The sequence below is a fragment of the Flavobacterium xizangense genome (assembly GCF_054075145.1).
On record NZ_JBSIPG010000008.1, the window covers coordinates 1 to 57671 of the forward strand.

A 57671-nucleotide genomic window follows, 5' to 3' on the forward strand; every position below is an offset into this window, starting at 1 on the left:
TCATCGTTTTCGAGTCTTTTCTGCTTTCCGTTTTATTGATTTTTTAGTCTTCCCCACGCTTTTTTGAAAAGAAAACAACCTTTTGAAGTGGGTTCTCTGGCAGTTTGTTTTCCACAAAAGACGCGAAAGTCCTGGGTTTTCTTCCTTTCAGGCTCTCTTTTACCCGGAATCTCCTCTTCTTCCTCTGGATTTCTCCTGAAAACAGCTCCCATAGCCCCGATAGGAGCGGAAATCCTTTTTGTGGCGGGGTTCGCCGCAAAAAGATTGGAGCGGATAGCGGGAAACAGCTACTTATAGATAATAATCTTAAAACTCCATCGTCTAAACTTAGAAAAGCTTCCACTCCACTCAGCTTGGCAAAAGCTATACTTATATATATTATAGTATAAAATAATTTCTTCCTTATATATATGTATAGAAAACATGAACAAACTTTAACTAGCTATACAGTTATTATATATTTTATCTTTGCTTAAAAAAGAAACCATTAATGATCATACAAGATTTAATTGGCAGATATGCTATTTCAGGAAGTAATCAGGAAGAAAGCAACAACATTAATTATACAGGCGTTTTAACTTTGTCGTTAGATGAAAATGATCGAATTATTGCGCACTGGTTAATTAATAATATACAAGAACAAAAAGGCAAAGGTTTCTTTAAAGATAATATTTTAGTAATTAATTTTAATTATAAAGGTGATGATAGAAAAACCTATAAAGGAGTTGCTGTTTACAGATGCATAACCAAGGATGTTCTTGATGGATTTTGGTCTGAAAAACACGGTAATCCACTCTATCTAGGAACTGAGCATTGTTTAAGAATGGAAAGTTCTGAAGTACTCAACTAATGTCTATTAATTTTTTTTCCATTCAAAATTCCCATTTTGACTTACATTAAATTTAGTGACTTTTCCATTTAAAAATACCCTCGCATAACCAGAAATAGGGCCAAAATGAAGAATAATTTCTTTATCGTTCCAGGAATCTGAAACTGTAAAACTGCGTCTGTAACTCGCAACCGGATTATAATCTCCTGCTATAAATGGAGGATTTTTCGGAAATGGATATGTGATATTAGTATAAATCGGAATATCATAACCATCCAATTCCTAGTTTGATGGCACTTGATTTCCTGACCATTTGCTGACATCGAGATTTGGTTCGAAAAAATTCGTTGGTCGTTGTGCCGGAGTTTTAACAATATCAAATTTCCAAAGTCCGTTTAAACTCTTATACAATGCTGATTTTTTTTAGGATTGTTTTCCTTTAATTCATCTGCATTGCCGTACAAAAGAAACGAACTTCTTCCAGATTCTTTTCCTCTGTCTAATACTTGCGGATTTTCCCATTCATTGATTTGTGCAAAATTAATTGCGCACTAAAGAACAGCGCAGCTGCTAAAAAAATTTTCTTCATCTAACTTTTTTTGATTGTCTAAATTTTGTTTTTGAAACAGAAAAAATGTCATTCCAAATTGATTTAAAGTATTTCTTGTATAAAAAACGTATAAAAAAGAACCTTCCTAACACTAACCAAATCTTAAAAAACGTAAACCTTAAATCAATTTGAAATAACAAATTCTGAATCACAAATTTAGATATTCACTAAAAACACATGAGGGTCAATGCGATTTACTAAAAGGGGTAATTTAGTAATGCTCTTTATTCTGTACAATATTACCCTCTTTATTAATGCGTTTTTAGCATCAATTGATAAAAAATTAGCATTTTACATCATTACTCTTGCTTTTATCTTTGTTGTAAATAATACAAATTAAAATGATATTCAACCATATAATTAAATCTTTTGATGAATTTACGAATCACGAACTGTATCAAATGCTGCGGTTTCGGAGTGAGGTTTTTGTGGTAGAACAAAATTGCCCTTATCTTGATCTGGATAATAAAGATCAGGAAAGTTTTCATCTTTTATATTTTGCAAATGATGAATTGGCTGGCTGTACAAGATTACTTCCGGCAGGATTATCGTATACTGAAATTGCAATTGGAAGAGTTGTAATTGGCCCACGCTTTCGCGGATTGGGATTAGGAAAAAAAATTATGGAAGCTTCAATTGCTGGTTGTCAGGAAAAATTTGGCGAAGGCCCAATTCGGATCAGTGCGCAATATCATTTGTCGAAATTTTATCAATCAGTTGGATTTGTGGAACAAGGCGAACCTTATGACGAAGACGGAATTCCGCATATTGAAATGCTGAAACCATAAAAATCAAGGAATTATCAATTTCAGAACATTGGCTAAAACTGGATTGTGGTCTTCAGTTCTCCAATTGATGTACAAATCGGTTTCCATTGGAAGTTTAATAAATCGAATGCCTGGAATTTCATGAAAAAGATAAGAATCTGGCAAAATTGCAATTCCGAGTCCTTTTCGAACCAGGGCAATAATCGCAGAACCGAATTCAGAATGAAGATAAACTTCCGGAGCGTTTTCAAAAGAATTGAATAATCTTTGAATCAAATCGCTGTAACTGCTGCCTTCATCATTGGTTGGCAAGATGAATTTTTGAGAAGCCAGCGTTTCTTTGGTTAAATCTTCGGGTGTTTTATAAGGATGATTTGCGGGAACAACAATCGCTAAATGATCCGTATGGAATTTTTCTGATTGAATATCTTTGGCATTATTAATATCTCTGGTAATCGCCATATCTATTTTATAATTCCGTAGAAAATCCTGTTGATGTTCATAAAGAACCTGAACGAGTTTGATTTTAAGTTTTGGATAAGTTGCAGAAATTCGGGACAAAATATCTGGCATGATAGAAGCAGAAATTGAATCTGGATGCGCAATCGTAATGGTTCCGCTTTCGCCCAATTGAATCTGACGTGCTGATTGATGAATAAATTCAAGTTTATTAAGCTCGACTTCCCATTTTTCTTTCAGAAACTGGCCAGCAGCAGTAAGTTTGACATTACGTTTATTGCGCTCAAAAAGTTGAACACCCAATTGGTTTTCTAAAGACTGAATTTGACGACTCAATGCCGATTGTGTAATATTCATCTTTCCGGCTGTATTCCAGAAATGAAGTTCTTTGGCAAGAGCCAAAAAATATTTGATTTGTTGCAAGTCCATTGATGCAATTTACGCATTTATTAAGAACAAAAAACATGTTTTAACGCATTAAAAATAATAAAAATGAATACCTTAAAAATTACAAAAGCAAGCCTTGATGATGTTGTAAAACTTCAAAACATTGGAAGACAAACTTTTTCGGAAACTTTTGCAGAAATGAATTCAGAAGAAAATATGACTAAATATCTGGAAGAAAGTTTTGCATCTGAAAAATTAGCTGCTGAACTTAAAAATGAATCATCTTATTTCTATTTAGCCCAGATAGATGAAAAAGCAATTGGCTATCTGAAACTAAATACGGGAGAAGCACAAACCGAGAAACAAGGAAAAAATGCTTTAGAAATTGAACGTATTTATGTTGCAAAAGAATTTCACGGCAAAAAAGTAGCGCAAGCACTTTATGCTCAGGCTGTGCAAATTGCCGAAGAAATAAATGCATCATTCATTTGGCTTGGCGTATGGGAAAAGAATTTTAGAGCGGTAAGTTTTTATACCAAAAACGGTTTTGTGCAATTTGATACCCATATTTTTAGATTAGGCGACGACGAGCAAACTGATTTGATGATGAAAAAAATCCTTAAATCTTAAGATTTCAAAATGGAAAAAAAACGACTTTTATTGATTTTATTAATCATTGGCACTGCCTTTTGGGGCATTTCTTATTCGGTAACAAAAATGGCGATTGGAAATTATTCTCCAGCCACATTTTTATTTTATCGCTTTTTATTGGCAGTTATTATTTTGACCATAATTTTTTGGAAATATGTTAGAGAAAGGAATTTTGAATCGATTAAAACGGGCGGGATTCTGGCAGTTCCAATGTTTTTAGGAATTCATTTGCAAACTATTGGCCTAAAATATACCGATGCATCACAATGTTCTTTCATTGCCGGATTGACCGTTATTATAATTCCATTATTAAAATTGGCCATTTACAAAACCAATGCTTCTTTAAAAATCTGGGGTGCTGCTTTGACTGCTTTGGCAGGTTTATTTATTATCGCCATAAAAGAAAAGTTTAAGATCAATTTAGGCGATTTGTATACCATCACAGGCGCTTTTGCTTTTGCTGTTTATTTGATTTCGGTTGAAAAGCATTCGGCTTTAAAAAATCTTTTATATTCTATTGTTCCAATGTTTGCCTTTTGTGCGCTTTTCACTTTTGTGCTTGCCATCACCGATCACAATGCAGATTGGTTTCCTAAAAATAATACATTCTGGCTTGGCGTAATTTACTGCGCACTATTTTCAACTGCTTATATGTACACGGTTTCAAATATTTCGCAACGTTATTTATCGGCAGAAAGAGTTGCCGTAATTTATTTGTTTGAACCTGTTTTTGGAGCAATTGGAGCTTTTTTCATTTTAGGCGAAAATCTTTCCTGGCGACTTCTTTTGGGTGGAAGTCTAATTTTTGCCGGAACTATAATTTCTGAAGTAAATTTTAAAAATAACAAACTAAAACATTAATAATAAACAAATTACACATTTACAAACAATTTAATTTCCTAAAAAAAGAGTACATTTACTCTGTATTGTTTTGAATTATTGCCTTTAATCGATTCTAAAGAAATTTACTGATTAATCTAATTTCTATCGTACTCTATATGAAGAACAATTTTTCTTGGATTTATATCCTTTTGTTTCCAATTGCAATGATAGGACAACCCAATCAAAAAAAGGAAATTAACCAACAGATTCAAACTTGGGTTTCTATCAATACGGTTACAAAATTTGCCGATCATTGGGGTGTAATTGGCGATTTTCATATAAGACGAAACGACTTTGTAGCCGATCCTAGTTTCTATTTTATAAGAGGAGGATTTACTTATATTCCAAATGCAAATATTTCAGTAACGGCCGGATACGCACATATGTGGCTGGCACCGTCTAATCCTGACTGGAGTACTTTTGCAGATGAAAACAGGATTTATCAACAGGCACAATTAAATGCTAAAGTTGCCAATATAAGTATTTTGCAGCGCTTGAGAAACGAACAACGCTGGCAGGAAAAAATAGTTGATGACAAACCCAGTGGAGATTGGCGTTTTACAAATAGAATCCGCTATTTAATGAGTTTTACTTTCCGAATTTCCGATAATAAATCATGGCCGTCCATGGTGCTTTCAGATGAAATTCTTTTACAATTTGGCGACGAAGCCGTTTACAACACCTTTGACCAAAACCGCTTTTTCATTGGAATAAAAAAAACAATAAACCCAAAATGGAGTTACGATTTTGGGTACATGAATGTTTATCAGCAAAAATATTCAGGTTATCAATATGATATGAATCATACTATTAGGTTGTTTTTTTATCTAAATACAAGTATCCGAAAAAAAGCCTCTTCAACTACTGAAAATTCAGGTGACGAATGATTATTTTTTAAACACATAGAAACATAGAATTTTATTTTAAAAAGAGTGTAAAAAGAAACTCGTTTCTAACACAAAGTCAACTAAGTTTGCTTTAAATAAGTCGAACGCCTTTTTTTGCGCGCGCTAAATCTATGTTTCTATGTGTTAGAATAAATTACGCGAACAGGTTTATTTCAGGAAAAAATCAGCATCAATTAAGCGATTTCCGGTTTCGTCATAAACGGCATAATTAAAACCGCCCTGAACGCAGTACGAACCATATTCGCCATTCTTGTTTAAAGCAATAAAACCAACCTGAATATCTTTTAAATCTTTATTTCTGTTCTTAGTCAATTTAACAATTCTGGCTACAGCTTCTTCACAGGCTTTTTGAGGCGATTTCCCCTGACGCATTAGTTCAACAACCAAATGACAGCCAGTAATTCTGATTACTTCTTCTCCATGACCTGTTGCGGTCGCAGCGCCAATTTCGTTATCGACATATAATCCTGCACCAATAATTGGTGAATCTCCCACACGTCCGTGCATTTTAAATGCCATTCCGCTTGTGGTACATGCTCCGGAAAGATTTCCATCAGCATCTAAGGCAATCATTCCAATAGTATCATGATTTTCAATATTGGCAATTGGCTTGTATTTACTGTCTTTCAGCCATTCCTTCCACTCTTTTTCAGATTCTTCTAAAAGTAAATTTTCCTTTTTAAAACCTTGTTCCAATGCAAATTGCAGAGCACCGTCGCCAACAAGCATTACATGAGGCGTTTTTTCCATCACGGCTCTTGCAACAGAAATAGGATGCTTTATAAATTCAAGACAAGCAACAGAGCCAATATTAGCGTTTTCGTCCATAATACAGGCGTCTAGCGTTACACGTCCATCCCTGTCTGGGCGTCCGCCATAACCTACACTTCTTTCTTTTGGGTCACCTTCTGGAACTTTTACACCAGCTTCTACAGCATCCAGCGCTTTTCCATTCTTTTTAAGAACTTCCCAAGCTGCTTCATTTGCAGGAATTCCAAATCGCCAGGTCGAAAGTACAATTGGTTTCTTTCCTTTTTTAGAAAGAACTTTTTCATCTTTCTCAGATTTCGTCTGAAAAGATTGTAATGCTACTGCAACAGAAGCAATTGCTGTTGTTTTTATAAAATTTCTGCGATTTGTCATGACTTGTATTTTAAAACTTGGAGAAAATAAGGTTTTGCTTAAATGTAAAATTATAAAATCTATCCTTTATAAAACATACTTGAAGCACCTAATAAAGCTGCAATTTCATTATCAGTAGAAATAGAAACACTAATTTCGATTCCGCTTTCATTTAATTTTTTATTGAAAGCCGAAAGAAAAAATTGACTCGCATTAGCAATTTTTCCTCCAATTATAAATTGATCCGCGCCAAATTTCTTCAACCATGGAATCACAACCGAAGCCAGATTTTCTCCCATTTCTTCAAAAACTTTTATAGCGATTTCGTCACCTTCTAGCGCAAGATTATAAAGTTCTAATCCGTTGTTGCGTTTTTTTCCGGTCAAAGTTTCATAATTAGCTAAAAGACCTCTTGCCGAAATATAATCTTCGGCCATGCTATCTTTGTATGGCAAATTGTAGATTTCTCCGTCAGCTGGCACAAATTCACCAGTTGAAACTGAAACTCCTTTGTCTATAAAACAAGCACCTAGTCCAGTACCAAGCGTCACTGCCATCACTTTTTTAGATAAATTTTCGGCATTTTTAAAAACTTCTCCTTTTCCAAAACAAACGGCGTCATTTTCAAAAAGAATTGGAAATTCGCTTGATAGATTTAATGTTCCCTGAAATAAATAACGTACATTCAAACCATAAAAATGTTCGTATTTTGACTGGTCTTTGATCCAGCAGAGTCCGTTAGTATAATCAAAAGGGCCTGGCATACAAACTGCAAGTCCATTAATTGCTTCTACTTTTGAATTTTCAACCGAAGTCCGGATTACTTTTTCCCATATCGACATGACCTCATTCACAGGCAAATTAGAATCGAAAGATTCTTTTTGCACTGAAAAATCAATCACTTTCATATTTACAATATCAATGATTGCAGCGGTAATGTGAGTTCCTCCAATATCGATTCCAACGGCATATTCTTTATTCATTTCTTCTATTTTATCTTATTTTTGAAATTCAGTTTTCGTTTTTCAATTTTCATTTACGGCATAAAAATTCCTTCATTATAATATTGAAACTATAACTACAACTGATTTATTAACTTATTCTATTTCTGATTAAAGGAAATTTTTAGATGTATTTTTCTTTTAAAATATGTGGATATTTGATGCTCGTGTGAACAATCATTTCTCCGAAAAGTGTATTTGCCCAGGCGAACCATTTTCGGGTAAATTTTGCCACATCGTCTTTATGAAACGATTCGTGCATAAAACCAGTATCAGCATTTGTTTTGATCAAATTGCCTATGCAGGCTTTAATTTCTTTTTCGTCAACACTTGTAATGGCTCTCAAAACAATACTCATTGGCCAGATTGTATCGGCACCGGTGTGTGGACCGCCGATTCCCTCACCCGCTTTTCCTTTGTAGAAAAATGGATTATTTTCTGAAAGCACTACTTTTCGTGTATTCAAATATAGTGGACTGTCTGGCTTAATTGCTCCTAAATACGGAAGCGATAATAATGACGGAACATTGGCATCATCCATCATATGAAAACTGCCGTATCCGTTTACTTCAAAAGCAATGATTTTTCCGAATTTTGGATGCTCGATAATTCCGTTTTCTTCTAAACCTTTTTGAACCTGATTTCTTAATTCTGTGGCTTTGGCAACCAAATCTTTGTCCAACATAGCTGGCAAAGAGAAAATTTCGATCAAATAACCCAAAACTTCAATCGCAAACATATTACTCGGAATCAAATATCCAAATAAAGTACTATCATCACTTGGTCTAAATGTAGAAACAATTAATCCACAAGGTTTTACAGGATATCCGTAACCGCTCAAAGGCACACCATCTGTCGCCCAAGCCGTTTCTCTTTGAAAAGTATAAGGACCTTTATCATGCCATCTTTGTTGTTCTTTAAAAGTCTGCAATACTAAAAGCATTGCTTCTTTCCATTGCTTGTCAAACAAACTTAAATCGCCAGTTTCTTTCCAATATCCATGTGCCAAACGAATAGGATAACACAAACTGTCAATTTCCCATTTGCGTTCGTGAATTCCTGGTTTCATCTTGGTCAGGTCATTTTTCCATTCGCTTATTTTAGAAAAATCTTTATAAAAAGCATTAGCATACGGATCAAGCAAAATACATTTTGTCTGGCGATTGATAACACCTTTTACCAATTCGGCTAATTTTTTATCCTCTTTTACAAACGGAATATAAGGCCAAATCTGCGCTGTACTATCACGAAGCCACATGGCATCGATATCTCCAGTAATTACATATGTATCCGGTTTTCCGTCAATAATTTCAAAATCAACTGTTGTATCTAATGTATTTGGAAAACAGTTTTCAAACAGCCATGCCAATTCTGGATTTGCAATTTGTTTTTTGATACGGACAATTGCTGCTTCAATGGCTGGACTTGTAAATTTTCTTTCTGCCAAAGGTGGTCTTTTGCTGATAAAATCTTTAAGTGCAAAATTAAAACTGTCTGAATTCATTGCAAAAACATCCGTTTGAAGCGCTAATAATCCTGCTGAAAAAATGCCTGTATTTTTTATAAATTTTCTACGTGACTGCATAGTATTATTTTGAATTTGAATAAGAATATGGAAAAGCGTCTTTAGAAGTTCCTCTTTGTAAATCAGGTTCTGCCGACATATCAAAATTTAATTCGCCTCCTTTTAAAACATCAAAATGATTGATGTAGTTTTTTGAGTAAGAAGCATTGTTCCATTTTAAATCATTTACATATTTATTGGTTTCTGAATTTTTTGAAGCGTTGATAATAAGCTGTTTTCCGTTTTCTAAATTCAAAGTCAGTTTTTTAAATAACGGTGCTCCCAAAACATATTCATCTGTTGCTGGACAAACCGGATAAAATCCCATTGCCGAGAAAATATACCAAGCCGAAGTCTGACCGTTATCTTCATCTCCGCAATAACCGTCTGGAGTTGGTTTGTACAAACGATTTATTACTTCTCTTGACCAATATTGCGTTTTCCAAGGTTGGCCTGCATAATTGTACAAATAAATCATGTGCTGAATTGGCTGGTTCCCATGTGCATATTGTCCCATATTCATAATCTGCATTTCGCGAATTTCATGAATAACCGATCCATAATAACTGTCATCAAAAACCGGAGGCGTTGTAAAAACAGCATCTAATTTTTCTGTGAATTTTTTCTGTCCGCCCATTAAATCAATCAAACCTTGAACATCATGAAAAACGCTCCAACTGTAATGCAATGCATTTCCTTCTGTAAAAGCATCTCCCCATTTTAACGGATTAAAATTTGCAGGAAAACTTCCGTCCTTGTTTCTGCCACTCATCCAGCCAATTGAGGGATTATATAAATTTTTATAATTCATCATTCGTTTTTCGAATAAACTGATTTCTTTTTTTGGACGATTTAAGGCTTTCGCCAATTTCCAAATCGCAAAATCATCGTAAGCATATTCAAGAGTTCTTGCTGCATTTTCATTAATTTTTACATCATAAGGAACGTAACCAAGTGTATTATAATACGAAACTCCCTTTCTTCCAACAGCTTCCAGAGGGCCTTCATTATTTGCTCCGTGAACTAAAGCTTCATACAAAGTATTGATGTCGTAACCGCGTAATCCTTTAATATAAGCCTCAGAAACTACAGAAGCCGAATTGTTCCCAACCATTACATTTCTGAAACCCGGACTTGACCATTCTGGCAAAAAACCACCTTCTTTGTAATCGTTGATCAAACCTTCCTGCATTTCTTTATTTATTGAAGGATAAACCAAATTCAATAGCGGATATAACGCTCGGAAAGTATCCCAAAAACCAGTTCCTGCATATATATATCCCGGCACAACATTTCCGTTGTATGGACTGTAATGAACCGTTTCTCCTTTTGCATTTATTTCATATTGCTTTTGAGGGAAACATGTTGCGCGGTACAGACAAGAATAAAAAGTTTTTAATTGATCCGCGTCGCTGCTTTCAGGAGTTATTTTTCCTAAAACTTTATTCCATTCATTTTTAGAAGCCGCAACGGTTTCGTTAAAAGAAGCATTTCCTAATTCTTTTAAATTAAGTTCTGCCTGTTCCGCACTTATAAAAGAGGAAGCCACTTTTACGTTAACAATTTCTCCTTTTTTTGTTTTAAAGCCTACAACTGCTCCTGCATGATTATCCTGTAATTCCAGTTTTTCTTTTTCTAAACCTTTATCATTCCATGTCGAATTTGATGCAAAAGGTTTGTCAAAAACCAATACAAAATAGTTTTTAAAATTAGTTGGAACGCCTCCGCTATTGCGTGTTGTGTAACCAATAATTTTATTTTCTGAAGGAATAATTTTGATATACGAACCTTTGTCAAAAGCATCCACTACAATTGAAGATTGTTCATTTTCCGGAAAAGTAATCTGAAAATGCGCTGCTCTTTCTGTCGCTGTAATTTCTGTTGTAACATCATAATCAGCAAGATATACACTGTAATAATATGGTTTTGAAACTTCAGCTTTATGGCTAAACCAACTTGCTCTGTCCGCTTCCGCAAAAGCCAATTTACCAGTCACCGGCATAATCGAAAACTGACCGTAATCATTCATCCAAGGCGATGGCTGATGTGTTTGTTTAAATCCTCTAATTTTTTCGGCAGTATAAATATATGCCCATCCATCACCCATTTTACCGGTTTGCGGTGTCCAGAAATTCATTCCCCAAGGTCTGCAGATCGCTGGATACGTATTTCCGTTAGAAAGACTGTGCAGCGATTGTGTTCCCATTAACGGATTTACATATTCTGCGGGATCTAAAGTTTTAACTTGTGCATTTACAAAAAAGCAACATTGTAATACTCCAAGAAAAATTAAACTTTTTAATTTCATATTCTGTGGTTTTTATCCTAACAAGTTTTCAAAACCTGTTAGGTATTTTTAATATCTTAATAAAAGCTTTACACACCTAACAGGTTTTGAAAACCTGTTAGGATAACCAAAGACTCTTTATATCGGCCTGTCCGATTTTTTTACTCCAAAAGTTGCTGATGGTTTGCTTCCCATAAACAATTTCAGCTCTCCTCCTTTTGCAATCATTTCTTGCGTTATATATGATTTTGTATAAGGTTTTCCGTTGTATTCTGCTTTTTGAATATAGATATTTGTTGCGCTGTTATCAATTGCTTTTATTGAAAATGAAATCCCAGCTTTATGATGAATTACTGCTGAATTTACAAGCGGACTTCCTAGAACGTAAACGCCATTTGCAGGATTAACCGAATAAAATCCCATCGAAGATAAAACATACCAAGCCGACATTTGTCCTAAATCTTCATTACCGCACAATCCGTCTGGTTTTGTTGAGTAGAATTTATCATCGATTTCACGAATTAATTTTGCCGTTTTCCAAGGTTGTCCGGCAAAGGCATACAAATACGGAATATGATGATTTGGTTCATTTCCCTGCGCATACTGTCCAATTAAACCACTGATGTCTGGTGAAATTTCTTCTCCTTCTACTTTGTCTGTAATTTGAAAAAGCGAATCTAATTTAGCCAAAAATTTACTTTCACTTCCAAATAAATCAATTAAACCATAAGGATCCTGAGGAACAAGCCAAGTATATTGCCACGCATTTCCTTCAACATAATCATCTTTACGGTGCGCCGATGAAAGCGGATTGAAAGGCGTTCTCCAATTTCCGTCAGTTAATTTACCGCGCATAAAAGTGGTTTCTTTATCAAAATACAATTTATACAAATTGGCTCTTTTTGTGAAGTAATCATAATCATCTGTCTTGTTTAAAGCTTTTGCCATTTGTGCAATACAATAATCATCAATGGCATATTCTAATGCATTTCCAACAGTTTCCAGCATTTTATCAGCAGGAATGTATTGCAGTTTTTGAACATAATCCATTCCGTCACGCGTTTGCATGGCTGTCTTTTTCATTGCTTCATACGCTAAAGCGACATCATAATCGCGATATCCTTTTAAGTAGGCATCAGCAATTACAGCAATCGAATGATTTCCGTTCATTGTATTGGTTTCGTTACCCATTAAATGCCAAACCGGTAATCTACCTTGTTGCTGGTAAATTGCCAAAAATGATTTTACAATATCATTAATTTTATCTGGCTGTGTTATTGTATATAAAGGATGAAGTCCGCGATAAGTATCCCAAAGTGAGAAAGTCGTGTAGTTGGTGAAATTTGCTTTTTCGTATACTTTTTTATCCGTTCCTCTATAATCTCCGTTGGCATCATTAAAAATGGAAGGCGCAAACATGGTGTGATATAATGAAGTATAAAAAACTTTCATTGTTTTATCATTTCCTGTAATCTGGATTTTATTTAATTCGGCGTTCCATTTTGAAGAAGCCGTTTTAACCGTTTGATCAAAATCCCAATTCGGAATCTCGGCTTTTATATTTGCAGCAGCATTTTCGGTACTTACCGGAGAAATTCCAACTTTCACTAAAACTTGTTTGTTTTTTAAAGCTGCAAAATCCAGAACTGCTTTCATTTTCAAACCTTCACCTTCATTTCCATTTACAGCAGTTTTATCATCGTATAAAGCTAAATTCGAAATTGGTTCAGAGAATTCCATTGTAAAATAAACGCGCTGATCTGTAGCCCATCCAGCTGAAAAACGATAACCGGCAAGTGTCGTTTCATTAATCTTTTTGATAAATGTTTTTACAGGTTTATCCCAGCCAATTCCGTCAGCAAGATCTACTAAAACGTGATTATCATCGGCTGCATTAAAAGTGTATTTATGAAAACCAACTCTTTCACTGGCTGTTAATTCGGCTTTGATTTTATATTTATCCAATAAAACACTATAATATCCCGGTTGGCTTACTTCGTTTTCATGCGAAAAATAAGATCCGTAACCATTTGTCATATCTTCTTTTGTTCCTTTAAACAAAGGCACTTTTCCTGAAACCGGAAGAAGTAAGATATCGTTCAAATCACCAATACCAGTTCCGCTTAAATGCGTATGTGTAAAACCTAAAATGGTATTGCTGACATAATTATAACCGCTGCACCAATCCCAGCCTTCAAAAATATTCACAGGCCCCAATTGAACGGCTCCAAAAGGAACATTGGCACCCACAAAAACGTGACCATGACCTGCTGATCCAATCAATGGATTTACATATTTTGTATAATCTACACTATTTTGGTTTGCTTTCTTTTTCTGCGCATCAACAGGATTTGCAAAAAACAAGTTTAAAGCGAAAATACCGCTAAAAGCTATTTTGGTATATTTTGTAAACATATAATCTTTTTATTATGACTTGCGTAATTGCCCGCGGATAAAACGGATTAAACTGATTTACGCCGATATTTTTTTAATCTTTGAACATGAAATTTAACCGCAAAGAACGCAATCCCGATAGCCATCGGGATACGCAACGTTCGCAAAGTATTTTCCCTTTGAACCTTTGTCCCTTTGTCCCTTTGAACCTCTTAATTGTATCTTTGTAAAACCTCATAAAGCGAATAAACCTTCAAAACTGGTTTTTCGATTTTCCCTTCAAATGTGATTGTTTTTTCTTCTCCTGGTTTTAAATCGAAATAATTGTCGCTCCATTTTCCTGTATAGCCTTTTATGGAAACATTTACATATTTAGCCAACTTTGACGCTTTTAAAACTACTTTATTTGCTTTTATTTCCCAAGTGATTTTTGGGTCTTCCAATTTTAAATTAATCGGACGAGTTAAATCAATTTCTGGTGTTTTATCATCTCTGTAGGCTTCTTTCATGGCGTACCAAGCGGCTTTTGGCTGACGATCGTAATAATCGGTTACGCTCCAGCTTGCTACCGGCCAACAATCGTTAAGCTGCCAAACCAAAGTTCCCATATTATATGGTGCTTTTGAACGATGAATTCCGATAATATTTTTTAAAGAATAATACTGAAGACATTGTGTGAGGTACGTGTAATCCTCAACATTCATCTTTTTTATTTTGGTCGAATCAATAAAATATCGATTCAAATACGAATCTAATTTCATGAATCCTTTACCCGCTTTTTGATGCGCTTCTAAAATATCAGAATATAAATATCGATCTTCTGGCAACGTAATTCTTTCCATTGAAGAATAATTTGGCATTGCCTGCATTCCGTATTCACTCACGAAACGGCCTGTTTTTTTCTGAACTGCTTCTATATCTTCTAATCCCCACCAAGTTCCCCAGTAATGGCTGTCTCCTTCTGTTAGACTTTCAGGTCTTGACCAGTGAAATCGTGGCGAAGAACTTATATACGGACGTTTATTATCGACTTCTTTTACCCATTTTGGAATACTATCCTGAAACAAACGCACATAATCTTTCCATAAACGAGTCGAATCTTGTTTGGACATGTTCATGCTTTTTTGCCATCCCCAGTTTTTAAAAGCTTCGTCGGCTTCGTTGTTACCACACCACAAAACAATACTTTTATGATGACGAAGGCGCTTTACCTGATACTGTACTTCTTTTTTTACATTGTCAAAAAAGGCATCGTCTCCCGGTACCATTGTTCCGGCGAACATAAAATCCTGCCACACATAGATTCCGTTTTTATCACATAAATCGTAGAAATAATCATCTTCATAAATCCCGCCTCCCCAAACACGAAGCATGTTCATGTTGGCGTCTTTGGCCATGCCAATTACTTTTTCATATTCTTTTTTAGTCACTCTAGAAAGAAAAGCATCAGACGGAATATAATTGGCACCTTTCATGTAAACCGGCTTTCCATCAATTTTAAAAAAGAAAGTTTTCCCAAGATTATCCGGCTGTTGAACCAATTCTATTTTGCGATCCAGAACATATGGTTTCTCCGGCGTTTTTTCGTCGTAAACTTCTAAACGAGGTGTTTTCCAAATACCGCAAGTAGTGAATTTTGGTCCCCAATCCCAGCCGAAATGATATTGTGCTTTACGCACATAAGCACGAGGGTTATCTGGAATTACAAAAGGAAGATCTTTTTTTGCCAATGAATCCACAACATTTTGTGCCGATTTGAAAACAACAACCAAATCATTATTTCCCGATTTCAAAAATTTTTTTACATCAACTCGCCATTGACGAAACATATTATCTGCTTTTAAAACTTCTTTATTATTCAGATAAACCGTTGCGTAAGTATCTAATCCGTCGAAAACTAATTCGGCATTTTTCTTTTTTAAAAGCGTTGGCGAAACCTGAAAAGTAGTTTTGTATTCCCAATCTTTTTTCTCAATCCAAACCAGTTTCTTTTCATTATCTCTGTAAAATGGATCTGGAATTGTTTTATTATTCAACAAATCAGTATGGACTTCGCCAGGAACTGTCGCCGGAAACCATTTTTCAGTTTTGGTTTCACGAAATTGCCAGCCCGTTTTTATATTTATATTTTGGGCATTGGCAACAAATGAAAAACTTGCTGCACAAATGCCCAAACACCAATAAACTCTCTTTAAATGTTTCATTTTTACTGAATACTAAATTATTATCGAATCAAATTGATTGCCGGCAGAGTGAGAAGTGCAATTGACCGCAATTGCGCTTCTCTTTTAGGTTTACATTTTAGAATAAAAGCAACTAACAAAATATTCAGAAAAAATTTCCCTTTTACGGCTGCCAAGCTTAGTTTATTTTAGATTTTAGATTTCTGATTTTAGATTCATAACTCTTAAAATCTTTATCATCCTAATTATATTCTTTTGAAAATAATCTCATCTTTTTCAGCACACACATTTAACGTCTGCGAAAAAAATGATTTTGAAAACTGGAGAATAATATAGGGTGATAAAACTCTTCTAATTTAATGAAAATCAAAATAGAAACTAAAAAAATAAGCCGGGAGGTACAGGTATTCCTACCCGGCTTAATTCAACTAACTAACCAATATTTAGAAACTATTGTTTATCCCACCAAATTCTGGTTGTCATTAAATCCAACCCTTGGCGTGAAATTGCTTCTTTATAATTTGCAGCATTTGTGATTAATTCTGACTGATCATAAATTAATCTTCTTGGAATTGTTCCTTTAGTTTCTCCAGTAGGATCATTTACAGGAACTAAAACTGGATATCCAGTTCTTCTGTATTCTGAAAATGCTTCAAAACCATTAAACAACAATACAATCCATTTTTGAGTAATAATCTGCTCGATTTTTTGTGCGTCAGTTCCAGCAGCTTTAAACGGATTTGCCGCGATATAAGTGTTGTATTCAGCAAGTGAAACTGCAGGCACTTTGTCTCCAAAAATCACTAAAACTTCCATAGCGGCTCTAACTCCGTCTTCATATAATTTTTGAGCTGTTCCACCAACATTCCAGCCTTTTACTGCTGCTTCTGCCAAGATGAATTTAACTTCAGCATAAGACATAATCAAAGTTGGAGCATCTAAACGCAATACTGTAGACGTATTTGGATCTGAAAACAATTTTTTGTCTCCTCCAGGAAATTCTTTTGCATCATTTGCAAGACCTTGTTGACTTGCAGGATTATTGTTTCCTGTCGCTTCCAATTTTGCATAAATTCTCAAACGAGGATCATTTGTATTTTTCAATAAATCAATAAAGGTTTTGCTGTATTTTGTGTTAGCATCTCCTCCATTCAAATCATTTCTAACCCAAGATGAAGTAATTGGATTTGTTTTAACTCCCTGCGGTCCTGCATCATGTTTTAAAACAAGACTGTCATCGTTTGATGTAAAAACACCTTTTGTAACTGCTTTTTCAACATATTGTTTTGCTTTGGCAGGATTTACTTTCGACAAACGCATTGCTACTCTCAACATTAAAGAGTTTGCCAATTTTTTCCATTTTGCAACATCACCTTGGTAATACAAATCGGCATTGCCTACAAATGCTTTGTTAGCATCTAAAGCATCTCCAGCTTCATCTAATTCTTTTAAAAGGTCATTGTAGATAGCTTCTTGTGTGTCATATTTTGGGGCAAAAATATTTCCGTTATATCCTTTTCCGGCTTCGAAATAAGGAATTTCACCATAAGTATCTGTCAATTTTTGGAACAAGAAAACCTTCATGATTCGGCATGCCTGAATTGTATTTGTATTATCCGGAGCATCTTTTATAACAGACATCAACTGAAAAATCTGGTTTAATCCTTTTCCGTATGATTCTCCAAAAAGAGAACCTGAATACTCAGAAGAATAAGTGTATTTTGAACCTGGTCCTCCTAATGAAGAAAAGTGTTGTACAATTTGAGCTGCATATGCATTGTTTCCTCTTGTATTTGAATAATCCTGACCATCAACATAAATTTCAGCAAGTGTGAACATTGATTTTACAGCAGGATCAGTCAAAGCATTTGGATTCGTATTCATTTCTTCGAATCCCTTGTCGCAACCTGCTAATGTCATTGCACTAACAATTGCAACACAAAATATTTTTATATATCTATTTTTCATCTTTCAATTTTTATGATTAGAATTTGACATTAAGCGTTAAACCATAATTTCTTGTCAAAGGCATAGAAGCTCTTTCAAGACCTTGAGCATTACTATTAGAATAGTTAGACTCTGGGTCGATATTTGGCACTTTGTCATAAATTGTCCATAAGTTATGTGCTGAAAATGCTAAACTGATAGATTGAAATGGTGTTTTTTGCAAATATGTTTTTGGGAAATTATAAGCAAAAGAGATCGCTCTAAGCTTAACAAAATCAGCATCGTAAACAAAATTTGATGTTACATCACTGTAGCTTCTCCAATAATCGTAAGCTGAAACTGTAGTGTTTACAGCATTTCCGTTAACATCTTTTCCTGACACTGCAATTCCGCCTTCACGACCTGGAAGTGTAATTTCTGATAATCCGTAACGAGTTCCTAACTGGTTTGTAGCAGAATAGATTTCGCCTCCAAATTTCGCATCAACAAAAACTGAAAGTGTAAAGTTTTTATAAGAGAAATCATTTGTAAGTCCCATTGAAGTTGGCGCAACACCTTGACCAGCAATGATTAGATTTCCTCTCATAAATTTTCCATTTGTATCAAGAACAATGTTTCCGCTTGCATCTCTTAAATAATCATACGCTTTGATTACTCCAAAAGGCTGTCCTTTTTCTAAAACTACAGAAGCTCTCGAATCTCTGTTTCCTTCCAATGACTTTGTCGTAATTTTATCTGAAAGATTAACTACTTCACTATCATTGTAAGCAAAGTTATATCCAACATTCCAAGAGAAACTTGGTGTTTTCACTGCTTTTAAGTTCACAGCAAACTCCACCCCTTTATTTAAGATTTCACCAACATTGATTTTTGTTGTTCTGTAACCAGAAGCCTGAGAAATATCAGCATCAGCAATATCGTTTGTTGTTCTTTTTTGGTAAAAAGTCAAATCTGTACTTAATCTGTTATTGAAGAAAGTATTTTCGAAACCAAATTCGATTGTACTAACATTATAAGGTTTCAGGAATTTGTTTGGAACTGTTTCTCCGTTAACACCTAAAATTGGTTGTCCTTGAGAATCTGTTTGTCCGTCTGGCGCAGTATAAGTCAATGATAAAGCATAAGCATCTGGCAATGCACCCCCTACGTTACCCCAACCAGCTCTGAATTTACCATAAGACATCCATTCTGGCAAATCAATAATTTCAGAATAAATAAAACTTGAACTTACAGAAGGATAAAAAGTACTATTGTTTGATGGATCTAAAGTAGAAAACCAATCTTCACGACCTGTTAAACTTACATATAAGAAATCTTTATATCCGATATCAGCAGAATAGAAAAGTGAGTTTACTTCGCTTTCAGAAAATAATTTTTCTGTTTTATCTGGCTGTGTATTTCCATAGAAATATTTGAACGGAACAATGAAATTATTTCCTTTCATTTTGATACCGCTGTATCTGTTATGCTGACGGTTTGCTCCAACAAAAGCATCTAATGAAAGATTTTTTACAATATCACCTTTGTATCCTAAATAACCAGAAGCATTGTACTCTGTACGTCCTTCTACTCTGTTTTCGTAAGATCCACCAGGATTGTAGTTTATTCCAGTAGGCTCGATTTCAGTATATTCATAATTAATATCATCAATACCAATAACACCTTTAGCATAAATTTTTTCTGTAATGTTATAATTCACTTTTGCAGAACCAATAAAACGTTTTCTAAGGTCATCATTTAAAGGTTCTTGAGTCGCAAAATATGGATTTGTATGATACGTGTTTGCACCAAAATAATCTGCTTCACCACCGTTAGCATCATAAGCATCACTAATCCATCTGATGTCTGTTCCCGGGGTCATAAAAGTGGTTGGGAAAGAAGGATTTCTAGGCGAATCATTCAAATAAGGTCGGTTATGACTTTTCTCTGTAATATATTGCGCATTAGACTCAATGCTTATTTTTTTGTTTGGAGCCGAATTCAAGCTTAATGCCACGTTGTTTCTTGCGAAATTTGTTCCTGGCATAATTGACTCATCTTTAGTATTTCCAAAAGATAATCTGAAATTCGTTGTTTCATTTCCTCCAGAAACTGCTAACGTATTGCTGAAAGAATATCCGTTTCTGTAGAAATTTTCAACATTATTTTTTCCATATGCTTGATAAGGTCTTGTTTTTCCGTCAAGTGAAAGAGAAGGCGTTCCGTCATATTTATCTCCCCATGCAAAATAGTAAGAATCTCTAAGTTCCTGCAAATCGCTGAATCTTGTAGCAACACCGTTTACAGGCGCTCCTGCTCCATATTGATCTTGCCAATGCAAAAGACTTGCTGGTGTATTAAAAGTAGAATTTGTACTGAAATCTACTCCTAAACCTGTTCCGTTTTTACCTTTTTTTGTCGTAATCAAGATTACACCGTTTGATCCTCTGTAACCGTAAAGAGCAGAAGCGGCACTACCTTTTAATACTGACATAGAAGCAATATCTTCTGGGTTGAATGACGACATTCCGTCTCCTTTATCAGCTCCACCCCACATGTTAGCATTTCCTTGTTGACTGTTATCGATCGGAATACCATCTACAACATACAACGGCTGGTTTAATCCAGAAGCGGAAGTTGCTCCACGAATAACCACACGGCTTGAACCAGAAGGTCCTGTAACCGGCGCAGAAACGTTAACTCCGGCAATTTTTCCCTGAAGAGCATTTCCTAAGTTAATTTCTTTATTCTTTGTAAGGTCTTCTCCTTTAAGTTCTCCAACTGCGTAACCTAAAGCTTTCTTTTGTTTTTTAACTCCAAATGAAGTTACTACTACATCTTTTAATTCTTGTGCATTTTCGATTAATACAACCGAAACTCTGTTTTCGTTTTCCTGAAGTACTATTGATTTTGATACAAAACCGATAGAAGATACATTAAGTGTAACTTTACCTTCCGGAACATTCATTTTAAATCTCCCCTCAGCATCAGTAACTCCGCTAAATGGTTTTCCTTGAACCTCAATGGATGCAGCAACAATTCCCTTGTTCTGTGCATCAGCAACTATGCCTGTTATTAATCGATTTTGCGCAACAGCACCAAGGCTGCTTAACAATACCATTCCTAACACTGCTAAAATTCGTTTCATAAGCATTTTTTTTGGTTATTTGTTTTGATTTTTGTTTGTTTTAACGTGATTGTTTTTTAATAATTAGTAATAAATTCGAACTCAATTGTAATAGGTATTTAAAGATCTCCACCTTTAAACACTATGTTTTAAAATTTTTCTACTCTCCAAAAAATCAACATTTTATATTGAAAAAATAAATCCTACTCAAATTCATTTTTTCTAAAATTTTACTAAAACGATTTAGTAAAAAGAGTAAAAAAAAACGCCATGTTTTCTTTCTTTTTATTCCATATGCTCTCAAAAAAATTAAACCGATTCTCTTACAATCAACTTTCCTTTTTTAAGACTTTTTTCAATTTTAAATGTTTCCATATCAGTCATCTGACTCATCAGCAACTGAATTGATTTAACTGCAATATCTTCGATTGGCTGTGCAATTACTGAAATTGTAGGTGTATGTAATTTAAAACTATCATGATCATCAAAACTAATTACTGAGATATCATTTGGAATTTCAATTCCCATCCCCCTAAAAACCTGTAATCCTGCAAGTCCCATGTAGTTTGCTAAAAATAACACCGCATCAATCTGCTCATTTTTTTTAAAAAAATTCATTATTGCAGAGATTCTGGTTTCTTCATTACTATGATAATCAATGTGAAGAACAAGAGATTCATTATACATTCCATGTTCTTTTAAAGCATCTCTGTAACCATCCTCACGCAATGTCATTTGAACCATTTCAGAAGTGTTGTTCACAACAGCAATATGTTGACAACCTTTATTGATTAAAAACTTAGCTGCCGAGTTTGCTGCTTCATAATTGTCCATCACTACATGACTAACTCTTTGCCCAGGAAAATACCTATCTATTAATACAACAGGTTTTTTCAGTTTTAAAAGCAAATCAATTTTCTCCTCCAAGTTTTTAGTCGGCGTAATAATAAAACCATCAACATTTGCCTGTAAAAGACTATGTATCAATTCTTCAGAACGTTCATCGTCATCGCCGGTACTGCAGTAAAAAACTCTGTAATCGATATTTTTTGCTTCATCTTCAATTACTCGCGCTAAATCTGCAAAAAATTGATTCGAAATATCTTCTACTATAAGTCCAATTGATCTTGTTTTTCCAGTTCTTAAACTGGTTGCAATCATACTAGGTCTATAATTCAGACTTTCAGCAACATCCTGTACTTTTTTAATAACAGCTGCACTAATGCCCATTTTCTCCCCCTTACCATTAATAACAAAAGATACTGTAGATATAGAAACTTCAGCTTCTGTAGCAATATCTTTTATAGTAATTTTTTTCATTGAGGTTGTTAATTTTTTATTAAGCAGTTATTAATTCTGTCACAAATATATATTAAAAATGATTACTAAAACGATTTTGTAAATATTTTTTTGAACGAATCATTTTTTTAGAGTTAATATAACATATATTCCTCAGTATTTACAAGGATTATATGCTATATTAATTTTTTTAACCGTCAATTAAATGTTCTTTTTTTATGAGATAAATACTTCTAAAATTGAAGCTGTTCCCTTTACGGTAAAGGTTTTTACTGCTGCCGGAATCAAAATTGTGTCTCCTTTTATATAAGAATAAATCTCACCGTCGATTTCAATTTTAAAACCACCTTCTATACACATATAAACAGTAAAAGTCTCCCCTGTTTTAGTAAAATCAACTTCTCCGTCAAGCGGAATGATATTGGTGGTAAAATAAGGACAATCGACAATAACATTTGATTTATTCTCGACTTTCTCGTAATTTTTATACGTGTAAACTTTATTGTAATTAATGGCGTCTAATGCCAAATCTACGTGCAATTCACGTTTGTTTCCTTCTGCATCTGTTCGGTCAAAATCATATAAACGATAGGTTATATCTGAGGTTTGTTGAATTTCGGCCACAACCAAACCTGCTCCTATAGCGTGAACCGTTCCTGTTTCCAGAAAGAAAACATCTCCTGCTTTGGCTTTTACATCATCTAAAATTGAAACCAAAGTTTTATTTTTTAGATTTTCCAAATATTCTTCTTTGCTTGAATCTTCTTTAAAACCAACTATAATTCGGGCATCTGTATCAGCTTGCATTACATACCACATTTCAGTTTTTCCAAATGAATTATGACGTTCTTTAGCCAATTTATCATTAGGATGCACTTGAATTGAAAGATCTTCCCTGGCATCTAAATATTTAAAAAGCAGCGGAAATTGTTTTCCAAATCGGGCATAAACTGCAGTTCCTAAAATTTCATTTGGAGCATCTTCAATTAATTCTATTAAAGATTTTCCTTTTAAATCACCGTCTTTCACAATACTTACATCGCCTTCAACCGTTGATAATTCCCAGCTCTCACCTGTAATAGCAGAAACAATTGGTTTATTAAGAAGCGCTTTTAATTTTTCTCCGCCCCAAATTCTTTCTTTTAGAATTGGTTCAAACTGTAATGGATAATTTATAGTACTCATATCTAAATTTTTATTTATTTTATAGAAATAGCCACTCCTCCACTAGGAGCAAGTTTTTGTTTTAATTTACTTTTACTGTTTACGGTTATTTTTCGAATACCATACGATTGCGGATTTGTTTTATAATCAGCTGTTTTGCCGTCTTCGTAAATAGTGGCTGTAAATGATTTCCCTGCCGGAAGAAAACTAAAATCAATCAAAGCTGTACGTGAATTTTCATCTGTGATGCCTCCCACAAACCATTCTTGTTTTCCTTTTGTTTTTCTTGCAATAGTTATAAAATCGCCAGGTTCAGCTTCCAGAATATAGGTTTCATCCCAATCTAAAGCAACGTCTCTAATAAACTGAAAAGCATCTTTAAAACGGATATAATTTTCAGGCAAATCCGCTGCCATTTGCAACGGACTATACATTGTTACGTACAATGCCAATTGTTTCGCAATTGTTGTACTCAATTTATTTTTCTTAGATCCGTAAACTGATAAATCGCCCTGAAATATTCCTGGCGTATAATCCATAGGCCCTCCCATTAATCTTGTAAATGGCAAAATAGTAGTATGATCTGGATGAATTCCTTCCATCGATTCAAATTCTGTCCCACGTGCCGATTCCTGTGCAAACCAGTTTGGATAGGTTCTGTGTAAACCCGTTGGACGAACCGCTTCATGAGAATCCAACATAATTTTATGTTTAGCAGCTTCAGTTGCGACATAAGTATAGTGATTCACCATTTGCTGACCGTCATGATGTTCGCCTCTCGGAATAATTGGACCAACATATCCTGTTTTCACAGCATTATAATTATTGGTAGTCATAAAATTTAAGGCATCGTTTAATTGTCTTTCATATTCTGAAGCAGAAGATGTCGTTTCATGATGCATAATGATTTTTACCTTTTTTTGCATTGCATATTCGCTTAGTTCTTTAACATCAAAATCTGGATAGGCTTTTGTAAAACTGTAAATATGCTCTTTTTTAAAAGCGGTATTATCTTCCCAGCCTTCATTCCATCCTTCAACTAAAACAGCATCAAAACCATTTGAAGAAGCAAAATCAATATATTCTTTAACATGCTTGGTATTTGCTCCGTGCGTGTTATTTGGCTTTAGTTTAGAAAAATCAGTCTTGCCAATTACCACATCCTGAGTATCAGAATAAGCCCATGTCGATCCACCTCCTGTAAAATATTCCCACCAAACACCAATATATTTTACGGGCTTAATCCAGGAAACATCTTCAAAGCTGCAAGGTTCGTTAAGATTCAATATCATTTTTGAAGCCAATATATTTCGGGCATCGTCGCTGACTACAATTGTTCTCCAAGGTGTAAAACTTCCGGTCTGAATATATCCTTTATTACCCACTGCATCGGGAACAAGATGTGAACTTAATGAAAAAGTTTTGTCGTTTACATTCAGGCACATTGCTGGATAATTTTTTAAAGCTGCTTCATGAATGTTAATATAAAGTCCTTCATGCGTCTTCATCATCAACGGTGTCTGTGTCGCTAAATTTTTAATTGAACTCTGTGCGGCTAACGGTACATTTACGGCATCATAAACTAAGGCTTGCATTTCAGATATTTTTGAAGTCGTATAGCTGTATTCGTTTGTGTCATAATCACCCGGAATCCAGAAAAGTTTATGATCTCCGGTTAAATTAAATTCGGTTGTTTCTTCCTGAATTATAAAATGACGCAAATTTTCCTGAACAGGAAATTCATAACGAAAACCTAATCCGTCATTAAACAAACGAAAACATACTATTAGCTTTCTTTTACTTTTTTCCTGCACTAATGAAACTTTCATTTCATTATAATTGTTCCTGATTTCTTTTTGCTCTCCAAGAATGGGTTTCCAAATATTATTTTCAGACTGAAATTGAGTATCAACAATCTTAAAATCTTTATTTAGTAAAATATCTGATTTCAAAACAAATCCCATTTTACTTTTCTTCAACACTTCTTTTCCCTTAAAATTCAAAGAATAATCAGGACTTCCCGCTGAATCTAAATGAAATTCCAGCTTCAAATTTCCATCAGGTGATTTTAATTCTTGCGCATTTGTAAACAGGTTTAAAGCAAAAATAAACAGACAACTAAATACTATATTCTTCATGTAAAGTAAATAAAAACATTCCTAAATCGATTTAGTAAAAGTAATAAAATTTACAAAACTCAAATACTTTATTTAAAAAAAAGATTTTGCATTAAAAAAAACGCTGTTGATTTTTTATTCTCAACAGCGCTTTTAGTTTTTATTTCTTGTCAATTTTATAGAGTCGGCCTTGGTCTGTGACTGCATAAAGTGCGCCGTCATTTCCTTGTGTAATATCTCTGAAACGTTGACCTTCTGAGGCCAATAATCGCTCTTCTCCAACAACTTTGTTATTTTCAATTGCAAGTCTCACAATGTGCATACCGCTTAAAGCTCCAATAAATAAATTGTTTTCCCATTCTGGAACACGATTGCCTGTATAAAATGTCATACCGCTTGGAGAAACCACAGGATCCCAATAGTAAACAGGCTGTTCCATACCGCTTTGTTGCTGGATTCCAGCTCCTACTTTTTCACCGCTGTATTCAATTCCGTATGTGATCGTTGGCCAGCCAAAATTTGCACCAGCTTTTAACCTGTTGATTTCATCACCTCCTCTTGGTCCATGTTCGCTTTCCCAAATTTCGCCTGTAACGGGATGAAGCGCCAATCCCTGTGGATTTCTATGTCCTATGCTGAATAATTCTGGTAAAGCTCCAGTTCCTGTAAAAAGAGGATTTCCAGAAGCAGCTTGTCCTTCTTTCGTTAATCGAATTACTTTTCCAAGACCAGAAGAAACAGATTGTGCCAATGGTCTGGTTTCTAAAACTGAACGTTCCCCTGTACTCACAACAAGATTTCCTGTTTTATCAAAAAGAATTCTTCCTCCATAATGAAGATTACTTGGGTTCGCAGGTTTTGCACGATAAATTACCGTTGCTCCTTCAATTGTTTTTTCATCAGTAGAGAGTTTTCCTTTGGCTACAGCCGTGTTATTTCCGCCTGTTGTTGCTTCCGAATAAACCCAATAAATCATTTTATTTGAAGCAAAATCCGGATCAAGGCATAAACCTAGCAAACCTCCTTGGCCCGAAGCATTAACGGCAGGAAGTCCGGTAATCGGACTGCTTACAACCCCAGCAGTAGTTACAATACGCATTTGTCCCGCTTTTTCTGTAATTAAAAGTCGACCATCAGGAAGCAATTTTACTCCCCACGGACTTGCCAATGCACTAGTTACCACAACGCCTTCGTAGCTGGTATTTGTTTTAATTCCATTAATACGGGTTTGGCCTTCAAATGCAGGCTTGTATGCACTATTAGGAGCATTTGTTTCTACAGGATCTGTAACTGTTCCCGGATCTGCAGGATTATCTTTATCATTAGAACAACTAGAGCAGCTTAACGACATAAAAAATATCAGAGAAAGCGCAAATGAGCAGGTTATCTTTTTCATCTTATTTGATTATTTAAAATTAAAAACAGTTTTGGGTAATGTTATCCAAATTTCTAAAATAAGAATCGGTTTGCTTTACATAATTTCTATTAGAAATTGCAGAATTATATTCTATAACGTTGAAAATATGTATTGTATTTTAAAAAGAGAATTAATGATATTTAAAAGTAACGCTTTTATTTCCTAAATTAGTTTTAAAAATTAAAAGCTATGAAGAAACTAAGCAAAGAAGATATCAGTCAGGAAGTATTCGATTTATATGATGATTATGCTCACAATAAAATTGACCGTCGACTATTTATTGAGAAATTATCCATTTTTGCGGTTGGGACACTGACACTTCCGTCGCTTTTGAGCTTTATGACACCAAATTATGTCGACAGCATTTTAATTCAGCCTACAGATCCAAGATTAAAAACCGGTTATATAAATTACGATTCGCCAAAAGGAGGCGGAAGCATAAAAGGGCTTTTATCACAGCCAGTAGAAACTAAAAAGAAACTGCCAGGAATAATTGTAGTTCATGAAAATCGCGGTCTAAATCCTTATATAGAAGATGTGGGAAGAAGAGCTGCAATTGAAGGTTTCATCACACTTGCGCCCGATGCATTATCACCACTTGGAGGTTATCCGGGCAATGATGATGCAGGAAGAGAATTGCAAAAGAAACGTACTCGCGAAGAAATGCTAGAAGATTTTATTGCCGCATTTCAATATTTAAAATCACATAAAGACTGTAATGGCTATGTCGGTGTTGTTGGCTTTTGTTTTGGCGGCTGGATTGCCAATATGATGGCCGTTAAATTACCCGATCTAAAAGCAGCGGTTCCCTATTATGGCGGACAGCCAACTGCTGAAGAAGCAGAAAAAATTAAAACCCCGTTAATGCTACATTACGCAGGTCTTGATACGCGCGTAAATGACGGCTGGCCAGCTTTTGAGCAAATTTTAAACAAAAATCAAGTAGAAAATACTGCTTACTTTTATTCCGGAGTAAATCATGGTTTTCACAACAATACAACGCCAAGATACGATGAATCAGCTGCCACTTTATCATGGACAAGAACGATTGATTTTTTCAAATTGAAACTGAAAAAGAAGTAAAACATAATGATCTAAAAATCAATTTTATCTATAAAGTTTGGTGCGAAAGTATTATGAAATAAGCTTAATTTTGCACCAAAATAAAATTCAAATGAATCTGTACGAGCTTACCGTAAACGATACCGAAAAAATTGCGATTCAGGATCTGTTTTTTAGTACTGAAAATAAAACCGTTTTAGAACAGACTATAAAAGAACATCGCTATATTAACGAGCTGAAAAAATACAATCTTCAGGTTGACAATAAAATATTGCTTCACGGTCATTCTGGCTGTGGCAAAACTACAACTGCAAAAGCTATTGCAACCGCTTTGAATAAAGAAATTATTATTGTAAATCTGAGCACAATTATAAATGCAAGAATTGGTGAAACGTCTAAAAATGTAAAGGCACTTTTTGATAAAGCGGCTCGCGAAAATGCCGTTTTGTTTTTAGATGAATTTGACCAAATTGCCAAAAGCCGTGAAAACGACGACAAAGATGTTGCCGAAATGAAACGTTTGGTTAATACAATTATTCAGTTAATAGATTATTTTCCAGCAAATTGTCTGCTCATTTGTGCAACTAATTTTTATAACAGCATTGATACTGCCTTATTAAGACGCTTTCAGATTAAACTGAATTTTGAAATGCCAAATGAAAAACAACTGGATCTTTATTATGACAAAATCCTGAATTCATTTCCTATTCATTTTCAAGACATTAAAAGAAAATATCACCTTTCATATGCCGAAGTGAAAGATTACGTGAACACCACAATGAAAGGATTGATTATAGCCGAATTGGAAGTTATGCAGAAACAATTTTAAACATTTTCAACGCTATAATAATATCAAAATTGAATTCAGAAAATTGAATTACAATCACGACTTTACAATCCTTTTGTAGTACTTTCAAGCGCTAATTAAAATTTTGTAATTGTACATAAAAAGAAATAGGAAAACCACCTATTTTAAACCCATAAAATCTGTTTAACGTATTGGTGATTAAATTTATAAGTCCATTTTTTTTTTTGACAAATTTCTTCAACATTTGCATTTCAGCCAAAATCTACAATGGGAGCACCAATCATTAAGTCATTAAAACAAAAAAACTAAAGCGGACCAAATTTTTCTTTGTAGCGCTCTAACTCAGATTCGGTTTTAGCGAGAAGTTTTTCAAGAAGCTTGATTTTATCTTCATACAAAAGTTTTAATGTCGCTGAGTTTTCTTCGGTATTAATCAAAATACTTCCGTTGTTATTTCCTATTACTTTATTAAAACTGCTAAAGTATCTTTCACTATCAAAACTTAAAATATCTTCTACACTAACTTCTAAAATGCGGGCAATCTCGACCAGTTTCACATAAGATAAAATGGTTTTACCTTTTTCAATTTTACTATAACCTGCCTGAGTCACGCCAAGTTGTTCCGCCATATATTCCTGAGTGTAATTTTTTAATTCTCGTATGCTTTTAATTTTATTTTTAATCGAAGTGGCCATATTTTTAATTTGGGATCTGGTTTAGCGAATACAGCCCAATACTAAAATTTAGTATTGCAGCTAAACCGAATTTAAAATGGGTTCTAAAGCTACTTCATTCGTAGGTTAATGAAGCAGTTTTATCGTTATTTTTTCTTTGTAGTTATAATAAACCCGTAAACAACAGCAATAACGATAAGAGCTAAGTCATACTGGGGAATGCCGGATATTTTCATTTTTTAAATTATGCGGTTTTCTTTGTGATGCGCTCAAACTGAATATTTACATATTCTTCAATTTGTTTGCTCATATAGTTTTTGTCTTTTCCTTTAATTTTTACAATAATTTCTTTTTCATAACAATCCCGAACTAAAACATAATAATTGAATTCTGCGGAATCATGAAATCGTAAAATAATAAGAATTGTAAAAGATAAAAGCGCTGGAATTACATAATACAAGTCGGCTATTTTTGTAAAAAACATACAATAATAAGTTGCAACTGTGACTAGAACAAATAAAGCGTTTACTAAAAAATAATTTCTTTTTTTTCGAATTAAACCGAGTTCGATTATTTCATCAAAAGTATATTGCCATTTCTTTTTATGGTAGCAAAAATGGACTTGAGTCTGTGTAAAGGTAAGGAACATAAAATTTGAAGGTAAAAAAGATTTTGGGAATTTTTTTTAGCGCTTTTATTGTAATTAAAAAGCTCAAACGCAATATTACGCAATACCTTCTTTTTTTTCTTACAATCTTCCTTATAGAATATAACTGAGAGTTATAATTCATTACAAAAATGTAAAATATTACTTATAATCCATTTTAATTCAGTACAATAACTCATACTTTTCAAGATTGTTCCACTTTACATTTTTACTGTTAAAAATATAAGCAGCTGTTAATTATGCAACTATAATTAAAATTCCTATAAGAACTTTTGCCTGCCAAGATTGTAAATTTGTAAAATAGCGGTTCGCATCCAGAAAAAATAACAGCAATTAAAAAAACAGCGTTATGGAAAAGTATCAAAACCCCGATTATAATCAGCACGATCCTGATTTTATTGAACAAAATATTATCGTCAACGGCTCTTTTAATGAGGACGAATTCAAAGAAGATTTAAAAAATCAGGAACATCATGAATTTGGCGAAAGCGATCCAGATTATATTGATCAAAATACAATTGTTGATCCAGACAATTATGCCAGATCTGAAAATCCATATCAATATCAGGACGAATTTATAGACGATTCGAGACATTTGTCTCAGGATTTTGAAAGTCATACGATAAAAGCCGAAAATATCCCAAATCAGGAACGTGTCGTAAATGAAGACGATGCCATTACAAATGATGAAAGAAAAAATGATTTTGAGCCTGATTTAGATTTTGAAAGCGATTTAGGTAACAAAAACGAAGAAGATCTCGACCACGATGATACTGAAGATTTAAATGATTTTGACGCAGAACATTATCCTGAAAATCATCCAAGAGCGTAATTAACTGCAAATATGAATTTGATTACGCAAATTATATGGCTTTTTGTTCTAGCTGTTCCAATCGCTTGTATCAGCTGGACAGTTACGCATGAGGAAATTTTTCGGGAACCGCGTGAATGGTGTGTCAAACATTCAAAATTCGACAAAACAATTTTGTCACGAAAAGCCTTTTATCTTTTCACTTGCGAATATTGTTTTAGTCATTATGTCACAATTGTGTTTTTAATCCTTTGTGATTATAAACTTTTGTTAAATGACTGGCGCGGCTACATTTTGGCAGGATTCTCGCTGGTTTTTATAGCAAATATTTATATGAGTCTTTTTGCTCTGCTTCGACAGGCTATTAAAAAAGAAAAAGCAGAAATTGAAAAGATTGAAAATGATACAGACGTTGAAAAATCGTCTAATTAGATATCAAAGTTAGTTTAATTGAATAAAATAATTATAATTATGGAAAATTTGAATTTTATAGATCCTTTATTACATGGAATAACACCTAATCCAGCTTCTAAATTATCAGTAAAAAACTTGGTTTGCGCTGGAATCGGAGCGCTTTTAGTTGGTGCAGTTTTAAAGAAAACCGGGCATAATAAATCGGCAGCAGTTGTTGGAAGCTTAGCATTACCTCTTTTAACTACAGCTTGTTACAAACAAATCTCAAAATCATACAAAGCAAAAAAAGAACTTACAGAAAGTAGCGGAATTGAATACAATCACTAATTTTTCTCTACTCAACTCTAAAATAAAAAAGCGCAAATTCAAATGGATTTGCGCTTTTATTATTTGATTTCTGCTGAGAAACCTGAAACTCGGAACCTAGAACAAGTAAAATTAAATATTAATATTTCCTTCAACCCAATTTAAGGCTTTATTGAAGTTTTCTTTCTTAAATCCGTGGAACTCACCCGGAACCACAAAACTAAATCCATTTGTAAAAGAAATAATATCTTCTGAATCTGAAATTATTGCGGCTCTGTTCCATTTTCCAAGATGTTTTAAGCCCAGCAACGCATCCTGAAGCCAGGCTCCAACAGTGAAATTTTCAATATCGGTATCAAGAACCAACAAAAAATTAATTTCGTTTGTCTGTTTAACCAAATGTTCAACTGCAGGAACAACAGTATTCAAAAAGTCTTCTTTTGTTACTTCTGCCAAAGCTCTAAAAGCAACAACATTATCCGTGGTATCAATTTGATGTATCATAATCGTATTATTTTTGTATGTTATTTAATTCGAGATTATTATTGATTAAAAAGTGAAACACATGCATAAAACTCCAATCAAAAATAACTCCTGAATACCTTTTATATATTATATTATCTCTTGGTATTCTTATAAAATAACGATGTCCTTTTAGCTGCATCAAAAGGACAGAAAATAAGAAAGCGATAATACGGCTTTGGCATTATCGCTTTTTCATTACTTTTTATTGATTTTTGTTTTTTCTATTTCGTCAATAAAAGGAATTGAATTTTGAATTTCACCTCTTATCGTAACTTGAAGATATTGTTCAAGTTGTACAAATTTTGCAGCATTTCGACCGCCAACAGCTTTTTTGACCTTGCCATAAGTTTTGGTCAACAATTTATCATAGTCGGTGACGTTTTTTAAACTTGCTTCAGTTAACGTTGCCGCTTTTGTATCATCAAGATTCGCATAATTATTTCCGTAATCATTTATGATTTGCGCTTTTTGCTGTCCCAGCGCTTTTCGTGAAACTTCATACTCGTCATATATTTTTTGAAATGCTGAAGCCTGAGGCTCTGACAAATTCATATATTGTCTAACCAAATCTGCTTTAGATTTTCCATAAATGGATTGAATCACCTCAACATCTTCTTTTAAGCTCGATTGAGCAAATGAATTTAGAGAGAAAACAATAAGCGCTAATAAAACTACTTTTTTCATAATTTAAATTTTAAGAATTAAAATGCTTTACAGCGATTTATTTTTTAAAATCATAACATAAAACAGCTCCTAAACCAAATTGAAAAGTAGAGGCATAATCAGTAACTGCCACAGGTCCCCAATAGTAGTCCCAGTAATAATCATATCCAACAGCTGCCGACATAGATTGCAAATAAGCATTAAGATTAATTGAGAACGCTGAATCTGTTTTGATTTTTACACCTCCTTTAATTTCCCACGCAAAATAAGTTCCACTACCACTCTTTGGTGATTCAAGAATTGCAATCCCTGCACCAGCTCCTAAAAATGGAAGTGCTTTTTGAGAACTTGACCCAAAATAATAGGTGTAATCTGCTAAAACATAATTAATAGCGCCTTTATCATCTCCGGCATTTACCTGAGTTCCAGCAGGAATAGTACCATTGTTCAAAGGAATCTTTGTGTATAAAGGCATTTTTGTATCAAGTCTGTTATATTTTAATTCAATAGAAGCGTTATCCATTATAAAATATTCCAAACCTGCACCATACTCAAAACCATCTTCCACCTTTGCGTATGAGGAATCAAAATCTACTTTGTCTGAAAAGGTATAACCTCCATACAGATTAAGTAAAAACGCGCCTTGACCTTGCGCTGACATTGTCAGAGAAAATAAAAAAACAACGAATAATAAGTGATACTTTTTCATAATTTGATTTTTTAATTTGTTTGTAATTTGGTTTCTTAACTAATAGTTTTTTTTGATAATTAATAAAGTCCACACATCTTCTAACCTTATAAGAGTAACTTATTATTTATCAACGATGTAAACCCTGATTTGATTTAGCCCAAAATTATCCAAATTGAGAACAGTCAACCGCAAATTAGCAGCTCATAATGGTTTCAAATTATAATTTGAAACCAAAAAATTACTTAAATCAAAACAATCATAACATACAAAACAACATTTATCTATTTGATTTACATATATTTACTAGTAATTTGATTACAAAATGAGTACATTAACAAAGTCTTTAATTTTAATCGAAAAATCATGGCAGACGTTTACAAAGTAGTTATTAGTCTTTATGCCGATGTCTATAAAAACATTGGCACCGATGGAAAACCCAAAGGAAAAAACAATACCATCCTCATGGGTTCATTTGTGAAAATTTTGCAGGAAGAAAATGGCAATTGGCAAAAAATAGTAGCTTTTGGAAAAGAAGGCTGGATTGACAAAACCTCCCTCGGTGATTCGGCTCATTTAAAATGTTTTTATGTAGATGTTGGTCAGGGAGACGGTGCATTGCTTGAAGTTGGAAATGACGCAAACGGACTTAAGATAATTATTGACGGAGGTCCAAATGATAATTTAAGCCATTATTTGAGCAAATGGCAGTACAAATATTATTTTGACAAAAACAAAAAAGTTCATCTGGATTACATTTTTGTCAGTCATTTTGACAAAGACCATTATCAAGGTCTTATTGACATTATTAACGATGACCATTATACCATTGGAACCATTTATCATAATGGAATTGCAAAATTCAATAGTGACAAAGTGAATTTTCCGGATGAATATAATACCAAACTCGGAAAGAAATTTAAGCACAATGGCGAATATTATCTTGAAACTTCATTTAGCACTTTGGCCGAATTTAATGCTTTACAAGCCAAAGGCGGAATGTTGGATTTACAAGAAAAATTTCTAAATGCTGTCAATACTGCCACAAGTCAAGGGCGTCTTGGTAATTTCATCCGATTGGATCATAACAGTCTTATTGATTCAAAAATAATTAATAATAGAAATTTTTCGATTGAAGTTTTAGGACCTGTAACGTCGAAAATCGATAATAAATTGGCTTACAAATATTTTGATGATGAAGCACATACCATAAACGGACATAGTATTGTTTTAAAAATAACCTATGGTAACCGTTCCTTTTTGTACGGAGGTGATTTGAATATTCCTGCTGAAGATCATTTACTGGAACATTACAGCACTTCAAATCCGTTTGAGGTTGATGTAGCAAAATCCTGTCATCACGGAGCATCAGAATTTACAACTGCTTTTATGGAAAAAGTAAATCCGTATGCCACTGTAATTTCTTCGGGAGATAATGAAACCTACTCACATCCGCGTGCAGATGCCATTGGCTGTGCCGGAAAATATACAAAATCAAAAAGACCTTTAGTTTTTTCAACTGAATTAGCGCGCTCAACTGCAGAAGGAAGTACTAGAATAAAATACGGAATGATTAATATGCGTTGCGATGGCGACAACATCATTATGGCACAAATGAAAGAAGCCGTCAGCAGCGGAAGTCTCTGGGATTTATATGAACAGAGTTTTTTTAATGTGTGATTATTTTGTTTCAGGTTTCATGTTTGCCATTGATTGTGAATCTAAACACATTTCAACTTTAAACTTGAAACAAAAAAATAGAAGCCTGTCTTTTTCAAGACAGGCTTTTCTAATAAAAAATAAATAAAAAAATAAACTAACTAACACAACTTAGTTATAACCTTGATTCTGTGTAAATTGTTTCGTAACGTCAATAGTTGATTGCGGAATTGGAAATACTCTTCTAAATGGCTGTGAAGCCGATTTAGCAGTACCCGGTAGATCAAATTTCCCAAAACGAATCATTTGTGGTCTTCTGTATAATTCCCAATACAATTCGAAACCAATTTCATTATATAATTGCGTCGCATCAAGTGAGGTAAGTGCTTTTCCTGGCACACTTCCAAACAAAGCTTCTCTCTTTCTGCTTGTGCGTAATTTGTTTAAATCATCCATTGCTAATCCTGTATTTCCTTTTCTGAAATAAGCTTCAGCTCTCATCGTATAAATTCCACCTAAACGGAATAACGGAATATCAACATTACTGTTACCGTTTCCGCCTTCAGGATCAAATTCATATTTAAATACACGCGCTCCCTGATTGATTTCATTTTGAGCAAAAACAGCCTGAGCAGGATTTTTGAAAGTTAATGAAGGCGTAAAATCCATTCTTGTCGTTGTGCTTTTTTCCATAAACAAGGGAGAAACTTTAATTCTTCCGTTGATCATTTCTAAAGAACCTGATGATAATAATATTGGTCCGTATTGTGGTCCATATTCAATTCCTCTATTAAAATGAAACCAAGGTAAATTAGCGCTTTTCGGAACGATATCTGTAGCAGGAACACTTACATCAGTTCCGTCGTTTTTGAACCAAGTTCCATCTGAGTATTGGTATTTTTGCTGAAACCTTGGATCATCATGATTTCCGTCCCATGTTGCAAAAAATTCAGGCGTTGTACAAGCAGCGTTTGTTCCTCTGTTTGCGGCTGAAGTTCTTTGATTACGCTCCATACAAACGTATGCAAAGCTGTTTGAACCGTTACGGATGTAATCTATCTTTTGAGAAATCGCAAAAATAAGCTCTTTTCCTTTCTCATTGTCTCTTGCAAAGTTTTTGAAATAATCGCTTTCTAAAGAATATTTTCCAGAATTGATCAACAATGAAGTATAATAAATTACACGATCCATATCTGTTCCACCACCTGAAACTGCAGCTTCACTAAAATTAAAGTTCGAAGTCGCATTGAAACGATCTTTAAATACAGCGCGATTCAAATACATTGTTGCCAAAAAACCATAAGCTGCTTCTTTAGTAAAACGGCCGTGGTGCGTTTGCTGTTCTCCCATACTTGCCAAATCCGGAATTAAAGCCTCAACATCTGTAATTAATTTATCAATTTGAGTATCGGCTTTTAAAATTTGCAAAGGTGCATTTGGGTTCATTGGATCTCTGTAAGGCGCTTGTCCGTACAAATCCAAAGTGGTATATAAATAATACGCTAAAAGTCCTTTCGCTTCTGCCAAAAATAATTTCTTTTCCGGAATTGAACTTTCTTCAACCGATTGAATTGCAGTCAACGAACGTGTAATTCCGTTAGTCAGTTTATTCCAGTTGTCACCTACAATCGCATTATCCGATTTCCATGTAAACTCGTGCATATCTCTCCATTTTCCTCCATCTCCCCAGTCACTTCCGCGTGTTGGCAAAATAGCCTCATCTGTAGTATATTCTTGTAATGAGAAAACACCTCCATGATCTACAAAAGTTCCATCTCCTAATCTGTCATAAGCTGCCGCAAGTGCTCCGGCCGGATTTGAAGCATTATCGCCTAATACTTCGTCCAAAACTACTTCATCAAGATCTGTACAACTAGCAAAAAGCCAGATAAACGAGAACAATGCAATTAATTTTATACTAAAAAATGTATTTGTCTTCATAATAAATTATAGTTTTAAAGTTGCTCCAAAACTGAACGTTCTAGAAGTTGGGTAAGCAGCATAATCAATACCAATTGATTGGTTTCCGCCGTTTGATTTCGGACTGTTGATTAGCGGGTCAAAACCTGTATAATTTGTAATTGTTACCAAGTTTTGTCCTGTAACATAAAGCGTTAAACCATTGATCCAGTTGATTCCTTTTAAATCGAAATTGTAACCAATACGCGCTGTATTTAATCGGATAAAATCTGATTTTTCTAAGAAAAGTGTCGATAAAATTGGCGAATTTGTTGGATTTGCACCCGATTCATAATAGCCTGTTGCCACGTTTCTATCAGAAGCCAAGTTGTTAATATTCAAGGCATTTAACCCCGTATTATTCAGCAAATAACCTCCAGTTTGTCCAATGATTGAGAAAGAGAACGTGAAGTTTTTGTATCTCATATCACTGTTAAATCCATAGTAAAAAGTTGGCAAAGCTCCTTCAATAATAATTCTGTCGCTGTTGTCGATTTTACCATCTCCATTTTGATCTTTAAAAATATTTGCTCCGTTAGCATCAAAACCAATATGCTGCAATAAGTAGAAAGAACCCGCAGCGTAACCGCTTTTGTAAATATTAGCATTTACTCCAGATTGCCCAGGGCCTGAAATAGTTCCAGTCAAGATTTCTGAAACTGGCAAATCTTCAATTTTATTATTCAAAGTCGCACCGTTCATGTCGATATTCCAAGAAAAATCTTTTTTGTCAATTAATTTTGAACCTAACATAAATTCAAAACCTTTATTGATGATTTTTCCGTCGATATTTGTCCAGATTGTTGTTGTTGGACTTAACGCTTGTGATGGAACATTTAAGATCGCATCTGTAGTAGTTTTGTTGAAATAATCTAAAGTTCCGTACAATTTATCATTCCAGAAACTGAAATCTAAACCTAAATTGTATTGCGTTACAACCTCCCATTTCAAATCAGGATTTGGTGTTCTGTTTACTGAAACTCCGTTTACCAAATTCAAATCACTATATAAATAATATCCGTCAGCTCCTGAAAGCGAATAACTTGCCTGAGTAATTTTATTTTCAACTTCCTGATTTCCAGTTTCACCCCAGCTTGCTCTTAATTTTAAGTTGCTTACTGCTGTTACATCTTCTAAGAATTTTTCTTTAGAGATATTCCATCCTAAAGCTGCTGATGGAAAATAACCGTATTTGTTATTTTTTCCAAAACGAGTCGAACCGTCAGCTCTCATCGAAGCTGTCAAAAGGTATTTATTATTGAAAGTATAATTTACTCTTCCAAAATAAGACTGAAGTTCATTTTCCTGTGCATATCCAGAAACTCCAGATTGCGTTCCTGCAAAACCAGGATTAATTGCTGGTGGTACACCAACTCCTTGATTTGAGATTCCATCAACACTAAAACTTGTTCCTGATCTTTCGAATTTTTGGTATGAAAACCCACCTAAAGCTTCAATTTTATGTTTGTCCAAATTCAAATTGTAAGTCAAATAATGCTCGATTAAAGAGTTTCTAGAATCTAAATTATTCTGAACATATTTCCCTTTTGGGTTCAAATCGGTTAAGTTTGGAAAAATAGTCGTATTCCTTTCTGATGCAGAACGGTCAAAACCAATGTTTAATTTGTATTCTAATCCGTCAACAATTCGCAACGAAGCTTCTAAATTTCCTAAAACTCTCAATGTACGCGTTACGTCATCATAAATGCTTAACAAGTAAGCTGGATTATAATGCGCATTCATATTAAAATTTGTATACTTCCCATTTGCATCAAAAACAGATCTTGTTGGGTTTGCCATCAAAGTATGAACGATCAACTGTCCGTTAGAACCTCCGTCATCACTTGTAGGCACTCCATTATCTTTAGTTTCACTTGCCGTAAGATTCATTTTTACTTTAAGACGTTTGTTATCTAAAAACGATTCCGCAGCATTAATTCTTCCCGACATACGTTTGAAATTACTCTTATTGATAATTCCTTCCTGATTCATTTGCGCTACAGAAGCATAATAATTTCCAGTCTCCGTTTGTTTTGAAAAAGCCAATGAATTATTTGTTGTAATGGCAGTTCTAAAAATCACATCTTGCCAATCTGTATTTCCTCCGTGATCAAAAGCTGGGTCTTTAATTGCTTTTCTATATTCGTCAGCGCTTAAAACATCCAATTTGTGAGCCACATTCGAAACTCCTGTGTAGGAATCAAAAGTCAATGTTCCTTCACCTTTTGAACCTTTTTTAGTTGTAACCAAAACAACTCCGTTTGATCCTCTTGCACCATAAATCGCTGCTGCCGAAGCATCTTTCAAAACGGTAATCGATTCGATATCACTTGTATTCAAAAAGTTCAATGGATTTTTAGCCGATGAATTTCCGAAACCAACATTACTTCCAGACGGACTCACATCATCATTAGACAATGGCACACCATCTACAACGAACAAAGGTGTACTTCCGCTTCTGATAGATCCAACTCCTCTAATTGTTACATTTACTCCTGCTCCCGGCTCTCCGCTTGTATTAACTACACGAACTCCGGCAATTTTCCCTTGCATTAAATTATCTACAGAAATGTTTACACCTTGCTTAAAACTTGCTGCTTCAAGCTGAGTAACAGCACCCGTTACATCTTTTTTAGATTGTTTTCCGTAACCGACAACTAAAACTTCGCTCAATTCAGAAGTATTTGGTTCTAACTGAATTGTCATAAAAGTTTTTTGTACAGTAACAACTTTAGTTTTATACCCTAAATACGAAACTTCGATAGTTTTTCCGTCGCCAACTGTAATTTCAAATTCACCATCAAAATTAGAAACTGCACTGTTTGATGAACTTGTTTCCATAATCGTTGCACCCGGAATTGGCACATTGTTTTCATCAACTACTTTTCCTTTTACTTTAACTCTGTCTACCGCTTTTTTTGTTGCAGCTTTTGGCGCGGCAGTTTTCTGAATCAAAACTAGTTTTCCGTTAATATTGTAATTGAAGTTTGCCTTTTTTGAAAGATCATTCAAAATTGCCGAGACAGTTCCGCCAGCAAAATTTACTGTATAAGTTGTATTGTCAGCAATTACAGCTTGTCCGTAGCTGAATTTATAATCGGTTTGTTGGCTCAATTTTGAAAATATAGAAACAAGAGTTGCTTTTTCTATTTTATTTTCTAAATTTGATTTTTTTACTAAAGTTTTACTATAACCTGTCTGTAAGGTCAGTAAAGCCAGAACTAAAAAGAAAAGACTCTTTAGATTTAAATAAGAAGTTTTAAAATACATGATTTAAGTTATTGGTTTTTTTACGATACTTAATTTATTCAAAGGCAGTTGTTCTCAGCAACTGCTTTTTTGTTTTAATCCACTTTTACTATTTCGCCATAAACTCTGAATTTTAGGTTTGTGATATAATTTATTTGCTCTAAAACATTCTCTAATGTTGCGTCTTTTTTTATGAATACCGTTAACGGCGTTGCTAATACCCGCTCATTATCGTACTGAAATGAAACGCCATATTTATATTGTAAAATTGTAATGACTTGTTTAAGAGTAGTTTGATTTAGCGTTACATCAGTTGAATACCAATTCACTAAAAATGATTTATCGGCTAATTGCTTCGTTAGTTTATTTGATTCAAACAAAGCTTCTTGATTCGGAACCAAATCAACGCTCTGCCCTTTTGAACTCACGTTTACTTTTCCGGTTACTACAATCACTTCACATTTTGATTTTGAAAGCTGAATGTGAAATGAAGTTCCTACTACTCTGGTTTTAATTTCTCTGGAAGTAATTATAAAAGGATGTTTTTTGTCTTTAGCGATTTCAAAAAATGCATTTCCTTTTAAAAGAGAAACTTTTCTTTCCTCTCCTTCAAATTTTTCAGGATATTGAAATAATGAGTTTGCTGCCAGATAAATTTTCGAGCCGTCACTTAATTGGATAGATTTGGGAATCGATGACGTTTTAAACGATAATTGCTTTTCGACAGCAATTTTTGGTTTAAGCCAAAAGCCTAAACCGGCAAGAAAAAGAATACTGGCAGCTGCTATATATTTTAAATAAGGATTAAAGGTTCTCTTTTTTCCTATTCTAAACTGAATATTATTGTAGATATCCTGAGAAACATCATCAGAATTTCCCATCGAAACTTCATCCCATTTCGATTTTTGATATTGATTGAAGGCGAAATCATTAAGCAGATTTTCTTCTGCAATCGAAGTTTTATTTCTTGAACTTTTATCGATAAGATATTCTAAACTATGCTTGATTCTTTTTATCATACTACTTATTGTTACCTATAAGTACCAGAATCTTGAAATCGTACTATCCGCAAATATTATGAAAACATCAACAGAAAGTTATCTTAAAAGTTTTTGTGAAAAATGATTAAAGGCGCCATCCAGGCTAGGTCTTTCAAGCCTTCGCGCAATTGTTTTAATGCCGATGAAATTTGGTTTTTTACCGTTTGTTTCGAAATTCCAAGTTCGTCTGCAATCTGGTCGATTGACATATCCTGAAATTTATACATTAATAAAACTTCCTTTCTTTTTTCCGGAAGCTGATCCAATAAGGAATAAAGCAAATCCATTATTTCAGGATCAATAGAAGCAAAATTGTCAATGATGTAATCTTCAAACTGATCTTCCAAAATTGTCTTGTCAAACCGATTATTTTGATAATGTTTAAAAACCTGATTTTTGACGGCGCGAAATAAATAAGGTTCAATCGCATTAATATTCAAATCATCTTTTCTTTCCCATAAATCAATAAAAACATCCTGCACGATATTCTGTGCCAAGTCTTTATCCTGAGTCATCGTATACGAAAAGGCATTGAGCTTTTTCCAGTATTGTGTATACGTTTTTTCAAAAATTTCAGGGTTCTTCATAATGGCCTTTGGTAGTATTTGGTGATGTAAAATAATGAAATACGGCACCAATAGTTTTTGTTTGAAAGTTATCTTTAAATTAAATTTCGAATTGATTTGTTTTATTAATACTACTATTTTCAGGCAAAAATGACATTTGGTTTGCGATTTCTTTTCGTTTAGCTAACACAAAAAACAATTGTCCATTTTACTTTAGTATTCTCTAAAAAAAGCAATTCTCTGTTGCTGCGTCCTCTTAATTCCACAATCCTAAATTTCATCAAAAACATGAAACAAATTTTGTTTACAGTATTATTTGCTGGAGCTATTCAGTTGAGTCACGCACAAAGCGACAACTTAAAAATCAACCAAATACAAGTTATCGGTTCGCACAACAGTTACCGCCATGCCATTGAAACTGATTTATACAACACCATTCAGGCAAAAGATACTTCGCGTTCGCTAAAAGGACTTCAGTACACACACATTAGCCTTACAGATCAATTAAATAAAGGTTTGCGCAATCTAGAAATTGATGTTCAGGGCGATTCTCAAGGCGGAAAATTTGCGCATCCAAAAGGTCTTGACATTGCAAAATCGCAAGAAGCTTACGATCCAAATGGAGAAATGAAAAAACCGGGCTTTAAGGTTTTTCACATGATAGATATCGATTTTAGAACTTCATGTTACACGCTTCAAAGCTGTCTTGCTGAACTAAAAAAATGGTCGAATGCAAATCCAGATCATGTTCCGGTTTTTATCACTTTGGAACCAAAAGACGACGATAGTTACTTAGGTACAAAAGCAGAGAAATTTACGCCTGAACTTTTTGATGCTTTAGACAAAGAACTTCGTAAAGGTTTAGGAAACAAAATTATCACGCCAGATATGGTTCGCGGAAAATACAAAACACTTGAAGAAGCCGTTTTGAACAACAACTGGCCAACTCTAAAAAATGCAAAAGGAAAATTTATATTTCTTTTAGATAATAACGGCGCAAAAAGAGATTTGTACGCATTGAATCATCCGTCCCTTAAGGGACGCGCCGTTTTTATTAATGCCGAGCCTGGAAAACCAGAAGCAGCTTGGATGTTTAGAAATAATTCTCAAGATCCTCAAATTGAAGATTTGGTTAAAAAAGGATACATCATAAGAACCAGAGCAGATTCTGACACGAAAGAAGCACGCGCCAACGATTATTCTCATTTTGAAGCTGCAAAAAAATCAGGAGCTCAAGTCATTTCAACAGATTATTATTTGCCAAGTACTTTCTTCAATTCTCCTTATCAAATTAAATATGATGATGGAACTTATGTGAGAACGAATCCTGTAAATGTGCAGTAAATTTTAACCGCAAAGCACGCAAGGTTTTTTATCAAAGATTGCGCACATAAACACGAAGTTCGCAAAGCTAAATGATAAAGCTTTGCGGACTTTGTTGCTTAAATTTTGCGAGATTAAAAGAAAACTTTGCGAACTTTGCGTAAACCTTAGCTCCCAATAGCTATCGGGATTGCGTTTAAATTACTTTAGACTTCTAATTTCACCACTTTTCAAATCAACTGTAAAATGATCGGCTGGAACTTCATGCATGAATTTATTGAAGATAATCAGGAATAATTTCATTTGCTTTTGAAGAGTTGTATCATTTGAAGCAACTGCATTTTGCAGAAACAATTTTGACAACACTTTATATTGTTTTGCTCTTTCCAACCCAACATCGGCTAAAGCTAATTCATCAGCACTTCTAAAACGGTAAAAGTCAATTAAAAGATCATTTCCCGTCCAATTGAAATCTTCTTTTTTTAGATTATTTTGAGCTAGAATTTGTACCGATTTTGTTTCAGCTTCAGTCCATTCTTTCTGAAATTGAGATCCGTTTTTCAGAATAAAATCAAAATCTTTATCTGATTTTATATTCGCCAAAACCAATAAATCCTGAGCCGAAACATTCAGAATAAAATCTTTGAAAGCAGAAGGCCAATCGTCCTTAAGAAAACGAAGACGTACTAATTCCTTCAAATGAAAATCAGTAAACTCGTGGTAAGTTTTGGTTTCTAAAATAGCTTTATTCCAAATGTCCTTTGTGTTTTGACTTTCTAAAAACTGATATTCCATTTTGTACAAATCAAAAAGTTCATCAAATCTCGGAACATTATCAATCGTGATCGTCTGAATATCGACAAGATTATCTTTCTGAATCGTCAATAATTTGTAAGCTGGAATATAAGCCGCAAGCGATGGTGTTTGAATATTTACCAAAGTATTGCCTTTTGCAGTCGTGCGTAATCCCGTATCGTTGATATGCATATGGCCACCAAAATGGATTTTTAATCCAGCATCGGCAAAAACCTGCGCTACTTCTTCAACAGGAACTCGGTTTAATTGCCATTTATTCGGACCCAATAATTCTTTAATTTCCGCGGAAGCGTCATCATTAAAATCAATCATCGGAAAATGACTGAAAGCAATCAAAGTTTTACCTCGAAGTTTGGCTTCCGCCGAAATGTCCTGAACCCATTTAATAAGATGCTTTTTATTTGAAAGCACATTATTATAACCTGTCCTCGCTTCTGAATAACTTTTGGAGTCTTTTGGATTTTCTCCGTTTTTCTTCGGAATATAAACATTTCCGTCAATTGCCATCAACCAAAGTCCGTCGATTGGTTCAACGACATAACTTACATCTGGAACTTCAAATCCAGGCGCAACATTATACACTCTATTAGTAAGTTTTGAAGCTTCAACAGCTTTTTTGAAATCGTAATTTTGAGAAGTGTAATTGGTGAAAGGAGTCGACCAAAACTTATATTTTTTATTCGGATAAAAACCGAAGTTTTTTAGATCATCTGTAATGCCAAAATAACCCATTTTAGCAATATCGGCTGTTATGACAACTGGCTGTTCGATATTCATGTTTGGCTTATACATGCCGTCTTTGCTAAAAATGGGTTGGCTTTTTCCTTCTTTTCCTAAAAAATCTTCTTTACCCGATTCCTGAGCAAATGGTCCAACCGGATCATGATTTCCAGTGGTTATAAAAAACTCAATACCATATTTTTTTTGGTACTGATCTAAAATTTTCTGTAATCCTCTTACGTGAATTGGCTGACCGTCATCGGTGTAATCGCCCGGAAGCGCAACGTATTTTATCTTTCTTTTTGCAATATCTTCAAGAGCGGCGATGAAGGCAAAATAATTTTCATTGAAAATTCTCGTCGAATGCAACTGCGAGGCCATCGTTCTTATTAACGTGTATTTTTTTGTTTTGGTATTCAAAACGCCTTTAAAATCATTATCGGAGAATGTCCCGAACAAATCCTGCAAGTGAACATCTGATAAAAATGCAACCTGTACACCGTCTAAATTCTTTTGATTTTGGGCTGAAATTGTATGATTGAAGAATAGTATAAAGAGTATAATTATTGTGGAAGTATATTTTAAATTCATAGGTTTTGAGCTTTTGGGAAATGGGAAATTATTAAAAGTAATAAGCAGCAATTTTATAGATTTAATGATGAAATGAGTTTATGTTATTGTTATCGAATGATAATTTTTAGGGGATTTTTTATTGGTTAAAAAAATGTGTAGTCCCTACGAGACAATTATATTACGGTCAATTTCTTTTCTACCGATATTGACTCCTACGGAATTTTCTAAATTGCAGTAAGTTTACCTCGTTAGAGGTTAAATATCGGTACAAAATAGATTTTCATACGCCGAAAAAAGTCCCGTAGGGACTACATACAAAATTATTTAACTACAAATAAATATCAAAAAAAGGCTGTCAGGAATGACAGCCTTTACATTAAAACCTAAAATTTAATGTATATAAAACCATTATGACGAATGGTTTATGATTATTTTTTAATAAAACGCCTTACTGTTTTGATTCCATCTTTCTCCAATGAGATCAGGTAAATTCCGCTTTTTAAATTAGCAACATTGATACTGTTGTTGTTTACTGTTTGTGATGCAACTGTGGCACCACCTTCAGAATTGATAACACTTACATTTGCGCCAGAAACTTCTGAACTAAAGAAAAGTGTATCTTCTGTTGGATTTGGGTAAATAGTAACACTTGCAATATCTGTAGGAGTTTCAGCAGTTGGGACAGCAGATTTTGCAGCTAAACCTGATGCCGACTTAGTAATTCTAAACCAGTTAATATTGGCTCCTGAAGCTTGAATATATATTCCAAAGTTATATGTTCCGGCATTTACATTTACAGTTTGAGAAACCGTTTGCCAGTTTTGCCATCCTCCTGTATTTGGGATATTAACAGCGCCAAGCTGAATTGTTCCTGCATTTAAATCAGATGAAATTCTAGCTCCGTTAACAGCACTTGCCACTCTGTATTCAATAACATAATTGCCAGATGTTGGGAAATTAATATTGTAATACGCCATCCAGTCTCCTGTATCACAGTAACCTACGTTTAATCCTCCGCCTGTATCTGTAGTAGCTTCTGTTTGAACACCGCTCATTGTATTATAACTTTCAGCCTGAATTAAAGTCCCTGTTCCCGAAGGATTACTTCCTGTAATTACCTGATTGATGGCTGTTAATAGTGATTTTGAGCCTGTTGCGTCCTGAGATAATTCCCAAATCATAACTCCACCTGCGTTTTGAATCGCAAAAGTTGTTTTTGCTTTAATTGTTGGAATTCCGTTATAATAAATCGTGTTTCCAACCTGATCCTGATTTTCTGCTCCCGGATATTGCGCTACGATATTAGCATAAGAAATTCCCTGATTTGCAGATGCTCCAAAACCGTATCCGTAAAAAGGTAATCCGATGATGGCTTTGCTTGCCGGTAAACCTCTTCCTGTCCAGTAATTAAATTGGTTCACAGCCATACTGTATGGAGAATGCTGTCCCGGATTGTTGGGCTGCCATGGCCCAGTTGCATCGTATGCCATGATATTAATCCAGTCGTAAGCCGCAAAAGTAGATGCAGGTACATTAGCACCACCATATCCTTCTGAAAGCGCTGCTGAGATCAGTTTACCATTGGCATGCAATTTATTCGCCAAAGCAATAACAAATCCGCCGTAATCACCATTGATTGCCGGACCTTCTAAATCTACGTCGATTCCATCAAAATTATGCGCCACAACATAATCGTAGAGTTTTTGAATAAAAGCCGTTCGGTTTGCTGGCGTAATGAGGTTAAAATAATTGTCGCGAATCGCACCGCCTTCAGAAACGGAACCTCCTCCAAGCGAAACAAAAACTTTAATGTTTTGCGCATGTGCAGCGTTGATGATAGCATTGCTTCCGGAATTAAACGTTAAATATCCATTGGCATCAGGATTTTCGAATGCAATATTGATATGCGTTAATTTACTGTACTGAATTGTACTTGAAAAGGCGTTCAAGTCTATCCAGTTTGGAATGTAGGCTATAACTTTTTTCTGCTGAGCTACAGCTAAGTTAAAAACGCTAAAAACTAAAATAATCATGCATTTCTGCAGCATTCTTCGGTAATTGTTTTTCATAATAATTGTTTTAATAGATTAATAAACTCGTAAATATTGGGACGGTTATTGAGTTGTATTTTTTTTGATTTTAGATTTCAGACTTTAGATTTTAGATTTGACTGTTTATGCAATCTAATTTCGTAGAACTAACACTACCTAATTATTATCTAAGAATCTAAAGCCCGAAATCTGGTTTTTAAAACTATTTTTTTATGAAACGTTTGATCGTTTGTTTACCATCTTTTTCAAAAACAATAAAATAGATTCCTTGTTTCAAATGCGAAACATCAAAACTGTTATTATTTATTTTTTGAGAGGTTACAGTAGATCCCGTTTGTGAATCGACAATTTTTACACTTCCGCCAGAAAGATCTGTAGTTACATAAAGTGTATTTTCAACCGGGCTTGGATAAACATTTAAAACTGTTTCAACTGGAGCTTCTTCTTCTGGAGCTTTCGCTAAAGCTGTTTTTGCAGCAGCGCCCGCACCTACTTTAGTAATTTTAATCCAGTTGATGTTCATTCCGGTATTTTGAATATAGATTCCGAAATTATAGGTTCCTGCATTTACATTTACCGTTTGAGAAACTGTCTGCCAGTTTTGCCATCCTCCAGTATTTGGAATATCAACATTTCCTAAAAGAATTGCTCCAGCATTTAAATCAGAAGATAATCTTCCACCTGTAACTGCACTTGCCACTCTGTATTCAATTAAATAAGAACCTGTTGTTGGGAAATTAATACTGTTATACGCTAACCAATCGCCAGTTTCTGTATAACCAACATTTGAACCTCCGCCAGTATCCGTAGTTGCTTCAACCTGAATTCCACTCATTGCTGAATAATCTTCTGCCTGAATTAAAACTGAAGTTTGAGAACTTGTAGCCGGAATTAATTTCCATTGTCCGCAAGTTTGGTTGTTGTTATCCCATTGCTGAATAATGGCTCCAGAAGCGGTACTTGCTCCGGCAACCTCAACAATTCTTCCGCTGTGTCTTGCAACAATTTTGTAATATCCGTCTCCAGTTGAAACCAATACAAATTGTTGATTTGTAGTCGCATTGTATGGATATTGCTCTAAACGTGCTCCGTTTGCTTTATTGAAATTGTTGATATCTAAAGATTGTCCGCTATGATTCGCAATGATTTTATATAAGCCATCACCTAAATGTGTGAATACAAATTTTTGGTTATTACCAGAAGTCAATGCTCCTTGATTGATTCCCGCAGCATTTGCCATACTTGAATTCCAAACATCCATGTATAAACCGCTGTTTCTGTTTTGTAAAAAGAAAGTCTGGTTTCCTAAAGTTGTAGTTCCGTTTGCAATAACTCTTATGGAAGTTACTTTGTCATTCCAAGTTGTGTTTAGACAAGAATTATCAGAATTAATTACGGTTGAAGCTCCTGTAAAATTATCATCCTGATATAAAATCGCCTGATAACCTTGTGTAATTTTAAGCGAAGAAATATCATCATTTAAAACACCTAAAGTATTTAAACGAGCCAAGTTATAATCTCCAATTGTTAATCCGCCAGAAAAACCTGTGTAGTTACAATCTTTATAAACCGTAATAACATCTGTCGAAGCTGGCACAGAAGGAACTGTTCCTGCATAACCTCCAAAAGAAGCTATTACTTTTGTTGGTTGCGGAGAATGAAGTGATGGAGATTGATCTGCAACATCATCATACGCAAAACCATAAGCCAGATTATCAACATTAATTCCCGGTAAATGCCAGAATTTAGAATAATGGTTTGTTGGGTTTACCTGATAATATTTTGAAGCGTCGTACCAGTTTTGTTGTCCTGGATTTGTTGTTGTAACATTTACAACATGTCGGTTAATTGCCGCTGTTAATTGTGCCTGAATCACAAGATCTAAATCTCCGTCGACCAATCTTCTGTCCAGAACACCTTTTCCTTCAAGGGCTTCCTGAGTACTTGGTCTGTATTGAACTCTTCCTGTACGGCCAACAAAACCTCCAGACTGTCCAACCATTTCAAGTTGTTCACCAATAACTCTTCCTTTAAAAACTCCGGCATCTCCGGCATAAAATATTAAATCTTCATTTTTGTATTTGTTCCAAATCGCGTCGATATAAGATTTTAAATAGTTTTCGTATGGTCCTCCTGGTGCATATGCTGGTGTTTTAGACGGAGCTGTAATTTCTCCTGTTGCATCGTTTACACAACCTTGAAATTCTGCCGGAACATTGGCTTTAAAAGCAGCAACGATATCAGCATGTTTTTTTAAATCTCCAACTCTCTTTTGGTAACCATTTGTACCAAATAATTCCAATCCCATTGGATATTTATATGAATCTACACGTGTTGGATTTCCAAAGAAACCATATTGATTGTTAGTCAATTCGATCATTTCGTATAAAATTCCCTGATTCGGATCTGTTGCATTCTGCGGATTTGGCGAAGCATATCCTGACGGAGCGCCGTTTGCACCAAAAAAGTAAAAATACAACTGCGAACCTTTAGAAATAAAAACCCTGCAACCTGCAATTAATGGCAATGTGAAGGTTTTATTTGGAATTTCACTCAGCTTTGTAAAACACGCCGCATATTTTGAGTTTTGTCCCGGTCCGGTATTTCCGCCATAAGTTGGCCCTGTAACAGTATTGTAAGATGAACTCATTGGTAAAACCTGACTTGTTTTGGCATTTACCCAAACATGGTTTCCGGTTGTATAATCGATTCCCACAATTGCAACATATAATTCATTGTCATTAAACGTAGAAGTATTACTAATTGTAAAAGGAATAGCACCTTGTCCGTACATTAAAACAGATAGGAATGTCAGCATTACTGCTAAAAAAAACTTCTTTTGTAACTTAAAATTTCTCATTGTTTAGATTTTTTGATTAATAAAAATTTGTTTCTAATTAGTAAGAATGAGAAAATAAAATGTGTAAAAAATTGGGTGTAACTATTTCGGGTCATTACACCCAACTGATTTTTAATTATTTCTTAATTAGCTTTTTAGTCCAGCTTTTTTGATCTGATTTGAAATTCAGAATATAAATTCCTTCTCTTAGTCTGCTCAAATCAATTACACTTTCACTTGCTTCTTTTTCAGGTTTATTCTGAAGAATCAGCGTTCCTGAATTGTCATAAATCGTGATGGTTTTGTTGTCCAAATTTTCCGGAATTGCAACTTGAAGATAGTCGCTTGCCGGATTTGGATAAATGGCAAAAACAACACTTTCAGACGCACTTTCGTCCACTATAACATTCGCTTTTTTAGCGGCAGAAGCAGATCCGTAGGCTTCAATTTCATACAATGAATATCCGTAAGGAGCTAAAGCTTTTGTTGTACATAAAATTCTAAGATATCTACCAGTTCCGCTTACGGTTAAATCATCTGTTCCTCCGTCGCTTGCTGTTTGTGTATTGATAGTTTCATTTTCTGTGAAAACATTATCTGTAGAAAGCTGTACTTTATATTGTGTTGCAAAAGCTGCTTCCCATTTTAAAACCACGCGATTCAAATTATAATTACTTCCCAAATCAACATAAATCCATTCTGTCGCATTGGCAAAAGAACTCGCCCATCTTGAAACTTTTCCGTCTCCATCTGTAGCTTTACCTGCTGATAAAGTCGGATTTTCTTCTGTAGAAGCTGTTGCAGTTTTTGATAAAGCTAAATTTACATTCGGATCTGGCGTAATATTTCGAACAATAACATCGCTGAAAACTCCTGTTCCTAAAGTTCCATTCGCGTGAGATGTAACCGCCATTCCAACATAAATGGTATTAGCCATAGTAATTGTTTTTGGAGTTCCAAGCTGTGTCCAAGTTGCTCCATTATCAGAAGTGTAAGAAGTAAATACATTTCCTGAACGAACCACACGAACCCATTTTGGAGCCGTTCCTGCTGCAACATCTGCAACGGTTACTCCTGACGTAGCATTTCTTGATAAAAACTCAACTCCTGCAGCTGGTGTCACATCGGTCATCGCATGTTTGGAAGTTGGTGTAAGCGTTTCGCGAAACATAACTCCAGCTTTTGCATAAGTATTTGTATTAGTAAGCGAATTTACTTTAGCAATAATTTCAGCATCGCCCGTAATGGATTGGTTAACAAATTGAAATTGATCACTGGTTTCCCAAATATCAGTTCCTGAACCTTTAATAGTGAAAGTTCCGCTAGAATGTGTCGCTTCACCCGCAGGCGTTACCGCACCTAAATCTGTACTAACCCACGGAGCAGGTAATCCAACCGGGGTTTCTGTAGAAACTAAGTTTAAAGCTCTAAGATTATCAAAATAATAGGTGTTTCCAGAATTTGTTCCTGGCTCGTATAAGAAAACAAAACGGTTTACTTCATTATCTGCGGTCGAAGCATCTGGCGTACTTACATACGTAAAAGTCACTGTATGCCAAGTATTCGTTTGTTTTACAACTCCCTGATAAATACTATGCCTTCCAACAGGATAGTTTGACGGAACAGAAGCACTGCTTTCTGCCTGCCACGAAATAATTGATCCAACTGGAGCTGATGTATATACATCCATGGCGAATTTTTTAGTTCCGGCTTTAAAATCTCCAATATTGGTTAAAGTGGTATTGAATGAGAAGTTATCATACAATTCTGTTGATTTACGAACGTATCTTCCAACGTTTGATGAAGTGTTGATTCCCGTTGCACTAGGATTTGCTACGTTTGCTGTATAAGTTCCGATAGCATCTCTAAATGTAATATTGTGAACCGTTTGATAATCTTCATAAACTACTCCAGGCGTATAAGTATCCGGAAGTTTTGTTGCGCCAATTCTGATATTATCAATATAATACGTATCACTCGTATAAGAACCTGAATTGAATAATAGAACCATTTGGTTAATTGCTAAATTCGAAGTTCCGGCATCTGGACTTGAATTGTAGTAGAATGTTAGCGTTTCCCATTGATTCTGTTTCGTTGTAATTGCTACATAATTACTATTTCTTCCTGTTGGATAATTTGCCGGAAGCGAAGTCGCACTATTTTCAAAATTCATACTTACAACTGTTCCAACCGGAGCTGTTGTATAAACATCAATCATGATTTTATTGGTTTGGTTTTTGAATAAACCAGCATCTTCGATTGAAGTTTGTGTATTAAAGAAAAGTACGTCGTATTGTTCCGTTACATTTCGAACGTATCTCGCCACATTTGCAGACGAGTTAACTGAATTTGAACCCGGATTTGCTACAACTGTGTAAGTTCCTGTCGTAGTTCCTTTTATAATTTTATTGATGCCGTCGTAATTCTGCAATACATCTGTCGCAACAATTGGTTTTTCCGGAGTAGCTCTTGTCAATAAATTATCAAAATAATATGTCGCTCCAGAATTTGAATTCGATTCAAAAAGTAAAGCGACATTATTGATTGTCAAAGCACTTGTGTTTGGATCGATAATCTTTTCAAATTCAAATTCAATCGTTTCCCATTTATTCTGAACCGTTGTAGTCGCTTTGTAACCGCTATGTCTTCCTGACGGATAATTAGTTGCCGTAGTAACATTACTATTTTCTAACTGCATAGAAATTTTTGTTCCAACCGGTGCTGAAGTATAAAGATCAAAAGAGATTCTTTTTCTTCCTGACACATAATCATTTGCATTGCTGATTACGATATTTTTGATATTGAAAACATCATACAATTCAGAAGAGTTACGAGCATATCTTCCAACTAAAGTCGAAGTATTGATTCCAGTTGCAGATGGATTTGCAATTGCTTCTGTCAAAACTCCCGTTTTATTTCCGTAAACAACATTTCTGTTCGTTTGAAAATCTTCCTGAATTTTCTCTACCGGAATTGCAGCTTCAGTCGTTACAGCCAATTTATAAGTATTTGCAGTACATCCAGAAGTTGTTGCCGTTACCGAAACATCTCCGCCTGCAGTTCCCCAATTTACAGTTACAGCATTAGTTCCTTGTCCAGCGGTAATTGTAGCTCCCGAAGGAACTGTCCAGTTGTACGTTGCACCTGCAATAGCATTAATAGAATATGTTTTGCTAGTTTCATTTTGATACACTTTTGCATCTCCCGCAACGCCATATTTATAACTTCCGTCATAAACACGAACGTAATCTACCTGCAATTTTGCCGGAAAATCTCCAGGAATTGGCGCAACACCCGCACCATTTACACTTGTATAAGGCGTTCCTGCGCTACCTACAGCAAGATTTAAAATGATATAAAACTGACTATCATTAAATGGCCATCCGCCGTTTACAGTAGTATTTGGACTTGCGGTGTGAAATAAAACATCATCAACATACCATTTTATAAAATTTGGTCCCCATTCTACCGCATAAACGTGAAAATCTGTAGACAAATCTGTTGGAGAACTGTAACTTCTTCCTGTAAAATGATATCCGTTTCCGTCATAATGAATTGTTCCATCTACAGATTGTGGGTTTCTGTGTTTGGCTTCCATAATATCAATTTCACCTGTGTATGGCCAGTTTCCGTTAACGGGAAGCATCCAGAACGCAGGCCATGCACCTTGTCCGTTTGATAACTTCATACGAGCTTCAACTCTACCGTATTTAAGGGAATACTTTCCTTCAGTAGTTAATTTTGAAGAAGCGTAAGGCTGATCAGGAAATGATCCGTTTGGTTGGTATTTAGCCTCAATATTTAAATAACTGTTTGCTCCTTCTTTAACAATTGTCGCCTGATTTGGATCGTAGCGTTGCGCCTCAGCATTTCCAAATCCGCAAAGCGAAGGGCAGCCATTTCCAGAAATACTCTGCCATTTGGTTAGATCGACAGTAGTACCGTTAAATTCATCAGACCAAACTAATGTTTTGCATTGCGCCTGAACTTTTAAAAGTGGCAGCAACACAAATAATGCTACAACCAAAAATTGTTTAAAATAATAGAATTTGTCTTTCGGTGGTCGGCCGAAAAAAGAGTCATTTTGTTTCATTTTTTTAGTTTTTTGTTAGTAAAGCTTATTACCGTAATAAAAACCCATTTTGCAGTAAACAGGTCATTATCTTAATAATAATCCGACAATATTAACAAATAAATCAGGCTAGACTTACATTTTTGAGTACGGTTTGACTACGGTGATTTAAAAAAAATGAAGAAAAAAAGCGTAAAACTACTTAGGATATTACTTACGAGATAAAATTCCATTTTTTGGAACTTATCCTTAATCTTAAAAGCTGCAAAAGATTTTAAACGTGTGAAAAATTTTAAACACGTAGAAACATAGATTTTCTTCTTGCTTCTTATTTGAGATTATAAAAAAAGCTCGCTTTCACACATAGCTATGTTTACTTAAACTATTGAAACGCCTTTTTTATAGACAAAGTAAACTATGTTTCTAGGTGTTTGAATAATTGTCTAAAAATTTAGAATGAATTCAGTGATATTTGCATCTGAAGGAAGTTGCAATTTTTTTCGAATTCTGTATCGGGTATCTTCAACTCCACGAACAGAAATTCCTAAAAGTGGGGCAATTTCTTTTGTATTAAAATTCATTCGCAGATAAGCGCACAAACGCATATCGCGAGGAGTCAGTTCCGGATAAGTTGTTTTCATTCTCTGCATAAAATTATCATGGAGCTGATTGAATATTTCCTCAAATTCGTTCCAATGTTTGTCGCCCTGCAATTCGTGATCGATTAGTTTGTTTATTTTGGTCAATAAACTAAAGTTCACATTTGGATCGTTATTCTTGTCCATCTGTCCGATCAATTCTTTTATCGAAAGTAGAATTTCATTTAAATGAATAAGATTCACGGTATTTGAAGCTACTTTGGCATTTTTAAGATTGATCGTTGTTTCGAGATTTTCCCGAACTATAGCCATATTTTCCTGCTCCAAATTCAACCTCTGCTCGTTAAGTTCAGCACGGGCGCGCAATAATTCTTTTTCCTGATTAAGAATTAATTGCTGACGATCATGCTCAGCCACCGATTTTTGATATTTAATAATCAAATAAATGACAACACAATAAAGTATAAAATACAAAATATAAGCCCAGATCGTTCTGTACCACGGCGGTAAAATTTCAAATCGAAAAACCGCTTCTTCGCTTACCACATCATAAATGTTTTTTGCCCTTACGTGAAAAACATATTCGTTTTCAGGTAAGTTTGTATATTCTTTTTCGTTTTGTAAACTGTAATCTGACCATTTGGGTTCAAAACCTTCCAACCAGTATTCGTATTTTGTAGCATCGGCTTCATCGTAAAAAAGAGATGAAAAAGAAAAATGCAATGCGTTATTAGAATGCGATAAAATAGGTGAGATTTTTTCTCCAGCTTCTTTTGTTTTATTCGGTAGCACATCATAACGGCTTGAAAATATCAAACTATCTTTGGGAAAAATACATTTCACTTCTGAAATTACCGCTTTGTATTTTGTTTTGTATTTCTTGTTTTTAATGGCATTATAATGAATTAAACCATCTTGTGTTCCAAAAAATACATCACCGCTCGTTGTCGTTTGAATATTCTCAAAACCAGGAACATATGAGTAACGAAGTTTTCTAAAGGGCAGTTCTTCAACTTCAAAACTTCCGTCTGGTTTTTTCGTCATTTTCCCAGTATTTTCCCCAGAAATGTACCAAATATTATTTTGATTATCGGGTTTTAATAATCGAATATGATTTTCTAAACCTAGATATTTTTTAAAAATAGGTTCAGGAATCATTTTCTTCGAATGAGCATCTTGTTTGTAAACTCCTTTTGTGGTTCCAAAAAGAATTTGATTATCAATTTTAAAAGTATTCAGAAACAAACTCGATGGAAATCCATTTTTATCATTGTAGAATTCAACTTTTGAAACCGCATCAAATGTTTTATTAAACTGAATTTTATAGATTCCTTTGTATCCGTGGGCAATCCAAAAATTACCGTTTTTATCTGTTTCTATGACACGGCTGCTTTCTTCAAAGCCTTTTATTTTATTTTGATAAACCCACGAATTATTTTTTTTTTTAAGAAGATACATTCCGTTATAACCGCCAACAAGCAATAAATCAAGATGATTAGGAACTAAAACTCCTTTCCACGCACCATCAACTTTTGCCAGTAACTTTGCTGAATTACCGGAAATTTCATAGATTCCATTTTTTTCAAAAGCCAAAAGCGAATTTCCAAAAACACTAATATTCCAGACATTTTCAAACATTCCAGAAATGTGTTGAAAGTTCGCGTTTTGATGTTTGCCGTTTTTATAAGACTGCCAATCCATCCAAAATAAACCATTGTCTGTGGCTATATATAATTTATTCTGATAAATCTGACTGCAGTAAATTTTGGTTTCTGAATTTGAAGTATCCAAAACTCTGGACAATGGCGAAGAAATCTGAATTTGCGAAATTCCTTCTTTGAGTGTAACCCACAAATTGCCTTCTTTATCAACCTTAAGATTCGTTACATAATCATTCTGAAGTCCCATTTTTTTATCAATATGCTGAATCAAATGTCCCGAACTATCTATAACTATCAACCCAGATTGTCGGGTTCCAATTCCGAAATACCCATCAGAAAGCTGGATACCAGTAGAAATTTGATTTTGCTTCAAAACATTATCTGCTTCAGTTAAAAAAGGCTTTAACTGATTATTTTTAAAAGTATAAAGTCCGTTTTTTTGCGTAAAAAGTAAAAGACCATTTTGAGTTTCAAAGATTTTTCTGATTTTCATTCCGGCAAACTTCTCTCCATTTGTAATCGAAATTAATTTATTGTCTTTTAATTTCAATAAACCTTTGGTATTATGCGAAACATAGATTTCTTTATTGACTTCGAAGAAATCATCAAATTTTTCTTTAGACTTTAAAACCTTGATTTTATTGTTGTTGTAGATAAAAATTTCTTCATAAGAGAAAAAAATCACTTCGTTATTTCGGATAACGGTATGTATAACATCTCCAAAATTCCGAGCTGATTCCGGGAGTAATTTTACTAAAGATGTATATTGATACTGCCCGTTTGGCAATTGAATCGCATAACCAAAATCGCCCTGAGCACCAACATACATTTT

41 protein-coding genes (1 of these 41 running past the window's edge) are annotated in these 57671 nt (G+C 34.5%); 12 read left to right on the top strand and 29 right to left on the bottom strand.

Going from position 1 to position 57671, the window contains the following annotated elements:
- The first annotated feature begins 490 nt into the window (after nt 1–490).
- Complete coding sequence (locus tag ACWA1B_RS16740; RefSeq protein ID WP_456908823.1) at nt 491–850, top strand: hypothetical protein; 360 nt, start codon at nt 491–493, stop codon at nt 848–850.
- Between the two features lie 6 nt (nt 851–856).
- On the opposite strand, the gene ACWA1B_RS16745 is transcribed toward ACWA1B_RS16740, so the two are convergent.
- Together ACWA1B_RS16745 and ACWA1B_RS16750 are read right to left on the bottom strand one after the other, a co-directional pair.
- Entirely contained in the window at nt 857–1108 is a 252-nt protein-coding gene (locus ACWA1B_RS16745; protein ID WP_456908825.1) for a sugar-binding domain-containing protein, read from the bottom strand.
- 3 nt (nt 1109–1111) lie between these two features.
- Entirely contained in the window at nt 1112–1240 is a 129-nt protein-coding gene (locus ACWA1B_RS16750) for a hypothetical protein (protein ID WP_456908827.1), read from the bottom strand.
- Between the two features lie 540 nt (nt 1241–1780).
- On the opposite strand from ACWA1B_RS16750, the gene ACWA1B_RS16755 reads away from it, so the two are divergent.
- A complete protein-coding gene (locus tag ACWA1B_RS16755) occupies nt 1781–2227 on the top strand; it encodes a GNAT family N-acetyltransferase (protein ID WP_456908829.1) in 447 nt (148 codons plus the stop codon).
- Between the two features lie 3 nt (nt 2228–2230).
- Here ACWA1B_RS16755 and ACWA1B_RS16760 read toward each other — a convergent pair whose 3' ends face one another.
- Nucleotides 2231–3094, bottom strand: a complete 864-nt coding sequence (locus tag ACWA1B_RS16760; RefSeq protein WP_456908831.1) for a LysR family transcriptional regulator — start codon at nt 3092–3094, stop codon at nt 2231–2233.
- Between the two features lie 63 nt (nt 3095–3157).
- On the opposite strand from ACWA1B_RS16760, the gene ACWA1B_RS16765 reads away from it, so the two are divergent.
- The 3 genes from ACWA1B_RS16765 (at nt 3158) to ACWA1B_RS16775 (ending at nt 5472) form a co-directional block, all read left to right on the top strand.
- Nucleotides 3158–3682, top strand: coding sequence for a GNAT family N-acetyltransferase (locus ACWA1B_RS16765; RefSeq protein ID WP_456908833.1), 525 nt, complete (start codon nt 3158–3160; stop codon nt 3680–3682).
- A gap of 9 nt (nt 3683–3691) precedes the next feature.
- Nucleotides 3692–4564, top strand: a complete 873-nt coding sequence (locus tag ACWA1B_RS16770) for a DMT family transporter (protein WP_456908835.1) — start codon at nt 3692–3694, stop codon at nt 4562–4564.
- Nucleotides 4565–4701: 137 nt separating this feature from the next.
- The gene (locus tag ACWA1B_RS16775) at nt 4702–5472 is read left to right on the top strand and encodes a DUF2490 domain-containing protein (protein WP_456908837.1); all 771 of its coding nucleotides are present in this window, start codon (nt 4702–4704) and stop codon (nt 5470–5472) included.
- A gap of 168 nt (nt 5473–5640) precedes the next feature.
- On the opposite strand, the gene ACWA1B_RS16780 is transcribed toward ACWA1B_RS16775, so the two are convergent.
- From ACWA1B_RS16780 to ACWA1B_RS16835, 12 genes are all read right to left on the bottom strand, one after another.
- A complete protein-coding gene (locus ACWA1B_RS16780) occupies nt 5641–6636 on the bottom strand; it encodes an isoaspartyl peptidase/L-asparaginase family protein (protein ID WP_456908839.1) in 996 nt (331 codons plus the stop codon).
- A gap of 59 nt (nt 6637–6695) precedes the next feature.
- Nucleotides 6696–7598 (bottom strand): ROK family protein, encoded by a 903-nt coding sequence (locus ACWA1B_RS16785; RefSeq protein WP_456908841.1) that lies wholly within the window; start codon nt 7596–7598, stop codon nt 6696–6698.
- A gap of 142 nt (nt 7599–7740) precedes the next feature.
- On the bottom strand, nt 7741–9201 hold the full coding sequence (locus ACWA1B_RS16790; RefSeq protein WP_456908843.1) for a glycoside hydrolase family 125 protein: 1461 nt from the start codon (nt 9199–9201) through the stop codon (nt 7741–7743).
- 4 nt (nt 9202–9205) lie between these two features.
- Nucleotides 9206–11488 carry a GH92 family glycosyl hydrolase gene (locus ACWA1B_RS16795; protein ID WP_456908845.1) on the bottom strand — a complete coding sequence of 761 codons (2283 nt, stop codon included), beginning with the start codon at nt 11486–11488 and terminating at the stop codon, nt 9206–9208.
- Between the two features lie 117 nt (nt 11489–11605).
- Nucleotides 11606–13882, bottom strand: coding sequence for a GH92 family glycosyl hydrolase (locus ACWA1B_RS16800; protein ID WP_456908847.1), 2277 nt, complete (start codon nt 13880–13882; stop codon nt 11606–11608).
- 191 nt (nt 13883–14073) lie between these two features.
- On the bottom strand, nt 14074–16065 hold the full coding sequence (locus ACWA1B_RS16805) for a beta-mannosidase (RefSeq protein WP_456908849.1): 1992 nt from the start codon (nt 16063–16065) through the stop codon (nt 14074–14076).
- 429 nt (nt 16066–16494) lie between these two features.
- The gene (locus tag ACWA1B_RS16810; RefSeq protein ID WP_456908851.1) at nt 16495–18012 is read right to left on the bottom strand and encodes a SusD/RagB family nutrient-binding outer membrane lipoprotein; all 1518 of its coding nucleotides are present in this window, start codon (nt 18010–18012) and stop codon (nt 16495–16497) included.
- A 16-nt stretch (nt 18013–18028) separates the two neighbouring features.
- Nucleotides 18029–21118, bottom strand: coding sequence for a SusC/RagA family TonB-linked outer membrane protein (locus ACWA1B_RS16815; protein WP_456908852.1), 3090 nt, complete (start codon nt 21116–21118; stop codon nt 18029–18031).
- 288 nt (nt 21119–21406) lie between these two features.
- Complete coding sequence (locus ACWA1B_RS16820) at nt 21407–22417, bottom strand: LacI family DNA-binding transcriptional regulator (protein ID WP_456908854.1); 1011 nt, start codon at nt 22415–22417, stop codon at nt 21407–21409.
- Between the two features lie 195 nt (nt 22418–22612).
- On the bottom strand, nt 22613–23581 hold the full coding sequence (locus ACWA1B_RS16825; protein WP_456908856.1) for a type I phosphomannose isomerase catalytic subunit: 969 nt from the start codon (nt 23579–23581) through the stop codon (nt 22613–22615).
- Nucleotides 23582–23595: 14 nt separating this feature from the next.
- On the bottom strand, nt 23596–25698 hold the full coding sequence (locus tag ACWA1B_RS16830; protein WP_456908858.1) for a glycoside hydrolase family 97 protein: 2103 nt from the start codon (nt 25696–25698) through the stop codon (nt 23596–23598).
- A gap of 139 nt (nt 25699–25837) precedes the next feature.
- Nucleotides 25838–27073: a PQQ-dependent sugar dehydrogenase gene (locus ACWA1B_RS16835; RefSeq protein WP_456908860.1), complete on the bottom strand. Its 1236-nt coding sequence runs from the start codon at nt 27071–27073 to the stop codon at nt 25838–25840.
- A gap of 210 nt (nt 27074–27283) precedes the next feature.
- Here ACWA1B_RS16835 and ACWA1B_RS16840 point away from each other — a divergent pair, with 210 nt between their 5' ends.
- A complete protein-coding gene (locus ACWA1B_RS16840) occupies nt 27284–28177 on the top strand; it encodes a dienelactone hydrolase family protein (RefSeq protein WP_456908862.1) in 894 nt (297 codons plus the stop codon).
- 91 nt (nt 28178–28268) lie between these two features.
- On the top strand, nt 28269–28985 hold the full coding sequence (locus ACWA1B_RS16845) for an AAA family ATPase (RefSeq protein ID WP_456908864.1): 717 nt from the start codon (nt 28269–28271) through the stop codon (nt 28983–28985).
- A gap of 284 nt (nt 28986–29269) precedes the next feature.
- Here ACWA1B_RS16845 and ACWA1B_RS16850 read toward each other — a convergent pair whose 3' ends face one another.
- Nucleotides 29270–29659, bottom strand: coding sequence for a helix-turn-helix transcriptional regulator (locus ACWA1B_RS16850; RefSeq protein ID WP_456908866.1), 390 nt, complete (start codon nt 29657–29659; stop codon nt 29270–29272).
- A gap of 223 nt (nt 29660–29882) precedes the next feature.
- The gene (locus ACWA1B_RS16855; RefSeq protein ID WP_456908868.1) at nt 29883–30122 is read right to left on the bottom strand and encodes a hypothetical protein; all 240 of its coding nucleotides are present in this window, start codon (nt 30120–30122) and stop codon (nt 29883–29885) included.
- A 532-nt stretch (nt 30123–30654) separates the two neighbouring features.
- Between ACWA1B_RS16855 and ACWA1B_RS16860 the strand changes: the two genes are divergently transcribed.
- Genes ACWA1B_RS16860 through ACWA1B_RS16870 form a run of 3 tightly spaced genes read left to right on the top strand, consistent with a single transcriptional unit; the run spans nt 30655 to nt 31857 of the window.
- Nucleotides 30655–31137 carry a hypothetical protein gene (locus tag ACWA1B_RS16860; RefSeq protein ID WP_456908870.1) on the top strand — a complete coding sequence of 161 codons (483 nt, stop codon included), beginning with the start codon at nt 30655–30657 and terminating at the stop codon, nt 31135–31137.
- Nucleotides 31138–31149: 12 nt separating this feature from the next.
- The gene (locus ACWA1B_RS16865; RefSeq protein WP_456908872.1) at nt 31150–31548 is read left to right on the top strand and encodes a hypothetical protein; all 399 of its coding nucleotides are present in this window, start codon (nt 31150–31152) and stop codon (nt 31546–31548) included.
- Between the two features lie 39 nt (nt 31549–31587).
- Nucleotides 31588–31857, top strand: a complete 270-nt coding sequence (locus tag ACWA1B_RS16870; protein WP_456908874.1) for a PrgI family protein — start codon at nt 31588–31590, stop codon at nt 31855–31857.
- Between the two features lie 111 nt (nt 31858–31968).
- On the opposite strand, the gene ACWA1B_RS16875 is transcribed toward ACWA1B_RS16870, so the two are convergent.
- From ACWA1B_RS16875 to ACWA1B_RS16885, 3 genes are all read right to left on the bottom strand, one after another.
- Entirely contained in the window at nt 31969–32340 is a 372-nt protein-coding gene (locus ACWA1B_RS16875; RefSeq protein ID WP_456908876.1) for a SpoIIAA family protein, read from the bottom strand.
- 216 nt (nt 32341–32556) lie between these two features.
- Nucleotides 32557–33045 (bottom strand): hypothetical protein, encoded by a 489-nt coding sequence (locus tag ACWA1B_RS16880; protein ID WP_456908877.1) that lies wholly within the window; start codon nt 33043–33045, stop codon nt 32557–32559.
- 37 nt (nt 33046–33082) lie between these two features.
- A complete protein-coding gene (locus ACWA1B_RS16885) occupies nt 33083–33733 on the bottom strand; it encodes an outer membrane beta-barrel protein (protein ID WP_456908879.1) in 651 nt (216 codons plus the stop codon).
- Nucleotides 33734–34078: 345 nt separating this feature from the next.
- Between ACWA1B_RS16885 and ACWA1B_RS16890 the strand changes: the two genes are divergently transcribed.
- Nucleotides 34079–35392, top strand: coding sequence for a hypothetical protein (locus ACWA1B_RS16890; protein ID WP_456908881.1), 1314 nt, complete (start codon nt 34079–34081; stop codon nt 35390–35392).
- Between the two features lie 150 nt (nt 35393–35542).
- Here the strand turns inward: ACWA1B_RS16890 and ACWA1B_RS16895 are convergent, their stop codons facing one another.
- From ACWA1B_RS16895 to ACWA1B_RS16910, 4 genes are all read right to left on the bottom strand, one after another.
- Nucleotides 35543–37312, bottom strand: coding sequence for a RagB/SusD family nutrient uptake outer membrane protein (locus ACWA1B_RS16895; RefSeq protein ID WP_456908883.1), 1770 nt, complete (start codon nt 37310–37312; stop codon nt 35543–35545).
- 6 nt (nt 37313–37318) lie between these two features.
- Nucleotides 37319–40600, bottom strand: a complete 3282-nt coding sequence (locus ACWA1B_RS16900) for a SusC/RagA family TonB-linked outer membrane protein (protein ID WP_456908885.1) — start codon at nt 40598–40600, stop codon at nt 37319–37321.
- Nucleotides 40601–40674: 74 nt separating this feature from the next.
- Nucleotides 40675–41598 carry a FecR family protein gene (locus ACWA1B_RS16905; RefSeq protein WP_456908887.1) on the bottom strand — a complete coding sequence of 308 codons (924 nt, stop codon included), beginning with the start codon at nt 41596–41598 and terminating at the stop codon, nt 40675–40677.
- An 83-nt stretch (nt 41599–41681) separates the two neighbouring features.
- The gene (locus ACWA1B_RS16910; protein ID WP_035651241.1) at nt 41682–42206 is read right to left on the bottom strand and encodes an RNA polymerase sigma-70 factor; all 525 of its coding nucleotides are present in this window, start codon (nt 42204–42206) and stop codon (nt 41682–41684) included.
- 267 nt (nt 42207–42473) lie between these two features.
- Between ACWA1B_RS16910 and ACWA1B_RS16915 the strand changes: the two genes are divergently transcribed.
- Complete coding sequence (locus ACWA1B_RS16915; RefSeq protein WP_456908889.1) at nt 42474–43529, top strand: phosphatidylinositol-specific phospholipase C1-like protein; 1056 nt, start codon at nt 42474–42476, stop codon at nt 43527–43529.
- A 180-nt stretch (nt 43530–43709) separates the two neighbouring features.
- Here the strand turns inward: ACWA1B_RS16915 and ACWA1B_RS16920 are convergent, their stop codons facing one another.
- The 5 genes from ACWA1B_RS16920 to ACWA1B_RS16940 form a co-directional block, all read right to left on the bottom strand.
- Complete coding sequence (locus tag ACWA1B_RS16920; protein ID WP_456908891.1) at nt 43710–45635, bottom strand: metallophosphoesterase; 1926 nt, start codon at nt 45633–45635, stop codon at nt 43710–43712.
- 410 nt (nt 45636–46045) lie between these two features.
- A complete protein-coding gene (locus ACWA1B_RS16925) occupies nt 46046–47686 on the bottom strand; it encodes a glycosyl hydrolase family 18 protein (protein WP_456908893.1) in 1641 nt (546 codons plus the stop codon).
- A gap of 184 nt (nt 47687–47870) precedes the next feature.
- Entirely contained in the window at nt 47871–50528 is a 2658-nt protein-coding gene (locus ACWA1B_RS16930; protein ID WP_456908895.1) for a beta-1,3-glucanase family protein, read from the bottom strand.
- Between the two features lie 115 nt (nt 50529–50643).
- Nucleotides 50644–54600, bottom strand: coding sequence for a family 16 glycosylhydrolase (locus ACWA1B_RS16935; protein WP_456908897.1), 3957 nt, complete (start codon nt 54598–54600; stop codon nt 50644–50646).
- Nucleotides 54601–55022: 422 nt separating this feature from the next.
- Nucleotides 55023–57671 carry the 3' portion of a triple tyrosine motif-containing protein gene (locus tag ACWA1B_RS16940; protein WP_456908899.1) on the bottom strand. 279 nt of this gene lie beyond the right edge of the window, so 2649 of the gene's 2928 nt are visible here — the last part of the coding sequence; its start codon lies off the right edge, out of view; the stop codon is at nt 55023–55025.

Excerpts from the sequence above, each read along its gene's own strand:
- ACWA1B_RS16740 (WP_456908823.1), top strand. The coding sequence starts at position 491 with ATGATCATACAAGATTTAATTGGCAGATATGCTATTTCAGGAAGTAAT.
- ACWA1B_RS16755 (WP_456908829.1), top strand. The coding sequence starts at position 1,781 with ATGATATTCAACCATATAATTAAATCTTTTGATGAATTTACGAATCAC.
- ACWA1B_RS16760 (WP_456908831.1), bottom strand. The coding sequence starts at position 3,094 with ATGGACTTGCAACAAATCAAATATTTTTTGGCTCTTGCCAAAGAACTT.
- ACWA1B_RS16765 (WP_456908833.1), top strand. The coding sequence starts at position 3,158 with ATGAATACCTTAAAAATTACAAAAGCAAGCCTTGATGATGTTGTAAAA.
- ACWA1B_RS16770 (WP_456908835.1), top strand. The coding sequence starts at position 3,692 with ATGGAAAAAAAACGACTTTTATTGATTTTATTAATCATTGGCACTGCC.
- ACWA1B_RS16775 (WP_456908837.1), top strand. The coding sequence starts at position 4,702 with ATGAAGAACAATTTTTCTTGGATTTATATCCTTTTGTTTCCAATTGCA.
- ACWA1B_RS16780 (WP_456908839.1), bottom strand. The coding sequence starts at position 6,636 with ATGACAAATCGCAGAAATTTTATAAAAACAACAGCAATTGCTTCTGTT.
- ACWA1B_RS16785 (WP_456908841.1), bottom strand. The coding sequence starts at position 7,598 with ATGAATAAAGAATATGCCGTTGGAATCGATATTGGAGGAACTCACATT.
- ACWA1B_RS16790 (WP_456908843.1), bottom strand. The coding sequence starts at position 9,201 with ATGCAGTCACGTAGAAAATTTATAAAAAATACAGGCATTTTTTCAGCA.
- ACWA1B_RS16795 (WP_456908845.1), bottom strand. The coding sequence starts at position 11,488 with ATGAAATTAAAAAGTTTAATTTTTCTTGGAGTATTACAATGTTGCTTT.
- ACWA1B_RS16800 (WP_456908847.1), bottom strand. The coding sequence starts at position 13,882 with ATGTTTACAAAATATACCAAAATAGCTTTTAGCGGTATTTTCGCTTTA.
- ACWA1B_RS16805 (WP_456908849.1), bottom strand. The coding sequence starts at position 16,065 with ATGAAACATTTAAAGAGAGTTTATTGGTGTTTGGGCATTTGTGCAGCA.
- ACWA1B_RS16810 (WP_456908851.1), bottom strand. The coding sequence starts at position 18,012 with ATGAAAAATAGATATATAAAAATATTTTGTGTTGCAATTGTTAGTGCA.
- ACWA1B_RS16815 (WP_456908852.1), bottom strand. The coding sequence starts at position 21,118 with ATGAAACGAATTTTAGCAGTGTTAGGAATGGTATTGTTAAGCAGCCTT.
- ACWA1B_RS16820 (WP_456908854.1), bottom strand. The coding sequence starts at position 22,417 with ATGAAAAAAATTACTATAAAAGATATTGCTACAGAAGCTGAAGTTTCT.
- ACWA1B_RS16825 (WP_456908856.1), bottom strand. The coding sequence starts at position 23,581 with ATGAGTACTATAAATTATCCATTACAGTTTGAACCAATTCTAAAAGAA.
- ACWA1B_RS16830 (WP_456908858.1), bottom strand. The coding sequence starts at position 25,698 with ATGAAGAATATAGTATTTAGTTGTCTGTTTATTTTTGCTTTAAACCTG.
- ACWA1B_RS16835 (WP_456908860.1), bottom strand. The coding sequence starts at position 27,073 with ATGAAAAAGATAACCTGCTCATTTGCGCTTTCTCTGATATTTTTTATG.
- ACWA1B_RS16840 (WP_456908862.1), top strand. The coding sequence starts at position 27,284 with ATGAAGAAACTAAGCAAAGAAGATATCAGTCAGGAAGTATTCGATTTA.
- ACWA1B_RS16845 (WP_456908864.1), top strand. The coding sequence starts at position 28,269 with ATGAATCTGTACGAGCTTACCGTAAACGATACCGAAAAAATTGCGATT.
- ACWA1B_RS16850 (WP_456908866.1), bottom strand. The coding sequence starts at position 29,659 with ATGGCCACTTCGATTAAAAATAAAATTAAAAGCATACGAGAATTAAAA.
- ACWA1B_RS16855 (WP_456908868.1), bottom strand. The coding sequence starts at position 30,122 with ATGTTTTTTACAAAAATAGCCGACTTGTATTATGTAATTCCAGCGCTT.
- ACWA1B_RS16860 (WP_456908870.1), top strand. The coding sequence starts at position 30,655 with ATGGAAAAGTATCAAAACCCCGATTATAATCAGCACGATCCTGATTTT.
- ACWA1B_RS16865 (WP_456908872.1), top strand. The coding sequence starts at position 31,150 with ATGAATTTGATTACGCAAATTATATGGCTTTTTGTTCTAGCTGTTCCA.
- ACWA1B_RS16870 (WP_456908874.1), top strand. The coding sequence starts at position 31,588 with ATGGAAAATTTGAATTTTATAGATCCTTTATTACATGGAATAACACCT.
- ACWA1B_RS16875 (WP_456908876.1), bottom strand. The coding sequence starts at position 32,340 with ATGATACATCAAATTGATACCACGGATAATGTTGTTGCTTTTAGAGCT.
- ACWA1B_RS16880 (WP_456908877.1), bottom strand. The coding sequence starts at position 33,045 with ATGAAAAAAGTAGTTTTATTAGCGCTTATTGTTTTCTCTCTAAATTCA.
- ACWA1B_RS16885 (WP_456908879.1), bottom strand. The coding sequence starts at position 33,733 with ATGAAAAAGTATCACTTATTATTCGTTGTTTTTTTATTTTCTCTGACA.
- ACWA1B_RS16890 (WP_456908881.1), top strand. The coding sequence starts at position 34,079 with ATGGCAGACGTTTACAAAGTAGTTATTAGTCTTTATGCCGATGTCTAT.
- ACWA1B_RS16895 (WP_456908883.1), bottom strand. The coding sequence starts at position 37,312 with ATGAAGACAAATACATTTTTTAGTATAAAATTAATTGCATTGTTCTCG.
- ACWA1B_RS16900 (WP_456908885.1), bottom strand. The coding sequence starts at position 40,600 with ATGTATTTTAAAACTTCTTATTTAAATCTAAAGAGTCTTTTCTTTTTA.
- ACWA1B_RS16905 (WP_456908887.1), bottom strand. The coding sequence starts at position 41,598 with ATGATAAAAAGAATCAAGCATAGTTTAGAATATCTTATCGATAAAAGT.
- ACWA1B_RS16910 (WP_035651241.1), bottom strand. The coding sequence starts at position 42,206 with ATGAAGAACCCTGAAATTTTTGAAAAAACGTATACACAATACTGGAAA.
- ACWA1B_RS16915 (WP_456908889.1), top strand. The coding sequence starts at position 42,474 with ATGAAACAAATTTTGTTTACAGTATTATTTGCTGGAGCTATTCAGTTG.
- ACWA1B_RS16920 (WP_456908891.1), bottom strand. The coding sequence starts at position 45,635 with ATGAATTTAAAATATACTTCCACAATAATTATACTCTTTATACTATTC.
- ACWA1B_RS16925 (WP_456908893.1), bottom strand. The coding sequence starts at position 47,686 with ATGAAAAACAATTACCGAAGAATGCTGCAGAAATGCATGATTATTTTA.
- ACWA1B_RS16930 (WP_456908895.1), bottom strand. The coding sequence starts at position 50,528 with ATGAGAAATTTTAAGTTACAAAAGAAGTTTTTTTTAGCAGTAATGCTG.
- ACWA1B_RS16935 (WP_456908897.1), bottom strand. The coding sequence starts at position 54,600 with ATGAAACAAAATGACTCTTTTTTCGGCCGACCACCGAAAGACAAATTC.